This window comes from Burkholderia sp. 22PA0106, assembly GCF_047497155.1.
In the GTDB taxonomy this organism is placed as follows: Bacteria; Pseudomonadota; Gammaproteobacteria; order Burkholderiales; family Burkholderiaceae; genus Burkholderia.
Genome location: NZ_CP163162.1, coordinates 2,637,517 through 2,695,187, shown reverse-complemented (window position 1 = coordinate 2,695,187; position 57,671 = coordinate 2,637,517). Strand labels below are relative to the sequence as shown.

The window sequence follows — 57,671 nt, the reverse complement described above, 5'->3', positions numbered from 1 at the left end:
GCGCGCTGGCCGCGGATCCGCCGGTGCTGCTGATGGACGAGCCGTTCGGTGCGGTCGATCCGATCAACCGCGAATCGATCCAGAACGAGTTCTTCCAGATGCAGCGGCAACTGAAGAAGACCGTGATCATGGTGAGCCACGATATCGACGAGGCCATCAAGCTCGGCGATCGGGTGGCCGTGTTCCGGCGCGGCCAGCTCGTGCAGTACGCGCACCCGGACACGCTGCTCGCGCATCCGAAGGACGAGTTCGTGGGCCAGTTCGTCGGCGCCGACAGCACGCTCAAGCGCCTGCTGCTGGTGAAGGCCGGCGATGCGGCCACGCAGCCGCCCACCGCGCGTCCGGATACCTCGCTGGCCGACGCGTTCACGATCATGGACGAGAACGACAGCCGCTATCTGACCGTGGTCGACGATGCGCAGCGCGCGCTCGGCTTCGTGGCGCGGCGCACGGCGCGCGGCGCGGCCGGCACGTGCGGCGAGCGCCTCGTGGAATTCCCGGCGACCGTGTCGGGCGAGGAAAACCTGCGGATCGTGCTGTCGAAGATGTATCAGTACCGGTCGTCGTGGATGCCGGTGCTCGACCCGGACGGCGCATACGTGGGCGAGGTCACGCAGGATTCGATCGCCGATTATCTGAGCTCGGGCCGCTCGCGTCAGCAAACGGGCCAGCCGGCGACCGCGCGCGCGTGATGCTTGCCGTGCGCGGGTTGGCACGGCAGCAAGCAAAAAAAGCGCCCCGCTCGACAGCGGGGCGCTTTTTTCATGCGGGTTGTTTATTGCGCATGGCGGGCCAGCGCGAGGATCGCGAGCAGCTCGTCGACGCTGAAGCGGCCGTCGAGCGTGACGCGGCCGCCGACCCAGTTCGGCACGTCGCGCGAGGGATTCCAGTCCACCCAGCCGGGTGCCTGATGAAGGGTGTGGCGGGCGCTATTCCGGGGTGGGCGGTCGTGAGAGCTGGACATCGAATTCGGGCCTTACGAAATGCGGAGAGGAGAGCGCCGAGAGGCGCGGCGGAAGGCAAACAGGCTGCGTTAGATTCTCGGCAAGCGCCTCGCTCCAAGCAATGGGACGAATCCGAATCTACGTTTCGAATTCATGGCGCCGTGCGTGTTGCGCGCGTCGTGTTTGAGGAATTGCGAAAGATCCCTATCCGGGAATCAGATTTTTCATATGGCGACCGCGCGTGCGATTCAGCAGACTAGCGCTGGTCACGTGACGGTTTTTTGTTGCGCTTGGCATCTCCGTGTTGTTGACATGACGATGCACTATCCCCGTAGTGCATCGTGTTGGCGCCGCCTTCGGGCGGCGTTTTTTTATGTCGCCGGAGCAGGCGCGCGAGGTGGGTCAGCGCGTGCGCCGGTACGCGCTCGGCGTGATGCCGGCCCACTTGCGAAACGCGCGCGTGAAGTTGGCCGGGTCGCTGAATTGCAGGCGCTCGGCGATCGTCTTCAGATCGAGGTCGGAGGCGTGCAGCAGTTGCCGCGCGTCGCGGTAGCGCGCTTCGTCGAGCAGCTCGCGGTAGCCGGCGCCGGCTTCGTCCAACCGTCGGCGCAGCGTGCGCGTGGAAACCAGCAGCCGCCGTGCGAGCGCACCCGGGCCGGGGTAACCATCGGCATCGGCCACCAGTTCGGCGCGCACGCGCTCCAGCCAATCCCCTTCGTCCTGCCGCACCGCCGCGTATTCGCGCTCGACCTGCGCGAGCGCTTGCCGGTGCGCGACCTCGTCGGCGATTGCGAGCGGCCAATCGAGCGCTTCGCGTGCGACCCACAGCGCGCAGGCATCGCAATCGAAGCGCACCGGCGGCAGCCGGTCGCGATAGCGCGCGAACCACGGTGGTTCGGGCCACGCGAAGCGCAATTCGAGCGGCGCCGCGCCGCGGCCCGTCAGCAGCGGCAGGCTCTGGGCGAGGCCGGTCAGCACGAATTCGAACATCGTGTGATGGCGCAGCACCGGGCTCGCCTGCACGCCGGACAGCGTCAGCGTCGCGCCGTCGCCCTGTTCGGCATAGGCGAGCGTGTATTGCCGGTTGCGGGTGCGGAAGTAGCGCGCGTTGACCGCGAACGCGGTGCGCAGGTCGGGCGCCGTCATTGTCGCGTAGCCGAGAAAGCCGTGCGCCGACGGGCGCAGCCGCTTGCCCAACTCGAAGCCCAGCCCCTCGTCGCCGGTCAGCCGGATCGCGTTCAGTACGAGCCGCGCCCATTGCGACGGCGCGACGCGTGCGTCGGGCTGCGCCAGCACCGCGTCGCGCAGGCCGGTGCCGGCCCGTACCGCGTCGGCTTCGAGGCCGCGCTCGGCGAATACCTGCAGCAGCAGGCGCGGGTAGGCGACCGGGATGGTCGGTCGCCGCAAGCCCAGGCTGTCCTTGGACGGAGCGCGTGTCATTGAGTCGATTTGGCCACAAATGACAAGCATTATGGCTGTTTGACCCCTCACGCTCAAGCCGCATGCCGCCTAGGATCGAGGGCATTCCAAGCGCCCCAGCCATCATGACGACTCCGTTCCCGCACCTGCTCGCCCCGCTCGATCTCGGCTTCACCACCTTGCGCAACCGTGTCCTGATGGGCTCGATGCACACCGGCCTGGAGGACAGCGGCAAGACGCTGCCGCGCCTGGCCGACTATTTCGCCGAACGTGCGCGCGGCGGCGTGGGCCTGATCGTGACGGGCGGCTTTGCACCCAACCTGGCCGGCTGGACCAAGCCGTTCGGCGGCACGCTGGCCAGTACGGGCGCGGCGCGGCGGCATCGCGCGATTCCGCGTGCGGTGCAGGCCGAAGGCGGCAAGATCGCGTTGCAGATCCTCCATACCGGCCGCTATGGCTATCACCCGCTGGTCGTCGCGCCCTCGCGGATCAAATCGCCGATTTCGCCGTTCACGCCGCGCGCGCTGTCGGCGGCCGGCGTCGAGCGGCAGATCCGCGCGTTCGTGCGCTGCGCGGTGCTCGCGCGCGAGGCCGGCTACGACGGCGTGGAGATCATGGGTTCCGAGGGTTACCTGATCAATCAATTCATTTCGCGCCATACGAACCACCGCGACGATGCCTGGGGCGGCAGTTACGAGAACCGCATGCGCTTTCCGGTCGAAATCGTCGAGCGCACGCGCGAGGCGGTCGGCCCCGATTTCATCCTGATCTATCGGTTGTCGATGCTCGATCTGATCCCCGACGGCAGCGACTGGGCCGAAACGGTGCAACTGGCGAAGGCCGTCGAGCGGGCCGGCGCGACGCTGATCAATACCGGCATCGGCTGGCACGAGGCGCGCGTGCCGACCATCGCCACCTCGGTGCCGCGCGGCGCGTTCGGCTGGGTCACGCGGAAGATGAAAGGGGAGGTCGGCATTCCGCTGGTGACGACCAACCGCATCAACCGGCCCGAAGTGGCCGAACAACTGCTGGCCGACGGCTGCGCCGACATGGTGTCGATGGCGCGCCCCTTCCTGGCCGACCCCGAGTTCGTCGCGAAAGCCGCGAGCGGCCGCGCCGACGAGATCAACGTCTGCATCGGCTGCAACCAGGCCTGCCTCGATCACGCGTTCAAGAACCGGATCGCGTCCTGCCTCGTCAATCCGCGCGCATGCCACGAAACGCTGCTCGACTATCGTCCGACGGTTCGCCCGAAGCGCATCGCGGTGGTGGGCGCGGGGCCGGCCGGGCTGGCCTGTGCCACCTTGCTGGCGCAGCGCGGCCATCGGGTGGCGCTGTTCGAGGCCGCCGCGGAGATCGGTGGCCAGTTCAATCTGGCCAAGCGAGTGCCGGGCAAGGAGGAGTTCCACGAGGCGCTGCGCTATTTCGGGCGGCAGATCGAGTTGACCGGCGTGGAGCTGCATCTGTCGCGGCGCGTCGGGGCAGCCGACCTGATTGCGGGCGGCTACGACGAGGTGGTGCTGGCAACCGGCGTGAGCCCGCGCGACCCGCGCATTCCGGGCGGCGACGGCCCGAACGTGCTGAGTTACGTGGACGTGCTGGCCGGCGGCAAGCCGGTGGGCGCGCACGTGGCGGTGGTTGGGGCGGGCGGGATCGGCTTCGACGTTGCCGAGTTCCTGGTGCACGAGGGCGTGTCGACGGCGCTCGCCCCGGCCGCCTGGCGAGCCGAGTGGGGCGTGACCGATCCGGCCGTGGCGCGTGGAGGGGTAGGGCCGGCCACCGTGGCGCCGGCCGCGCGCCGCGTGACGCTGCTGCAGCGCAAGCCCGCACCGCTCGGCAAGGGCCTGTGCAAGACCACTGGCTGGATCCACCGCGCCACGTTGAAGATGAAGGCGGTCGAGATGATCGGCGGCGTCAACTACGAGCGGATCGACGCGCGGGGCCTTCACGTCACGTTTGGCGAAAAGCGCGAGCGCCCGACGCTGATCGAAGCCGACACCATCGTGCTGTGCGCCGGGCAGGAGCCGCGTCGCGACCTGCAAGCCGCACTGACGGAAGCCGGTGTGACGGTGCACCTGATCGGCGGGGCGGACGTGGCCGCCGAACTCGATGCGAAACGCGCGATCGATCAGGGCGCACGGTTGGCCGCCCGGCTGTGATGTGTCCGGGGGTGGACCGTGCCGCGAGAACGGCGTTATGCTGCCCGAGCCGCTGACAAATCAGGTCGAAAAGCTTTCATTTATATTTCGATCAATCGGGGGCACATGCCCGTCGTTTTCTCAAAAATGAAAGCAATCAGAAAGTAAAAACGAAAGATATTTGAAAGGTTTGATGGAGCGCTGCAGCGATTCATTTTTGTGCTTGAATCACCAAATTGAAGCAAATTTCAATTTGTCAAGCCCCTCTTTGATGCAGGTTGGTCGATCGTACGTCGTCGGGTATGCTCAAAAAAAATCAATAAAATCAACGCTCCGATTCGACGGGAAAAATGCAACAGAATGTTGCGATGCAAAACGACGCACTTACCTTTATCCTCGTTAACCCGGCGCGGTGCGATGTCTTTTGTTACATAGCTTTCAATAACATTACGCTGCGGGCGGATCATCGAATTTCGGTGATCAAAATTACAAAACTTACGTTTCTTTCGTCTCAGTCGACCGACTCTCTGACCGGGTTTTCATAGGGTGTTGCCGCCATGCAATCTGTACCATTCCTGAGCCTCGCGATCTGGACCCCGATCGTGTTCGGCGTGGCCGTCCTGCGCATCGGATCGGATCGTTATCCGCATCGTGCACGGTGGCTCGCCCTGATCGGCGCGATCGTGGGCCTGCTTCTCACCGTGCCGCTGGTGGCCGGTTTCGACGCCCACAATACCGCGGCTCAGTTCACCGAATACAAGCCCTGGCTTGCCGCATTCGGTTCGGCATGGCGCCTCGGCGTCGACGGGCTGTCGCTCTGGCTGGTGGTGCTGTCGGCCTTCACGACGCTGGTGATCGTGATCGCGTCGTGGGAATCGATCACGACCCGCGTCGCGCAGTATCACGGCTCGTTCCTGATCCTGTCGGGGCTGATGATCGGCGTGTTCACCTCGCTCGACGGCATGCTGTTCTTCGTGTTCTTCGAAGCGACGCTGATCCCGTTGTTCGTGCTGATCGGCACCTGGGGCCACGCGAACCGCGCCTACGCGGCCATCAAGTTCTTCTTCATCTCGTTTGCCGGCTCGCTGTTGATGCTGGCGGCGATGCTCTACCTGTTCGGCGTGACCCACACGTTCGACATGGCCGTCTGGCAGAAAACCCACCTCGGCTTCGCGCCGCAGTTGCTGGTGTTCCTCGGCTTCTTCGCGGCGTTCGCGGTGAAGGTGCCGATGTGGCCGGTGCATACCTGGCTGCAGGATGTCTATACCGACGGCCCGACGGGCGCCGCGGTGTCGCTCGGCATGATCAAGATCGGCGGCTACGGCTTCCTGCGCTTCGCGCTGCCGATCACGCCCGACGCCGCCCACTACCTGGCGCCGGTCATGATCGGCCTGTCGCTGATCGCGGTGATCTACGCGAGCCTGCTGGCGCTGGCCCAGAAGGACATGGCCAAGATGCTGGCCTACTCGTCGGTCGCCCACATGGGTCTCGTCACGCTGGGCGTGTTCCTGTTCAACCAGATGAGCATCACGGGCGCGATCGTCCAGATGATCTCGTACGGCTTCGTGGCCGGCGCGATGTTCCTCTGCGTGGGCGCGCTCTACGATCGCACCCGCACGCGCGCCATCGCCGACTACAGCGGCGTGGCGAACACCATGCCGCGCCTGGCGCTGTTCGCCGTGCTGTTCGCGATGGCGAACGTCGGCTTGCCGGGCACCTCGGGCTTCGTCGGCGAATTCCTGGTGATCATGGGCGCCGTGCGCGTGAATTTCTGGATCGGCGCGATTGCCGCGCTGACGCTGATTCTCGGCGCCGCCTACACGCTCTGGATGCTCAAGCGGGTGATCTTCGGCGCGATCAAGCACGATCGCGTCGGCAAGCTGATCGACCTGAGCCGCCGCGAGTCGGTGGTGTTCACGGTGCTGGCGGCGATCGTCCTCGCGATCGGGATTTACCCTAAGCCCTTTACCGATGTGATCGATCCGGCGGCGGCGAATATCGTCGCGCAGCTCGAACGCACCAAACCGGCGGACGATGGCGCAAATGCCGCACCGTCGGCGGCCAACGTCAGTGCTCAGTCGGATGCGCGTACTCCGCGCACGCCGGCCTGAGCGCCGATGCCACGCCAGCCCTTGCCGGGCGGGCGTGGCGAGCCACCGCTCCGGGTTTTCGGGCGGTGGTCGACAGGTTGCCAAATGTGGCAACGTGTCGCACGGTGGGTTTTAGTAACGATGATTTGCTAAGATTCACCGCTTTTTCCCACTTCGTTGGACTTATGATGCGTGCGCTTGCACGAATCGGGGCTAGCCGGTTCGTTTCAATCGACCACGCATAAATCAGGCAAATGTGATGAATAGAAAGGCATTTAGAAGCTTATTGCTTTTATTGGGCGCCGGATTGCTTGTCTGTCTATCCGGTTGCAACATGGACGTTCTCGACCCGAAGGGTAGCGTCGGCGTCGCCGAGAAGGCACTGATCTGGACCTCGACCTGGGTGATGCTCATCGTCGTGATCCCGGTGATCCTGCTCACGCTGTTCTTTGCGTGGCGGTATCGCGCGTCGAACCGCAGCGCAACCTATGCACCGAAATGGTCGCACTCGACCGCGATCGAAGTCGTGATCTGGACGATTCCGACGCTGATCATTCTGTATCTCGGCATCCTCACCTGGAATACTTCGCACGAGCTGGATCCGTACAAGCCGCTCGAGTCGAATGTGAAGCCGATCAACGTCGAAGTCGTCGCGCTCGACTGGAAATGGCTGTTCATTTACCCGGATCTGGGTATTGCAACGGTGAACCAGCTTGCGATCCCGGTCGGGACGCCGGTCAATTTCCGCATCACGTCGGATTCGGTGATGAACTCGTTCTTCATCCCGCAGCTTGGCACGCAGATCTACGCGATGGCCGGCATGCAGACGCGTCTGCACCTGATCGCCGACGAAGCGGGTGACTACGCCGGCTTGTCCGCCAATTACAGCGGCCAGGGTTTCTCCGACATGAAGTTCCGCACGCTCGCTCAATCGCAGGGTGACTTCGATGCATGGGTCCAGAAGGTCCGTGCCTCGCAGCAAAGCCTCGACATGACCGAGTACGCGACGGTCGCGAAGCCGAGCGAAAAGGATCCGGTCCGGTTCTTCTCGACCATCGATCCGCGCCTGTTCAATAACATCGTTGGCAAGTACAACAACGGTCACGTCATGGAGTTCAATGACGCGGCGTGTAGTACGACGAAGGGGTAAGCATGTTCGGAAAACTTACACTCGACGCGATTCCGTATCACGAGCCAATCCTCGTGATCACGGCGCTCGGCGTCGGTATCTTCGGGGCACTCGTGCTGGGCCTCGTCACTTATTTCGGTAAGTGGAAATATCTCTGGTCCGAGTGGCTGACGAGCGTCGACCACAAGCGCCTGGGCGTGATGTACATCGTCGTCGCGCTGATCATGCTGCTGCGCGGCTTCGCCGACGCAATCATGATGCGTACCCAGCTGGCGATGGCGTACAACGCGCCGGGTTTCCTTCCGCCGCACCATTACGACCAGATTTTCACCGCGCACGGCGTCATCATGATTTTCTTCATGGCGATGACGTTCATGGTGGGCCTGATGAACATCGTGGTGCCGCTGCAGATCGGCGCGCGCGACGTGGCGTTCCCGATGCTGAACTCGCTGTCGTTCTGGATGACGGCCGTCGGCGCGATCCTGCTGATGATCTCGCTGTTCGTCGGTGAATTCGCGAAAACGGGCTGGTTGGCTTACCCGCCGCTGTCGGAGCTGCAATACAGCCCGGGGGTCGGGGTCGACTACTACCTGTGGGCGCTGCAGATTTCCGGTGTGGGTACGCTGCTGACCGGCGTGAACTTCTTCGTGACCATCATCAAGATGCGCGCGCCCGGCATGACGCTGATGAAGATGCCGGTGTTCACCTGGACGGCCCTGTGCACGAACGTGCTGATCATGGCGGCGTTCCCGATCCTGACCGTCACGCTCGCGCTGCTCGGCTTCGACCGTTATCTGGGGATGCACTTCTTCACGAATGACGGTGGCGGCAACGTCATGATGTACCTGAACCTGATCTGGGCCTGGGGTCACCCCGAGGTGTACATCCTGATCCTGCCGGCGTTCGGCGTGTTCTCGGAAGTCGTGGCAACGTACGCGAAGAAGCCGCTGTTCGGCTACAAGACGATGGTCTACGCAACCTGCGCGATCATGGTCCTGTCGTTCCTCGTGTGGCTGCATCACTTCTTCACGATGGGTTCGGGCGCCGACGTCAACGCGTTCTTCGGCATTGCGACGATGATCATCGCGATTCCGACCGGCGTGAAGATCTTCAACTGGCTGTTCACGATCTATCGTGGCCGTCTGGAATTCACCGCACCGATTCTCTGGACCCTCGGCTTCATGGTCACGTTCACGGTCGGCGGCATGACCGGCGTGATGATGGCGATCCCGGGTGCGGACTTCGTGCTGCACAACAGCCTGTTCCTGATCGCTCACTTCCACAACGTGATCATCGGTGGCGTGCTGTTCGGTTATCTGGCCGGTTTCAACTACTGGTTCCCGAAGGCGTTCGGCTTCAAGCTGAACGAGAAGCTCGGCAAGCGTGCGTTCTGGTTCTGGCAGATCGGCTTCATCGTTGCATTCACGCCGCTGTACGTGCTCGGCTTCATGGGTGCCACGCGTCGTCTGAACCACTACGACAATGCCGCATGGCATCCGTGGATGCAGATTGCCTGGGTTGGCGCCGTGCTGGTGCTGATCGGCATCGTCCACCAACTGCTGCAACTGTACGTGTCGATCCGCGATCGCAACCTGCCGGGCAACCGTGACGTCACGGGCGACCCGTGGGGTGGTCATACGCTCGAATGGTCGACGGCATCGCCGCCGGCGTCGTACAACTTCGCGATCATCCCGACGATCCACGAACTGGACGAAGTGTCGTATCGCAAGGAACGCGGCATGGGCTTCGGCCTGGACGAAGGCCAGCAATACGAAGATATCCACATGCCCTCGAACACGAGCGCAGGCTTCTTCGTCGGCATGTTTGCCCTGGTGCTCGGTTTTGCAGGCGTGTGGCACATCTGGTGGATGGCCATCGTCGGCTTCGTCGGCATCGTCGCGACTGCGATCATCTATAGCTCGCAGAAGAACGAGGGCTACTACATTCCGGCCGAAACGGTCCGGAAGATCGAATCGCAGCGTACCGGCGCACTGACGAAGTCGCCGCGTCCGGCACAAGTGGAACTGGAGGCCAACTGATGGCACAAAGCACCCTGACTGCCGATCACCATCACGCGGCAGAGCATCACCATCCGCCGTCGCACTCGGTGTTCGGTTTCTGGCTGTACCTGATGACCGACTGTATTCTGTTCGGCACGCTGTTCGCCGTGTTCGCAGTGATGCAGCACGAGTTCGCAGGCGGCCCGACGGCGAAGGATCTGTTCGAAATCAAGGGCGTGATGTACGAAACGGCAGCGCTGCTGCTGAGCTCGATCACGTACGGCTTCGCGATGATCGGCGCGCACCGCCAGAATCGCGCTGCCGTGTTCGGCTGGTTGATCGTGACGTTCCTGCTGGGCGCGTCGTTCCTGTACATGGAAATCAACGAGTTCGCGCACCTGATCGCCGAAGGCGCGGGCCCGGATCGCAGCGGTTTCCTGTCGTCGTTCTTCACGCTGGTGGCCACCCACGGTCTGCACGTGACGATGGGCCTGATCTGGATGGTCGTGCTGATTTGCCAGATCGCGCGCAACCCGACGCTGTCGGAGCAAGACATCCGTCGCCTGACGTGCCTGTCGCTGTTCTGGCACTTCTTGGACATCGTCTGGATCTGCGTGTTTACCTTTGTCTACCTGGTGAGTGTGATCTAAATGGCCCATTCGCATACCCATGACAGCCACGATGACGCATCGCACGGCACCGTAAGCAGCTACCTCGTCGGTTTCGTGCTGTCGGTGATCCTGACGGGCGCATCGTTCGGCGTGGTGCTCGGCGGCTGGTTCTCGTCGAACGAAACGATGATCCTGACGCTGGCCGCTCTGGCTGCCGTGCAGATCGTCGTGCACCTGATTTTCTTCCTGCACATGAATGCGTCGTCCAGCCAGCGCTGGAACGTGACGGCATTCGCCTACACGGTGCTGACGGTGATCATCCTGATCGTCGGCTCGGTGTGGATCATGCACAACGTCGCCGTGAACATGATGTCGCGTTGATGCCTCGGCCTGCTCCGGCAGGCCCGGCTCGACGAAGTGCCGAAAAAGCCGCCGCAAGGCGGCTTTTTCTTTGCCTGTTCATTTCGAGGGTGCGCTTCGTCCGGTTCTCGCAGGCGCCGGCCGACAAGTAAGAATCGGTAAGGCAAATCAAGATCGTGCAAGCCACGCCGTGCCGGCTTCGCTTATAGTCGTCGGATCGTTGCCGGGTCATGCCCGCGCGACCTGTCCCTCGTTTTCCTCCCTTACCGTACCGATTCGCCAGACCATGTCCGACACGCCCATTCAGGTCCTGCTGATCGATGACGATGCCGCGCTGCGCGATCTCCTCCGGACTTTTTTCCAGCAACGCGGCCTCGAAATTTCCGTGCTTCACGACGCCACCACGCTGGAGCGGCGCCTCGAACGCGAGCGGCCGTCGGTCATCGTGCTCGACCTGATGCTGCCCGGCGTGGACGGCCTGACGGTGCTCAAGCAATTGCGCGCAAACGGTGACCCGATTCCGGTGATCATGCTCACGGCGCGCGCCGACGGGGTCGATCGCGTGATCGGCCTCGAACTCGGCGCCGACGATTACCTCGGCAAGCCGTTCATGCCGCAGGAGCTGCTGGCGCGCATCCACGCGGTGCTGCGCCGCCAGATGCCGGCCAGCGTCGGGGCGCGGTCCGCGTCCGACCGGCGCGAGGCACTGCGTTTCGGGCCGTTCCGGCTCGATTTCGCGACGCGCACGCTGTATCGCGACACCGAGGCGCTCAAGCTGACGGGCGGCGAATACGCGTTGCTCGAAGTGTTCGCCGCACATCCGATGGAGACGCTGTCGCGCACGCGGCTGCTCGACATGCTGCACGGGCCGTATTCGAACCTGACCGAGCGCGGTATCGACGTGCCGGTCTGGCGCCTGCGCCGGCTGCTGGAAGACGATCCGGCCCAGCCGCGCTACGTGCAGACCATGCGCGGCGTCGGCTACATGTTCGTGCCCGGCGAGGGTGATGAAGCTCCGCTTTGACACGCTGTTCGCGCGCCTGGCGCTGATGTCGATCGGCCTCGTGCTGGTCGTGCATGCGATCGGCCTGGTGCTGCTCGATCGCGAACGGCTGCGGCTCGAGGTCGAGCAGACGCGCCGCGTGATCGCGCTGTCCACCCAGGCGCAGGCGAGCGGCAGCGCACTGGGGCTGGCCGTCAGCGCGATGCTCGGCACCTCGTTCGTCGAGGCGAACGACGCGGTGTCGTTCGGCTGCCCGAAGCCCTGCACCGATACGTTCGGCCCGTTCGAGCAGCATCTGCGCTCGGTGATGCCGCCCGGCACGCACGTGGTGGCCGACAGCCACACGCGCACGCTGTGGGCGCGCTACGCCGGCGCGAAATACTGGATCACGCTGCCGTCCACCATGCCGTCGGTGAAGCGCTTCATCGGCGCGTCGTCGTTGACGATGGTGGTGGGGGTGGTGCTCGCGATCTTCGGCGCGTGGCGAATCCAGCGGCCGCTGCGGCGGCTCGCGCAGGCCGCGCGCGATTTCCGGCTCGGCAACCGGCCGACCGCGGTGCCGGTCGGCGGCCCACGCGAAGTCAAGGACGTGATTGCGAACTTCAACGAGATGGTCAGCGAGCTGGCGCAGGGCGAGCAGGAACGCGCCGTGATGCTGGCCGGGCTCGCGCACGATCTGCGCGCGCCGATCACGCGCATGCAGGTGCGCGCCGATCTGCTGCCCGACGCGGCCACGCGCAGGGGCTTCCTGCGCGATGCCGAGGCGCTGTCGCGGATCGTCACGCAGTTTCTCGATTTCGCGGGGGAGGGCGGCGAGCCGTCGCCGGTAGCGGGCGTGGACGCGCACTGCTGGCAACACTACGGCGGTGAACTCGACGACACGCTCGTCAGCGTCGATCTGCGCGCGGGCGAGGGCTTCCGGCTGCCGCTCGTGATGCTCGACCGGATTCTGTCGAACCTGATCGAGAACGCGATGACCTACGGCGAGCCGCCGGTGGCGATCGTCACGCAGGCGGTGCCGCAGGGCTATCGCCTGACGGTGTACGACCACGGGCCGGGTATTCCCGAGGCGGAACTCGAGCGCGCGCTGCGGCCGTTCGTGCGGCTCGACGCGGCGCGCGGCGGCGATGCGCATTGCGGGCTGGGCCTCGCGATCGTCAAGCGGCTGGTGCGCCAGCAGCGCGGCACGTTCATCGCCTCGAACGCGGCGGATGGCGGCTTCATGGTGACGATGACGTTCCCGGCAGAACCGGCGGCCTGATGAGGGATGCGGCCGAATAAGCGGGTTCGATGGCGGCTCGATCGGGCCGGCTGCGCGCGCCGGCGGAACACGCCGGCCGGATCGGCCAACCGGATTCGCCGCCCGTGCGAGCCGCCTGTCCGCCCGAACGTCGCGCCTGCGGCTTGCGCGTTCGCACGCGAGCGTCGAGAATCGTCGTTCCGTTTACCCCTGACGACGACCGACACCATGGCTTACGACGACAACAACATTTTCGCGAAGATCCTGCGCGGCGAACTGCCTTGCACCAAGGTGTGCGAGACGGACACGACGATTGCGTTCATGGACATCATGCCGCAATCGCCGGGCCACACGCTGGTGCTGCCGAAGGAGCCGGCCGAGATGCTCTACGACCTGTCGGACGAGGCCGCGGCCGAAACCATCCGCATGACCAAGCGCGTGGCGCTGGCGATTCGCGACGCGCTGCAGCCGGACGGCCTGTTCGTCGGCCAGTTCAACGGCTCGGCCGCCGGCCAGACCGTGCCGCATCTGCACTTCCACCTGATTCCGCGCTGGGCGACCCAGCCGCTCGGCGCGCACTCGCGCGACGTGGCCGATCCGAAGGAACTCGAGACGATGGCCGAGCGCATTCGCGCGGCGCTGAAGTAAGCCGCGCCGCAAGCCCCCGCCGTTATAGCTGCCCGTCCACGGGCAGCATCCGGAACACCCCGGTCAGCACGTTGCGCAGCAGGCCCGCGCCCGGGTCCACGCCGTAAGTGCGTGTCTGGCCGTTCTCCTCGTCGGTCCAGACCAGCGACGAATGCCAGCCGGCCGCCGACGGCGACGGGTCGGCGAGCGTCACGCGATAGCTTTCGGTCGGCTGCGTGACGTGGTCGAACAGTGTCGCCACCTCGCCGGCCAGTTGCGGGCTGCGGATCACGAGCGCGAGTTCGGTGTTGAGGTAGGCCGAGCGCGGGTCGAGATTGAGCGAGCCGATCACGAGCGTGCGCCGGTCGATCACGTAGGCCTTCGCGTGAAGGCTGGCGCGCGAGCGCGAGCCGAACATCCGCACGCGCGCGGTGGGCGGCTGCTGCGGCCGGAATTCGTAGAGTTCCACGCCGCGTTCGAGCAACGGCACGCGGTACGGCGCATAGCCGGCCTGCACCGCCACGGCGTCGGTGGCCGCCAGCGAATTGGTGAGGATCGCGACGCGCACGCCGCGTGCGGTCAGCGCGCCGAGCGCCGCGACGCCCGCATCGTGCGGCACGAAATACGGCGAGAACACCAGGAATTCGCGCTGCGCTTCCTTGCTCAGTTCGGCGAGCCGCTGCATCGGCGGGCTTTGGTAGGTGCCGCGCGCCATCGAGATCTTCTCGGGCGCATCGGCCGCGAATTCCGCCTTGGCCCACACCAGTCCCAATTGATCGCCGGCGATCTGCGCGGCCAGCGGTGTCGCGTTGAGCGGCTTGGCGTCGTATTGCGCGGCGTTGTCGCGCCAGTGCTGGCGCAGCGCGTCGCGCATGCGGTCGAGATCCTGCGGATCGAAGCGCTGATGGTTGAGCACGCGCAGCGGGTAAGCGCTGACGCTGGCCCAATAGGCGTCGAAGCTCGACGAGACGTCGGCCGTCACGGGGCCGGCCGCGAGCACGTCGATGTCGCGAAACTGCAGCGTGGGGCTGGCGCTGAAATACTCGTCGCCGAGGTTGCGTCCGCCGACGATCGCGAGCTGGTTGTCCGCGATCATCGCCTTGTTGTGCATGCGGCGCGTGAAGCGGTCGATCTTGGTGACGAGGTCGGCGGTGCGCGCGAACACGCCGCGCTGCGCCGCGCCGAACGGGTTGAACACGCGGATCTCGATGTTCGGGTGCGCGTTCAGCGAGGCCATCACCTGATCGATGTCCTTGAAGTTCAGGTCGTCCACCAGCATTCGCACGCGCACGCCGCGATCCGCCGCCGACAGGGCGGCCGCCAGCAGCAGCTTGCCGGTGGTGTCCTCGGTGGCGATGTAGTACTGCATGTCGAGCGTCTTGGTGGCGGCGCGCGCGAGCGCGATGCGCATCTGCAGCGCGTCGGTGCCCACCGGCAACAGGCGGAAGCCGGATTCGCCCGGGTGCGCGCGTTCGGGCGCGGCAAGTGCTGCGCCGAGCGGCGTGGGCGTGGCTTGCGGCAGCGCGTGCGTGAGGTTGCGCGGCAGCGAGGTGGCGGGCGGGTGAGTGGCACAGCCGGCCAGCCAGAGCGCGGCGAGGCCGGCCAGGGCGAAGCGGAGCAGCGGGAGCGCGGCACGCGCCGGGCGCGGAACGCCGGGCTGGTATCGGACGGATAAGGCCGGCACGCTGCGGACTCCTTCGTAATCGGGGGGACGGCGGGCGAGCCGGCGGGTGACGTGCCGGGCATCGTGTGCGCAACGATTCTACGGGGGCGCCTCCGATGCGGCAACCGGCTTGCGCGGGCGAGGGCGGTTGCGGCGGGATCGGGCGGTTTGGGGCCGTCCCGGGCCGTTGGCGCGGCCGGAGTATGAGGCGCCCGTGTCATCGAGCCGGTGTACCATCGTGCGGCTCGCCATGGCCACCGCGCCGCCGCGCTGCTGCACTATGGCCGGCAGCACGGCAGCACGGCAGCACGGCAGCACGGCAGCACGGCAGCACGGCAGCACGGCAACACGGCAACACCACCGCATCACCAGAATCCGCCGCGCCGGGCGGTCCGCCCGGCCATCCTCCATCCCGTGCCCCGCTCCGGGCGCACCCGATCCGACGAGGCACACCGATACGATGCGCGACAAGGCAGCCGAACTGAAGGCCAGCAAGCGGCGCGCGCTGGCGCTGCTGATCGGCGTGACGACCGTGTTCGTCGTCACGCTGTTCTTTCCGGGCGGCATCTGGATCGACGGCGTGAAGGCCGTGGCCGAGGCCGCGATGGTCGGCGCGCTGGCCGACTGGTTCGCGGTGGCGGCGCTGTTCCGGCGCGTGCCGATCCCGATCGTCTCGCGCCATACCGAAATCGTGCCGCGCAACCAGGCGCGCATCGCCGACAATCTCGCGCTGTTCGTGCACGAGCGTTTTCTCGATCCGGCCTCGATCATCGCGCTGATCCGGCGTCACGATCCGGCCGCGCGGCTCGCGCAATGGCTGGCGGCGCCGGCCAATACGGCCGTGCTGGGCGGCTATGCGGTCAGGCTGATCGGCTTCGCGCTCGACATGACCGACGACGCGCGCATCCAGCGCTTCATCAAGGACGCGTTGCGCGCCGTGTTCGACAAGGTGGACCTGTCGCGCGCGACGGGCGCGATCTTCGACACGCTCACACGCGACGGCCGCCACCAGCAACTGCTCGACGACGGCATCGCCCAGCTCGTCGCGCTGCTGCGCGAGCCGGACCACCGCGCCGCGATCGCCTCCTACATCGTCGATTGGCTCAAGGGCGAATATCCGAAGATGGAGCGCGTGATGCCGACCGCCTGGATCAGCGAGCACGGCGCGGAACTGATCGCCAACGCGGTCACGCGGCTGCTCGTGCAGATCGGCGAGGATCCCGACCACCGGCTGCGCCGCGGCTTCGACGACACCACCGAGCGGCTCGTCGAGCGCCTCAAGCACGATCCCGTCTTCATCGAGAAGGGCGAGGAACTGAAACGCTACCTGCGTGACGGCGAAGCGTTCAACGGCTACGTGGCCGACCTCTGGACGCAATTGCGCGACTGGCTCAAGGCCGATCTGGCGCACGAGGATTCGCTGCTGCACCGCCAGGCGGCTTCGCTCGGCGGCTGGCTCGGTGCGCGGCTGGCCGAAAGCCCGACGCTGCGCGACTCGATGAACGAGCACGTCGAGAAGGCCGCCGCCGAGATGGCGCCCGAGTTCGCGGCGTTCCTGACGCGTCATATCAGCGACACGGTCAAGAACTGGGACAGCGGGGAGATGTCGCGTCAGGTCGAGCTGAACATCGGCAAGGATCTGCAGAGCATCCGCATCAACGGCACCGTGGTGGGCGGCATGATCGGGCTGGCGCTCTACCTCGTGACCTGCCTCGCGCGCTGGGCCGGCGCGTGGACGCTGCCGCACTGAACGGCCGCGTCGGGCGACGCCCCGGCAGCCTCGGCAAGCGGCTGAACCGAACCCTCCCGCCGAGCGGCCTTGTCGGGTTGATTCGGCAGGCCGCTCGCCACTAAGCGCATCGATTCGCGCCGTCGCCTATGCTTGGCACTGCACAGCAATTCCGCTGCGACCGGGCCGCAGGCTCGACGCCGCGCAAACGCTCGTGGTCTAATCGCGCGACCGTTCGAACCCGGTGCGCGCGCCCGTTCATCACCCGTTATTTCCTCCAACGAGAAGGCGATTTCATGTCTCCCGTATCGGTTTTCAAGCTGATCCTGCTGTCCTTCGCCGCGATCGTCGTGCTGGAGCTGGCCGCCAAGCGGCTGAAGCTGCCGCCTGCCGCCGCGCTGCTGGTGGGCGGCGCCGGCATCGCGTTCGTGCCGGGCCTGCCGCCGATCAACCTCGATCCCGACCTGGTGCTGATCGTGTTCCTGCCGCCGCTGCTGGTGGATGGCGCCTACTTCTCGGTGTGGGAGGAGTTCAAGCGCAACCTCGGCGGGATCATGATGCTGGCGATCGGCGCGGTGGTGTTCACCACTCTGGCGGTGGGGCTGGCGGTGCACTGGGCGGTGCCGTCGCTGCCGTGGGCGGCCTGCTTCACGCTCGGCGCGATCGTCTCGCCGCCCGACGCGGTGGCGGCCAAGGCCGTGCTAGAACGCGTGGCGCTGCCGCGCCGGCTGATGGTGCTGCTCGAAGGTGAAAGCCTGCTCAATGACGCCGCCGGCCTCGTGCTGTTCCGCTTCGCGGTGGCCGCCGCGCTGACCGGTGCGTTCAGCTTCGAGAGCGCCGCGGTGCGCTTCGCGGAACTCGGCCTGGGCGGCGTGGCGGTGGGCTTCATCATCGGCTGGGCGTTGACGCGCTTCATCAGGCTGTTGTCCGACGATTACCTGATCGTGACCTCGGTGGTGCTCGGCGGCTGGGTCAGCTATATCGCCGGTGAAACGCTGGAGGTGTCGGGCGTGATCGCCACCGTCACGATGGGCATGATGCTCGGCTGGCACCAGCACGAAGTGTTCACGGCCACCGTGCGGGTGCGCGCCACCGCGTTCTGGCAGGTGATGGTGTTCCTGCTGGAGGCGCTGGTGTTCGTGCTGATCGGCCTGTCGCTGCGCGGCGTGATGGTGCGTCTCGGCGGTTTCGAGCAGGTGTTCTCGACCATGATGCCGATGATGCTGGCCGTGCTGGCGGCCGTGATCGGCTCGCGCTTCATCTGGATCTTCGCGGTGGAATTCCTCAAGCTGCCGCGCCGCTGGCTCGGCCGCGGCAGCCTGCACGCCGACTGGCGCGCGGCCACCGTGATGAGCTGGGCCGGCATGCGCGGCGTGGTCACGCTGGCGATCGCGCTGTCGCTGCCCGAGGCGATGCCGGGCCGCGACATGATCCTGGTGGCGGCGTTCGCCGTGATCCTCGTGACGGTGCTGCTGCAGGGCACCACGATCGGGCCGCTGATCCGGCTGGTCGCGCCGCACGACGGCCATACGCCGGACGCGCGGCATCTGACCGAGCCGCAGGCCTGGGCGCGCGTGAGCCGCGCGCAACTGAAGGCGGTCGAGCCGCTCGCGCACGACGCCGACGGCCAGGTGATCCACCCGCGCCTGCTCGAACAATATGCGTACCGCGTGTCGATGGCCGAGCGCTTCGAGCACGAGCCGGCGTTCCCGGTGCAGGACATCCACGCGCACTACGACGTGGTGCTGGCGGCCGTGTCGGCCGGCCGCGCCGAAATGTTGCGCATGCATCGAGCCGGGGAGATTCACGACGAGCTGCTGCACCTGCTCGAACGCGAACTCGACCAGCAGGAAGTGGCGGCGCGCTACGCGATCGAATGAAACGAACGTTGGCCCGGCGTGGCGCCAGCGGGTATGCGCCGTGCTCGCCGCGCACAGATACAACCCGACCATCACGACCATGAAACGAACCGCCTTCATTGCCGGCCTGCTGGCCGCCTGCTGCGCCGGCAGCGCACACGCCAGGATCGACCAGGACCTGCGCTGCTTCACGAGCGGCGACGGCGCGTCGCCGATTCGCTTCGAATTCCGGATGTTCTCCGATTCGGATTCCAACTGGTCCGGCGGCTACGTTCGCTACAAGGGCGCGAAGCAGGTGATCCCGATCGTGCTGAAATCGGAGCAGGCCACCGAAATGGCGCCGGGCCGGCCCGACGACGTGGTCAGCACCTGGGTGGAGATCGTCGACGGCAAGGTGACGGGCGAGTACGTCATGGACAGCCAGGGCGCGATCGTCAACTCGATGACCTACACGAAATTCTCGCCGCGCCGCACGTTTGCGTTCGCCGACGATCCTGCCGCGTTTCCGGACGGCGGCGGCTCCTGCAAGTGGTGATGCCGGGCCGCGCATCGCGCCGTGGCTCCGTCATCCTGACGAAATCCCTTCTCCAGCGTCAGCCGCGTTCACTGCAGCGTCGCGTCCGATCTCCTACAATCGTTTCCATCGCTGGCCGCCGAGCCCGCTTTTGCGGGCTCGGCGGCATGCTTTTGCATTGGTCATCTGAAGGGTTTGAGCCGTTCGCGCCGTAGGCCGTCGCGGGCGTTTGCCACGCCGCACGCGCCGGAAGCCGGCCACGCGGCATCCACCGAGAGTCCCCATGAAAGCATCCGATTTATTCGTCAAGGCGCTGGAAGCGGAAGGTGTCGAGTATGTGTTCGGCATCCCCGGCGAAGAAAACCTCGATCTGCTCGAGTCGATCCGCCATTCGCGCATCAAGCTGGTGCTCACGCGTCACGAGCAGGCCGCCGGGTTCATGGCCGCCACCTATGGCCGGCTGACCGGCAAGGCCGGCGTGTGCCTGTCCACGCTCGGCCCCGGCGCGACCAACCTCGTGACGGCCGCCGCCTACGCACAGCTCGGCGGCATGCCGATGCTGATGATCACCGGCCAGAAGCCGATCAAGAGCAGCAAGCAGGGCCATTTCCAGATCGTCGACGTGGTCGACATGATGCAGCCGCTGACCAAGCTGACGCGTCAGATCGTCTCGATCGGCCATATCCCGTCGGCGGTGCGCGAGGCGTTCCGGCGCGCCGAGGACGAGCGCCCCGGCGCCACCCACCTCGAACTGCCCGAGGACATCGCGCACGAGGAAGGCGACGGCAAGCCGATCCCGGCCAGCTACAGCCGCCGCCCGGTGGCCGAGGAAAAGGCGGTGGCGCGCGCCGTGCAGGCGATTCACCAGGCGCGTCATCCGCTGCTGATGATCGGCGCGGGCGGCAATCGCAAGACCAGCGCGCGGATGCTGCGCGAGTTCGTGGACGCCACCGGCATCCCGTTCTTCACCACGCAGATGGGCAAGGGCGTGATCGACGAGACGCACCCGCTCTGGCTCGGCAACGCCACGCTGTCCGACGGCGATTTCGTGCACCGCGCGATCGATCATGCCGACTGCATCATCAACGTCGGCCACGACGTGATCGAGAAGCCGCCGTTCTTCATGCGCAGCGGCGATAAAACCGTGATCCACGTGAACTTCCTCGGCGCGCAGGTCGATCCCGTGTATTTCCCGCAGATCGAAGTGGTGGGCGACATCGCCAACGCGGTGTGGCAGATGAAGCAGGCGCTGGCGCAGCAGCAGCACTGGGATTTCTCGCGCTTCATGCTGATCAAGGAGCGCTTCGACGCGCACCTGAAGAAGGGCGAGGACGATCCGCGCTTCCCGCTGCACCCGGTGCGGGTGGTCAACGACCTGTACCGCACGCTGCCCCACGACGGCATCGCCTGCCTCGACAACGGCATGTACAAGATCTGGTTCGCGCGCTACTGGCGCGCGCACGAGCCGAACTCGATGCTGCTCGACAACGCGCTGGCCTCGATGGGCGCGGGCCTGCCGTCGGCGATCGCCACCAAGATCGTGCACCCGGAGCGCAAGGTGGTGGCGATTTGCGGCGACGGCGGCTTCATGATGAATTCGCAGGAGCTGGAAACGGCCGTGCGCATGAAGCTCGACCTGGTGGTGCTGGTGCTGCGCGACGACGCGTTCGGGATGATCCGCTGGAAGCAGGAGAACATGAACTTCCCCGACTACGCGATGACGCTCGACAACCCCGATTTCGTCGCCTACGCGAAAAGCTATGGCGCCCAAGGCCATCGCGCCGAATCGGCCGAGGCGCTCGCGCCGCTGCTCGAACACTGCTTCGCCACGCCGGGCGTGCATCTGGTCGACGTGCCGATCGACTATTCGGACAACGAACGCATTCTGAATCGCGAGATCCCGCGCCTGTCCGCGCAACTGTGATCCCACGGCGCGCTGCGGCGCGCCACCTCGTACCGAACCCCGTCAGAACCCACCGGAGGCGTCGCCATGCTGAAGGAATCCTACCCGTATTACCTCGCGAACGAGGCCGTGCATGCCAACACGGATCTCGAAGTCACCGACAAATACAGTGGCAAGGTCGCCACGCGCGTCGCGCTGGCCGACGCGAAAACGATCGACGCGGCCATCGCGGCCGCCGTCGAGGCGCACAAGCCGTTCGCGGCGTGGCCCGCGTTTCGCCGCCAGGCCGTGCTCGATCACTGCGTCGCGCGCTTTCGCGAGCGCTTCGACGAACTGGCCGATGCGCTCTGCATCGAGGCCGGCAAGCCGATCAACGATTCGAAGGGCGAGGTCACGCGCCTGATCGACACGTTCCGCGTCGCGGCCGAGGAATCGGTGCGGATCGGCGGCGAGATCATCGAGCTTGAGATCGCGAAGCGCGCGCAAGGCTATTCCGGCTATTCGAAACGCGTGCCGATCGGGCCGTGCTCGTTCATCTCGCCGTTCAACTTCCCGCTCAACCTGGCGGCCCACAAGGTCGCGCCGGCCATCGCGGCCGGCTGCCCGTTCGTGCTGAAGCCGGCCAGCCGCACGCCGATCGGCGCGTTGATCATCGGCGAGGTGCTGGCCGAAACCGATCTGCCGAAGGGCGCGTTCTCGATCCTGCCCGCGCATCGCGACGGCGCGGACCTGTTCACCACCGACGAACGCTTCAAGCTGCTGTCGTTTACCGGTTCGCCGGCGGTGGGCTGGGATCTGAAGAAAAAGGCGGGCAAGAAGAAGGTGGTGCTGGAGCTGGGCGGCAACGCGGCGGCGATCGTCGATGCCGACCAGGGCGAGCGGCTCGACTACGTGGTGGACCGGCTGATCTTCGGCGCGTTCTACCAGTCGGGGCAAAGCTGCATCGGCGTGCAGCGCATCCTGGTGCATGCGAGCCTTTACGACGCGCTGCGCGAGAAGCTCGTGGCGAAAACGCGCGCGCTGAAGATGGGCGACCCGAAGCAGCCCGACACCTTCGTCGGCCCGATGATCTCCGAATCGGAATCGCGCCGGCTGGCCGGCTGGATGGACGCGGCGGTCAAGGCCGGCGCGAAGATCATCGCGGGCGGCAAGGTGGACGGCGCGATGTTCGAGGCCACGCTGCTCGAACAGGTCGGCCGCGATCAGGACCTGTATCGCAAGGAAGCGTTCGGCCCGGTGGCGCTGCTCGAACCGTTCGAGCATTTCGACGAGGCGCTGGCGCGCGTCAACGACAGCGATTTCGGCCTGCAGGCCGGCGTGTTCACCGATTCGCTGTCGCACGCGCATCGCGCCTGGGACGAGCTCGACGTGGGCGGCGTGGTGATCAACGACATCCCGTCGTTCCGCGTCGACAACATGCCGTATGGCGGAGTCAAGGATTCGGGCCTGGGCCGCGAGGGCGTGCGCTACGCGATCGAGGACATGACCGAACTGCGCCTGATGGTGATCCGCAAGCCGTCCTGACGGTCCTGACGGTTCTGACGCGCCGGCCGCACCGGGGAGCGCGCACCCGCAGCCGCGCCGTGGCGAATGCCCGGCGCGGTTTTTTTCGCCCGGACGGCCGCCCGGCGGCAACCGCGCTTTGCATATCGCGTGCCCGATTCATCTCCCTAGCAAGCTAAATTCATAAAAATCATTTAAAATCATTAGCTTATATTTCCCAATAAGAAACAATGCCGTCTAATTTCGATGATTCACTCTCAGGAGTGATTCAGGGAAGAACGGACGGCTGCCCGGCGTCGCGCCGTAGTGGTTTCTCCGGGCGGGATGTGACGGCACACGGGATGCAATGAACGGAACAACAGATACGCACCACGACGAGTCGCAGGAGCCGGGTATTTCGGTGCTGCTCGTCGACGATCAGGCGTTCGTCGGCGAGGTGATGCGCCGCCTGCTGGCTGCCGAAACGGACATCGCGCTGCATGTCTGCGTCGACGCGCACGCGGCGCTCGAGGTGGCCCGCGCGGTGCGGCCGACCGTAATCCTGCAGGATCTGGTGATGCCCGATACCGACGGGCTGGACCTGGTGCGGGCCTGGCGCTCCGACACGGCCACGGCGCAGGTGCCGATCATCGTGCTGTCGATCAACGACGATCCGGTGGCCAAGCGCGAATCGTTCCTCGCCGGCGCCAACGATTACCTCGTCAAGCTGCCCGACCCGATCGAACTGATCGCGCGGATTCGCTACCACTCGAATTCCTACCGCATGCTGCGCCAGCGCGACGAGGTGCTCGATTTCCTGTCGCACGACATGCGCGCGCCGCAAAGCTCGATCCTCTCGCTGCTCGACACCTACCGTGCCACGCATGGCGAGGTGCCGCTGCTGTTCGAGCGCATCGAGATGCACGCACGCCGCGCGCTGGCGCTGGCCGACGGCTTCATCCAGCTCACCCGCGCGCAGTCGGGCAAGCTGCTGACCGAAATCGTCAGCCTCAACGAGGTGCTGCTCGATGCGGCCGACCAGCTCTGGGAAAAGGCCGGCAACACCGGCAGCCGGATCAGCGCCAACGTGCCCGAGATCGAATGCCTGTGCATCGGCGACCGGATGATGCTGACGCGCGCGGTGGCCAACCTGATCGACAACGCGCTCAAGTACGGCCCGCCCGGCGCGGAAGTGCGCTGCCTGATCGCCGATGACGGCGACGCCTGGCTGGTGGGCGTGGAAGACGAAGGCGAGGGCATCGCGCCCGAGTTGCGCGCGAGCGCGACCGAATCGTTCGTGCGGCTCACGCGCGGGCCGGGCACCCAGCGCGGCGGCTTCGGGCTGGGCCTGGCGTTCGTGCGCGCCACCGCCACCAAGCACGGCGGCGAGATCCTGATGCGCTACACGCCGCGCGGTTTCATGACCGGGCTGGCGCTGCCGAAGGTACGCCCGGCGTCCTGACGTCGCGGCCCGACCCAGCCCGACTCGGGCCGCGTTCGGGCGTCGCCTTCCGGGCCGTCGTCGCCCATCCTTCGTTGTCCCCTGCAATCATCTGCCCCCTTCTTCGAACCGCCCGCCCCGTCAGGCGCTGCGCCGCCGCCACGGCGGGCCGGTCCGGGCTGTTTCACGGGCGATAAAGACAGTACACTCGTGCTGGCTCGCGCCGCCCCGGCGCGGCGGCCGCCATCGGGCCGCCCGCGCCGCGCCGGCTCCTGAACGTATCTGCTGACAACCCACATCGAAAACATGGCCAACGTGTCGCCCCGCGCAAGCACCGAGACTTCCTCCCCGTCCGCCGGCTCGCGGATCACGCTCGGCAATCGGATCCTGCTCAGTTTCGGCGTGCTGTTCGTGCTGATGCTGATCATGGCGGGCTTCTCCTATACGAAGCTGCGTCTGATCGACGAAGAGACGATCAACATCGAACGCGATTCGCTGCCGGGCGTGTACCTGGCCACCTCGCTGCGCGCCGCCGCGAGCGAGTCGTACACGGCGATGCAGCGTGCGATCTTCGTCGATCCCGATACGGCAACCGCCTATCGCGATCTCGACCGCATTCCGGGCATGCTCGAATCGTTCGAGAAGCTGTCGCTGGAATACCAGAAATCGACCTACCGCGAGGACGACCGCGCCCGCTTCGGCGCGTTCCGCGCGGTGTACGAGCGCTACCTGCCGTTGCTGGCCGATGCCGTGCAGAAGGCGCGCGGCGGCTCGCACGCCGACGCGGTGGCCGCCTACGGGCGCGTCACGCCGGTGTGGGAGGACGTGATCCGCAGCGCCAACGTGCTGGTGACCGAGAACCGCACGTTCGCCGACCGCTCGGCGCAACTGATCCGCGAATCGGTGTTCAGCACCCAGGTCACGCTGGCGACGGTGGTGACGATCGTATTGCTCACCTCGCTGCTGCTCGGCTGGCTGCTGTACCGCGCCGTGATGCGGCCGATGTTCGAACTGGTGGGCGTGCACGACGTGATGCGCACGGGCGACCTGACCCAGCGCCTGAACATGCGCCGCGGCGACGAGTTCGGCATGATCGAGACGGGCTTCAACCGGATGGCCGACGAACTGACCACGCTGGTCTCGCAGGCGCAGAAATCGTCGCTGCAGGTCACCACCTCGGTGGCCGAGATCGCCGCCACCTCGCGCGAGCAGCAGGCCACCGCCAACGAAACGGCGGCCACCACCACCGAGATCGGCGCGACCTCGCGCGAGATCTTCGCCACTTCGCGCGATCTGCTGCACACCATGAACGAAGTGTCGTCGGTGGCCGAGCAATCGGCCTCGCTGGCGGGCATGAGCCAGGCCGGCCTCACGCAGATGGGCGAAACCATGCGCAGCGTGATGGAGGCGGCCGGTTCGGTGAACGCCAAGCTCGCGATCCTCAACGAGAAGGCGCTCAACATCAACCAGGTGGTGGCCACCATCACCAAGGTCGCCGATCAGACCAACCTGCTGTCGCTGAACGCGGCGATCGAGGCCGAGAAGGCCGGCGAATACGGCCGCGGCTTCGCGGTGGTCGCCACCGAAATCCGCCGCCTCGCCGATCAGACCGCCGTGGCCACCTACGACATCGAGCAAACCGTCAAGGAAATCCAGTCGGCGGTGTCGGCCGGCGTGATGGGCATGGACAAATTCTCCGAGGAAGTGCGGCGCGGCATGCTCGACGTGCAGCAGGTCGGCTCGCAACTCTCGCAGATCATCAACGAGGTGCAGACGCTCGCGCCGCGCTTCGTGCTCGTCAACGAGGGCATGCAGACCCAGGCGAGCGGCGCCGAGCAGATCACGCAGGCGCTGTCGCAACTGTCCGAGGCCGCGCAGCAGACGGCCGAATCGCTGCGCCAGTCGTCGCAGGCGATCGACGACCTGACGCTCGTGGCCAGCGGTCTGCGCACCAGCGTGTCGCGCTTCAAGGTCGAGGCGTGAGCGCCGAGGCCCGCCACGCGATGCTGTTCCTGCTGTTCGAACTCGATGGCGCGCGCTACGCGCTCGACGTCAACGACGTCGCCGAAGTGCTGCCGCTCGCCGAAACCAAGGCGATTCCGGGCGCGCCGGCCTGGGTGGCCGGGGTGCTGATTCATCGCGGCGAGCCGCTGCCGGTGATCGACGTGTCGCAGCTCGCGCTCGGCCGGCCGGCCGCGCAACTGCGCTCGACGCGGCTGGTGGTGGTGCGCGTGCGCATGCCGCTCGACGGCGATGCCGAGCCCGCGGCGGCCGACGGCGAGCGCCTGCTCGGGCTGATCGTCGAGCACGCCACGCAAACCCAGCGCTTCGAGCGGGCGGCGTTCCGCGACGGCGGCATCGATACCCCGCACGCGCGCTGGCTCGGCCCGGTGATCGACCATGCCGACGGGGTGGTGCAGTGGGTCGCGGTGCGGCATCTGCTCGGCGCCGAGGCGCGCGCGCTGCTGTTCGCGGCCGCCGCGCACGCCGGCGAGGATGCGCCGTGGCACGGCGTGTCCGGAGAACGCGCATGACCAACGAACTCGAATTGCGTTTCCACGCGTGGTTGCTGCGCGAGACGGGCATCGATCCCGATTCGCTCGGTGCCGATTTCGTCGCGCGCGCGCTGGCCGAACGGATCGGCGTGATGCTCGGCGGCGCGCAAACCGATGCGTTGCTGGTCGCGCAGCGTGCGCGCAACCTGTCGGACGCCGATCTCGACGCCTACTGGAGCCTGCTGATCGGCTCGGCCGAGGAGCAGCGCGCGCTGATCGAGCAGTGCGTGGTGCCCGAAACCTGGTTCTTCCGCGAGCGCGAGGCGTTCGTGACGCTGGCCGCGCAGGCGCTCGAACGCTTGCGCGCCGAGCCGCTGCAGCCGGTGCGCGTGTTGAGCGCGCCGTGCTCGACCGGCGAGGAGCCGTATTCGGCGGCGATGGCGCTGATCGATGCCGGCATCGAGCCGGCCCGGCTGCGGATCGACGCGCTCGACATCAGCGCCCGCGCGATCGCCCATGCGCGGCGTGGCGAATATGGCCGCAACTCGTTTCGCGGCCACGCGCTCGAATTCCGCGCCCGCCATTTCGAGCCGATCGCTGACGGCTGGCGGCTCGACGAGCGGATTCGCGCCTGCGTGCAGTTCCGCCGCGCCAACCTGCTCGAACCGGGCAGCCTTGGCGACACGCGCTACGACTTCATTTTTTGCCGCAACGTGCTGATCTATTTCGACCGCAGTTCGCAGGAGCGCGCGATGCGTGCGCTCGACGCGCGCCTGGCCGACGACGGCCTGCTGTTCGTCGGCCCGGCCGAAACCGGCGTGGTGATGCGCCAGGCTATGAGCTCGGCCCGGATTCCGCTCGCGTTCGCGTTTCGGCGTGCGCGGGAGAGCGAGGGTTTGTCGTTGCTGTCGGGCGGTTTGGTTGAGCGGCCGTCGCCGTCCGCGCCGGCTGCCGGTGCCGCGCGCATCGGCGTGGCCGGCAAGCCGGTCGGCGACGCGACCGCGCTCTGGCGGCGCGCGCAGCCAGAGCGCTCCGCGAGTCAGGCGGGCCAATCGAGCCAATCGAGCCCATCGGGTCAATCGGGCACCGCGATCGGCACGGCGTTCGCGTCGGGTGCCTCCGGTGTCATCGGCCGGCCGGGGCTGGCGCCCGCTGGCGGTGCGAGCGCAGGCCTCGGTGCCGCCAAACGGCCCACGCCGGCAGGCGCAAGCGCCGCGCCGCGCCCGGCCGCCCCTGCCGCGCCCGCCTTTGCCGCCACCGCTTCGCGTGCCGTTACCACTCCCGCCGCCGACCCGCTCGACGCCGCGCGCGCCTTGGCCGATGCCGGCAATTTCGCCGCCGCCGAACGCGCCGTGCTCGACGTATTGCGCGCGGTCGGCCCGAGCGCGGACGCCTATTACCTGCTCGGTCTGATCGACGACGCGCAGGGGCGGCCGAGCGCCGCCGAGCATTACCGCAAGGCGCTCTATCTGGCGCCCACCCACCGCGAGGCGCTCACGCATCTCGCGACGCTGCTCGACATCGCCGGCGATCACGACGGCGCGCGCTGGCTGAAGGAACGCGCACGCCGTGCCGACGCGCAGGCGGCCGGCCACGCCCAACCGGGAGGACGCCAGCATGCACGACGCCGTTGATTCGACGCACCCGGCGGGTGCGTTCGACGATTGCTGGAACCGCATCGGCGTGCGCGGTGATCAGTCTTGCGAACGATTGGCCGAAGTCGGGCGCTGCCTGAATTGCCCCGTCTACGCGCGCAACGCCGCGCGCCTGCTCGATCGCCCGCTGTCCCGCGACGAGCTGGCCCAGGCCGCGCGGCGCGATGCCGCCGCGCCGTCGCGGCAGGCCCGGCCCGAGGGCGACGCCCAGCAGTCGGTGCTGGCGTTCCGGGTTGGCGACGAATGGCTGGCGCTGCCCACGCCGGTGGTCCGCCAGATCGTCGACGACCGCCCGGTGCATTCGCTGCCCGACCGGCGCAGCCGCGCCGTGCTCGGCATCGTCAACGTGCGCGGCACGCTGCGCATTGCCGTCTCGCTGGCCCGGCTGCTCGAACTCGATGCCTCCGCCGCACCGCGCGCCGCCGACACCGTGCGCTCCACGTTCACGCGGATGCTGGTGGTGGCGCATCGCGGCGAGCCGGTGGTGTTCCCGGTCGACGAAGTGGAGGGCGTGCTGCGTTTCAGCGCGGCCGAGCGCACGCCGCCGCCGGCCACCGTCTCGCGGGCGGGCGTCGCGCTCACGAGCGCGATGTTCGCCTGGCGCGGCAGCATGATCGGTCTGCTCGACGAAGACCGCCTGTTCGATACGCTGTTGCGGAGCCTGCGATGAGTCAAGACGACGATCTGAGCCGGCAATCGCTGCTCGACCTCTATCGCGAGGAAAGCGAGAACCAGACCGAGGCGCTGTCGCGCCAGTTGCTCGCGCTCGAACACGGTGCGCAGGACGCGGCCGCGTTCGAGGCCTGCATGCGCGCCGCGCATTCGCTGAAGGGCGCGGCGCGTATCGTCGGCGTGCCGCAGGGCGTGGAGATCGCCGGGCGCATGGAGGATTGCTTCGTCGGCGCGCAGCGCGGCGAGCGCGTGCTCGGCGCGAGCCATATCGATGCGCTGCTGATGGGCGTCGATCTGCTGGTGCGGGTCGGCGATCCGCGCACGGCGGCATCGGTCACGCCGGCCGAGATCGATACGTTCGCCGTGGCGCTGGCCAATGCCGACGAGGCGGGTGGTGCGTCGTTCGCGCCGACGCCGCCGCCGGTGCCGTCCGTGCTGCCGGGCGGGCCGTTCGATTTCGGCGAACCGCTCGATCCGTATGCGTCGTCGGTGCCGCCCGACCTGGCCGCGCAATTGCGGCTCGACGCGCCGCTCGTGCCCGATGCGCCGCGCGGCCTCGGCGAGCACGGCGGCCTGTATGCCTCGGAGCCGCCGTTCGAATCGTCGGTGCCGCCCGATCTCGCCGCGCAGTTGCGCTTGAGCGAACCGGCGCCCGCGGCTGCTGCTGCAGCCTCCATCGCACCGTCCGAGCCGCTCCCCGAGCCGTCCACGCCCGAGCCGTACGACACGGGCGACGCCGGCCAGATGCGGCGCGTGCGTGCCGACAGCCTGAACCGGCTGTTGAGCCTGTCGGGCGAATCGCTGGTGGAATCGCGCTGGCTCAAGCCGTTCGCCGATTCGATGCTGCGCATCCGTCGCTCGCAACACGACGCGGCGCGCGCGCTCGATTCGCTCTACGACAAACTGGCGGACGATCTCGACCCGAACCACGAGGCCGCGATCAACGAAGTCCGGCAGATGCTGAACGATCTGCAACGCGCGTTCGCCGCGCGCATCGACGATCTCGACCGCTTCGAGCGGCGCAGCTCGCATATCGCCGAGCAGCTCTACGACGAGGCGTTGCAATGCCGGATGCGGCCGTTCGGCGATGCGACGCGCGCCTACCCGCGCGTGGTGCGCGATCTGGCGCGCTCGCTCGGCAAGCGCGTGCGCTTTTCGATCGTCGGCGAATCGACCCAGGTGGATCGCGACATCCTCGACATGCTCGACGCGCCGCTCGGCCACCTGCTGCGCAACGCGCTCGACCACGGCGTGGAAACGCCCGAGGTGCGCCTCGCGCGCGGCAAGCCGGCCGAGGCCAGCGTCACGCTGGAGGCGCGCCACAGCGCCGGCTCGCTGCTGGTCAGCGTGTCCGACGACGGCCCCGGCGCCGATCTGAGCGCCGTGCGTGCCGCGATCGTGCGGCAGCGGCTGACCGACGAGGCCACCGCCGCGCGCCTGTCGGACGCCGAGGTGCTCGAGTTCCTGCTGCTGCCCGGCTTCTCGATGCGCGAGCAGGTGACCGACGTATCGGGGCGCGGCGTGGGCCTCGACGCCGTGCACGAGATGGTCAAGCGCGTGCGCGGCGCGGTGCGGATCTTCAACGAGCCGGGGCAGGGCATGCGCATGGTGCTGCAACTGCCGCTGACGCTGTCGGTGATCCGCAGCCTGCTGGTCGAGGTCGGCGGCGAGCCGTATGCGTTCCCGCTGGTGCACGTGCGGCGCGCGCTCGAACTCGAACGCAACGGCATCGACGTGCTCGAAGGGCAGCAGCATTTCGCGCTCGACGGGCGGCGCGTGGGGCTGGTCACCGCGCATCAGTTGTTCGATGCCGGCGAGCCCGACGCGGCGAGTTCGCGCACGGCCGTGGTGGTGATCGGCAACGAGCCGGAAACCTACGGCGTGGCGGTCGACCGCTTCCTCGGCGAGCGCATGCTGGTGGTGCAGCCGCTCGATCCGCGCCTGCAGAAGATCCGCAACATCGCGGCCGGCGCGCTGCTGGAGAACGGCGATCCGGTGCTGATCGTCGACGTGGAAGACCTGGTGCGCTCGATCGACAAGCTGATTCGCGGCGGCCAGCTCACCAAGATCCGCCGCGATGCCGCGCACACGCTCGCGCAGCGCCGCAAGCACGTGCTGGTGGTGGACGATTCGCTGACGGTGCGCGAACTCGAACGCAAGCTGCTGGAGAAGCGCGGCTACGCCGTGACCATCGCGGTGGACGGCATGGACGGCTGGAACGCGATCCGCAGCGAGAGCTTCGACCTGGTGGTGACCGACATCGACATGCCGCGCATGGACGGCATCGAGCTGGTCACGCTGATCAAGCGCGACCCGGCGTTGAAGGGGGTGCCGGTCATGATCGTGTCGTACAAGGATCGCGACGAGGACCGCCGGCGCGGCCTCGATGCCGGCGCGGATTATTATCTGGCGAAAGGCAGCTTCCACGACGAGGTGCTGCTCGATGCCGTGCACGATCTGATTGGAGACGCCGCCTCATGAAAATCGGAATCGTCAATGATCTGCCCCTCGCGGTGGCGGCGCTGCGCCGCGCCGTCTCGCACCGGCCCGACCACCGCGTGCTGTGGGTGGCCGCCGATGGCGAGCAGGCGGTCGATTTCTGCGGGGCGAACCCGCCCGACCTGATCCTGATGGATCTTGTGATGCCGCGTCTCGATGGTGTGGAGGCGACGCGCCAGATCATGGCGCGCTCGCCGTGCGCGATCCTGATCGTGACGGCCAGCGTGGACGCCAACAAGGCCAGCATCTACGAGGCGATGGGCGCGGGTGCGCTCGACGCGGTCGATACGCCCACGCTCGCGCAGGGCATGCTGGCCGACGCGTCGCAGCCGTTGCTGGCCAAGATCGACCAGATCGGCCGGCTGCTCGCCACGCGCGGGCCGGTGCCGGCGCCGGCGGGCGTGATGGCGCCAGCGTCGGGGGCCACGCCGCTGGTGGCGATCGGCGCCTCGGCGGGCGGGCCGACCGCGCTGGCCGCGCTGCTCACGCCGTTGCCGGTCGATTTCCCGGCCGCGGTGGTGATCGTCCAGCACGTCGACCAGGCGTTCGCGATCGGCATGGCCGAATGGCTCGACGGCTACACGGCGCTGCCGGTGCGAATCGCCCGGCAGGGCTGCGCACCGCAGCGCGGCGAGGTGCTGCTGGCCGCCACCAACGATCACCTGCACCTGACCGCGCGCGGCCTGCTCGATTACACGCCGCATCCGGCCGAAACGCCTTACCGGCCGTCGGTCGACGTGTTCTTCCAGAGCGTGGTGGACCACTGGCGCGCCGATGCGATCGGCGTGCTGCTGACCGGCATGGGCCGCGACGGCGCGCTCGGCCTCAAGGCGATGCGCAGCAAGGGCTTCTACACGATCGCGCAGGACGCGGCCACCAGCGCCGTCTACGGCATGCCGAAGGCGGCGGCCGCGATCGACGCGGCTACCGCGATCCTGCCGCTCGATCGCATCGCCGAGCGGATCGCGATGCAGTTGCCGCGCGGCGCGCGCGTCGTGACGGGCGGCAGGCAGGACCGCTGACGCGGCGAACGACGGAACGAGGCATTAGCGCCACGCAGCATCCGCGCGGCGGCCGGCAACAGATTCGGTTACGAATTCGAACCGGATTTCGCGAACCGGGCCGCCGCGCGATGGTCAGAAAGCACGAACGGGGCGATGCGGAGCAGATCCGCATCGCCCCGCCTTTTTCAGCCGCACGGAAGCCGCCGCGCGCCGCCGATCGGGTCGGCGCAGCCGGCCGCCGCGGCGCACGAACGGAACCCGACCCGATGAACGAAGCCGCCAACGAGCCGCGCCCCGCGCCTGCCGACGAGCAGGCGCTGAAGACGCACACCGACCGCCGCCAGTTGCACCAGATCATCGCCGGCCTGACCGAGGGCGTGATCCTGGTCGAGCCGGACCAGCGCATCGTGTGGGCCAACGAGGCCGCGCTCGCGATGCACGGCGTGGCCACGCTGGCCGAGCTGGGCGCGGACGTGACCGAGTACCGCGAGCGCTTCCGGCTGCGCGACACCAATCACGATCCGGTGCGCCAGGGCCAGTATCCGATCGATCGCGTGATCAGCGGCGAGCAGTTCAGCGACGTGACGGTCGAGGTCGAATCGGCCGCCGACGATTCGCTGCGCTGGGTGCACCGGATCCGCAGCCTGGTGCTGACCAACGCGGCCGGCGAGCCCGATTGCCTCGCGCTGGTGCTGCACGACGCGACCGAATGGGCCAGCGCCGAGCAGCGTTTCGAGCGCACCTTCAACGCCAATCCCGCGCCCGCCGCGATCTGCCGCCTCAGCGATTTCCGCTACGTGAAGGTCAACCAGGGCTTTCTCGACATGATCGGCCACCCGCTCGACGACGTGATCGGCCGCTCGGTCTACGAACTCGACGTGTTCGACCGCGCCGAGCGCCGCGAGCTGGCGATCGAGCGGCTCGGCGACGGCATGACGATCCCGCCGATGGAGGCGCTGCTGCGCCGCGCCGATGGCGGCGACCACGCGGTGATCGTGGCGGGCCAGCCGATCGACATGGGCGAGCACGCCTGCATGCTGTTCACGTTCACCGATCTGCAGCCGCGCAAGCTGGCCGAGATCGCGCTGCGCGAAAGCGAGGAGCGCTTCGCCAAGGCGTTCCGGATGGCGCCGGTGGCGATGGCGATGCTGACCGCCGGGCGCTTCGAACTGCTCGACTGCAACGACGCGTTCGTGGCGATGACGGGCCACGCGCAGGCCGACCTGCTGGGCCGTTCGGCCGAGGAACTGGGCCTGTGGGCCGAGCCGGGCGCGCAGCGCGGGATCGCCGACACGCTGGCGCGCGACGGCATGGTGCGCATGCACGACGTGCGCGTGGTGACCCAGGACGGCGACGTGCGCGATTGCGTGGTGTCGGCCGACGCCGTGGCGATCCACGCACAGGATTGCCTGCTGCTCGCGCTGCTCGACATCAGCGATCGCAAGCGCACCGAGATGGAGCTGATCCAGGCGATCGAGACGGCCATGCAGGATGCGTCGTGGTTCAGCCGCACGCTGATCGAGAAGCTTGCCAACGTGCGCCGCGCCAAGGCGCCCGATGCGGGTGGCCAGTTGTCCGATCTGACTTCGCGCGAGCGCGACGTGTTCGACCTGCTGTGCCACGGGCTGCCCGACAAGGAGATCGCGAACCGGCTCGGGCTCGCGCCGAACACGGTGCGCAATCACGTCTCGACCATCTACAACAAGCTCGATGTGCACAGTCGCGGCGAGGCGATCGTGTGGGCGCGCGAGCGCGGCATCGTCGGCGCGGCCGAGCCGGCTCCGGCAGCCGGCGCGCTCGATGCGTCGGGGGCGGCGGCCGGCGTGTCGGTGCGCCAGGCGGGGCCGGCGGGTGCGGTCAAGGCCGGCCGCGCGGCCCGCAAGCGGCCCGCGGCCTGAGTGCGGCGCGCGGTTTCGCCTGGCTTCGGCCGGCAATTCGTTTCTGCCGGGGCCGGTACGAATGCACTAGCGGCCCTGGCCCATCTGCACCTGCCGGGGCGGCGCGGCAGCCGCGAAGATGAGGGTTCCCGGCGCGCGGCCACGGCAGCGCGCCGGTTCCGATGATTCCCTCAAGGAGGCAACCATGGACAAGAATCGCATCGACGGCAAGCTCAAGCAGGTTAAGGGTTCGGTGAAGGAAGCGCTCGGCAAGGTGACGGGCGATCGCAGGACCGAAGCGGAAGGCGTCGCCGAAAAGACCGAAGGCAAGTTGCAGGAAAAGGCGGGTCAAACCGCTGACGCGATCCGCAAGCATACGAATCTGCACTGACGCATCCGCGGCGTCCCGCAGTAACGAAACGGCCCCGCCTCGCGATGGTTTGCGAGGCGGGGCCGTTTTGATTGGTGCGGATGTGGCATGCATGCCGAATCGGGTCGAGAAAGTAAGCATTCCGAAAGTCGGCTCGCGTAGAATCTTCGCTTGCCGGAGATGGCATGCCTCCGTTCCCAACCGCCGGTCAGCCGGCTGATGATGCCTACGGATCCTGGGTACAGGAGGTCGTAGGCCGTCTTGAGCACAAGCGGCGTCCTGTCGCCCGGGTTTGATGTCCTGTCGAACCTGAACCCCATGAAAGCATTCGAATCCGTCGAGCAGTTCGCCATGTTGCGCGCGCTCGGCCGCTGGATCGCGCTGTCGGCCCTCGTCGGCGCGCTGGCGGGCAGCGCATCCGCACTGTTCCTCGCCCTGCTCGATCTCGCTACCGGCACCCGGCTCGCGCATCCCTGGCTCATCTGGCTGCTGCCGGCCGCCGGCTTTGTTACCGGCTGGATCTACCTGCGCATCGGCAGCAGCGTCGAGGCCGGCAACAACCTGTTGATCGACGAGATCCACGATCCGGCGCGCGCGGTGCCCACCCGCATGGCGCCGCTGGTGATGCTCGCCACCGTCGTCACGCATCTGTTCGGCGGCTCGGCGGGGCGCGAAGGCACTGCCGTGCAGATGGGCGGCGCGCTGGCCGATCGCGTCGCGCGCGTGCTGCGAGTGGACGCCGACACGCGGCGCATCCTGCTGATGGCGGGGATCGCGGCGGGCTTCTCGTCGGTGTTCGGCACGCCGCTGGCGGGCGCGGTGTTCGGGCTGGAGGTGCTGGCGATCGGCCGGCTGCGCTACGACGCGCTGTTCCCGTGTCTTGCGGCGGCGGTGGTGGCCGATGCCGTGTGCCACCTGTGGGGGATTCGTCATCCGGTGTATCCGGTGCCGTTCGTGCCGGCCGTCGGCATCGCGACGGCGGCTTCGGCGATCGTCGCCGGCATCGCGTTCGGCGTGGTCGGCATGCTGTTCGCCGATGCGACGCACGCGCTCGGCGCGCGCTTCAAGCGCTGGATTCCGTACGGCCCGCTGCGGCCGGTGCTGGGCGGTGCGATCGTCGCGCTGGCCGGCGTGGGGCTGGCCGTGCCGCAGTATCTCGGCCTCGGCATCCCGACTATCGAGGCCGCGTTTCGCGGGCCGCTGCCGGTGCAGGATTTCGCCGGCAAGTTCGCGTTCACGGTGGTGACGCTGGCGTCGGGCTTCAAGGGCGGCGAGGTCACGCCGTTGTTCTATATCGGCGCGACGCTCGGCAACGCGCTGTCGCATCTGCTGGCCCTGCCGTTGCCGGTGCTGGCGGGGCTCGGCTTCGTCGCGGTGTTCGCGGGCGCGGCCAATACGCCGATCGCCTCGACGATCATGGCGGTCGAACTGTTCGGCGCGCCGATCGGCGTGTTCGCGGCGCTGGCCTGCGTGGTGGCGTATCTGTTCTCGGGGCACACCGGTATCTATCGCGCGCAGCGGATCGGCCACGCCAAGCATCCGTGGCTCAGTGCGGGCGGGCGGTTGGCCGATCTGGCGTTGCAGCGCGCGAGTGCGAAGCCCGGGGCGAGCGGGAAGGGGTGAGCGAGCGGGGGGAGGCGGGGCGGCCGATGTTCATCAACGAATCACCCCACGCGCCGCGCCGCCGCATCTTCACCCGTGCCCGGCAGCACGCGCCACGCCACCCACGCGAGCGCGCCGAGCGCCGGAAACACCAGCACGCTGCCTTCCGGCCCGACCGTGCCGCCGCTCCACCACACCGGGCCGATCGCATGGCTCTCGAACAGGCTGACGTTCGGGAGCAGGCCGCTGGTGGGCGCGCCGAACAGGAACGATTCGGACCAATCCCAGCCGGCGTGCATGCCGAACGCCCACCACAGCGAGCCGGTGCGCCAGATCGCGAGGCAGGCCACGAACCCGTAGATCACCACCGGCACGATCCCGGCCATGTTCTCGCCGTGATTGAACATGTGCGACAGCCCGAACGCGACCGAGGTCAGCACGGCGGCGGCCGACGGATGCAGGCCGCGCGCGAGACGGAAGAACAGATAGCCACGGAACGCCAGTTCCTCGGCCACGGCCACCACGGCGAACGCCAGCGCCCACACCAGCCCGGCTTCGAGCGCGGCCAGCGGGCTCATGCCCGAATAGACGAGCGTGGCGCCACCGGTCGAGGCCAGCAGCGTCATGATGACGGCCACGGCGACCAGCCCGCAGGCGCCGCCGAGCAGCAGGTGCCGCAGCCGCCGGGGTGCGCGCAGGCCGACGTCGAGCCACGAGCGGCGGTCGATGCGGCTCATCACGCGGGTGGCGATCAGCACGGCCGCGCACATCGCCAGCTCGAACGCGAATTGCTGGCCGGCAGTCAGTTCGCCTTCCATCCGGAACGGCAGGTCGAGGCCGCGCGCGGCGCCATCCACGCCGAGCATCAGCACGGCGACGATCGCGGCATACAGCAGCGCGGCCCAGCCCGCACGCAGCCCCTGCGGGCCGAACCACAGGTGTCGGAAGCGGAACGGCGGGATGGCGCTGGGTCGGTCGGCGTGCATCACGTCTTTCACCGGTAATGACCTTGTCTTTTGAATGCAGTGTTAACGGCAATCGATTCGCGTGTAGGCCTTTTGAAGGCATTGAATTGCGAATCGGCGAGTTCCGTGATTATGTGGATTATCTGCGCCGCTGGGTATAGCGCAGCGCAAATCAAATTGGATTTACGCGGCATCGTATCGTCCTTGCGACGCATGACTTGCGCGCGCATCGATAAAATTTTAGGAGATACCGCAGCCGATAGCCAATGCGCTGTCGAACCCGGGCAAGGGTTTGGCATTATTTTCGGGATATTTATAAAGTCGAAAGCGAGATGAAACTGAATGGCAAGCTAATGGCAAAGCCTTGCGTAAAATGCGTGCATTATTGTCGTTGAAATGTGCAAATTTGATTATTGTTTTGACCGATGCATTGCCGCCTCGTGACGGCAAGACAATTGAAAGCCGAATCGCGAAATATCGGCCATGTGCACGACGGCGCTCCCGCGCCAGAAAAAGCGGGGCGGCGGATCGCGTCCGCCGCCCCGATGCTTACGACGTGCCGAACGCCGTGCCTTGCAGTCGGCTCGCGTCGTCGGCCCGCTGCGCGTCGGCCTTGCCGGCGGAATCGGCCGCATCGAGCGAATCGAGCGCCTCGATGCCGTAACCGCCCGTCTGCTCGATCAGCCCCTTCGCGAGTTCCAGCGCCTGCCGCTCGAACAGCCGCCGGTAAACCCCGCCTTCGAGCCGGATCAGCGCATCGTGATCGCCTTCCTCGATCACCTGGCCGCGTTCGAGCACCAGCAGGCGGTCGAGCGCGCGCACCGTCGACAACCGATGCGCCACCACCAGCGTGGTGCGGCCCACCATCAGCCGTTCCATCGCCTGCTGGATCAGCAGCTCGCTTTCGCTGTCGAGGCTCGAGGTGGCCTCGTCGAGGATCAGGATCGGCGCGTCGGCCAGGAATGCGCGCGCGATCGCCACGCGCTGCCGTTCGCCGCCCGAGAGCTTCACGCCGCGCTCGCCCACCAGCGTGTCATAGCCTTCCGGCAACTCGCTGATGAAGCCGTGCGCGCTGGCCTGCATGGCCGCGCGCACGATCTCCTCGCGGCTCGCGCCGGGCCGCGCATAGGCGATGTTGTCGGCCAGCGAGCGGTGGAACAGCACCGGCTCCTGCTGCACGATCGCGATATGGCTGCGCAGCGATTGCTGCGTGACCTGCGCGATGTCCTGCCCGTCGATCAGGATGCGGCCGCCCTCGATGTCGTAGAGCCGCTGGATCAGCTTGATGAACGAGGTCTTGCCCGAGCCGGAATGGCCGACCAGGCCGATCCGCTCGCCCGGCGCGATGCGCAGCGAGAAATCCGAGTAGAGCGGCGCCTGGCGCGGCCCGTAGCGGAACGTCACATGATCGAAGCGGATCTCGCCCTTGCCGATCGCGATCGGCCGCGCGCCGGGCGCATCCTCGATGCCGAGCGGCTGGCGCTCGAGCGCGACCAGTTCTTCCATGTCGTTGACCGAGCGCTGCAGGTTGCGGATATGCATGCCGATATCGCGCAGGTAGCCCTGCAGCATGAAGAACATGGTCAGCGCGAACACGATGTCGCCGACGCTCGCGCGATCTTGCGACCACAGCCACAGCGCCGCGCCGAGGATCGCCGCCTGCATCAGCACCAGCATCGCGCCCTGCACGCCGCCGCTGAGCGTGCCGCGCACCCAGGTTCGGCGCGTGCGCCGCCGCCATTTGCCGATCACGCGGCCGATCCGCGCTTCCTCGCGCGTTTCCGCGCCGAACGCCTTGACCACCGGGTTGCAACTGATCGAATCGGCCAGCGCGCCGCCCAGCCGCGTGTCCCAGAAGTTGCCGAGCCGCGCGGCCGGCGCGATCACGCCGAGCGACAGCGCCACCGTGACCGCGATGTACAGCACCGAGCCCGTGCCCACCACCAGCCCCATCACGGGCCAATGCCAGCCGAGAAGCAGCGTCGCGCCGCCGAGCATCATGACCGACGGCAACAGCGCCAGCAGCAGCGTGTCGTTGAGCAGGTCGAGCGCCCACATGCCGCGCGTGATCTTGCGCACGGTCGAGCCGGCGAAGCTGTTCGCATGCCAGTCGGTCGAGAAGCGCTGCACGCGATGGAACGCGCCGGCCGAGATCTCGCTCATCATGCGCAGCGTCAGCGTGATGACGTTCATGTACATCGCCTGGTGCAGCACCGTGACGGTCACGCCGAGCGCCAGCAGCACGCCGAACGCGTGCAGCGCCGCGTTCCAGGCCGCGGCGCGGTCGTGCAGGCCGAGCGTGACCGCGTCCACCAGGTGGCCGGCGAACATCGGGGTGAGCACGTCGCCGAGCGCGGACAGCATCGCGCAGCCGACGACGGCGAGGGTGCGCGCCGGTTGGCGGCGCCAGTGGCGGAAGGTGAAGCCGAGCACGTCGTTGAACGGACGGCTACCGTGACGATCGGTGTGTTGGATCATGGGTCGTGGCCTGGTGGGCATTGTGTGCGCCAGGATTTCTCGGTGGTCGATGAGTCAGCGAAACAGCGGGCCGTCGGTGCCGCCTTGGCATCGTGACGACGGATGCGTGGCGGTGGCGCGATCACCGCAACGGGCGGAGCGTGCCGGTGAAGCAGGGCAATGACGGAAGACGGCCGGGAAGAACAGCGGGCGGAACGGCCCCGGAAGGCCGCCGCGGGGGCGAAGCTAGTTCGCGCCTTGCGGCATGACGTTCGGGAAGCCGCAGTGTGATGGCTTGTGACGCATCGTTTGACCTCCCTTGAACGTAAGCGATGGAACGTGGATGAGGGCGAGGCGGCGGGCGCCGCGACACCGTCGAGCGAAAACCCGCCCGATTACGCGATTGTAATCGCGCCCGGGAGGTAATGCCAAGCTGTTGCCGAATCGACACGGCGACGGCCGCCATGTCGCATGTCCCGCTCGTCGCGTATGGGACAATCCGGCCCTCGATTCCCGTCCCCACCGCAACCGCCACTGACGCACATCACGATGAGCACCATCCAGCAAGGCATCCTGTCGCCGCTGCCGCCGGCCAACCGTTACCTGTCGCTCCAGATCGCCGACCCCGCCGACGTGCCGCGCGCGCTGGCCGCGCTGCGCGACGCCACCGACGCGGCGCGCACGGTGGTGGGCGTCGGCCCGTCGCTTGTGCAGGCGCTCGACCGCAAGATCGACGGCCTGAAGCCGTTCCCCGACCTGTCGAAGCCGGGCGCGCCGGTGCCGTCCACGCAGGTCGCGCTGTGGGTGTGGCTGCGCGGTGACGATCACGGCGAGATCACGCTGCGCTCGCGCGCGATCGAGACGCTGCTGGCGCCGGCCTTCGTGCTCGACAGCGCCGCCAACGCGTTCCGCTACGCCGACGACCGCGATCTGTCCGGTTACGAGGACGGCACCGAAAACCCCAAGGGCGACGAGGCGGTGGAGACCGCGTTCGTGACCGGCAAGGGCGCGGGCCTCGACGGCGCGAGCTTCGTCGCGGTGCAGCAATGGGTGCACGATTTCCCCGCGATGAACGCGATCGAGGGCGACGAGATGGATCGCATCGTCGGCCGCCGCAAGTCGGACAACGAGGAACTGGAGGATGCGCCGGCCTATGCGCACGTGAAGCGCACCGAGCAGGAGAGCTTCACGCCCGAGGCCAAGGTGCTGCGCCGCTCCGCGCCGTGGGCCGACGAGCGCCGCGCGGGCCTCTATTTCGTGGCGTTCGGCCATTCGTTCCGCGCGTTCGAGGTGCAGATGCGCCGCATGGTCGGTGCGACCGACGGCGTGCTCGACGGCCTGTTCCGCTTCACGCAGCCGGTGACGGGCGCGTTCTTCTGGTGCCCGCCGGCTTCGGCCGACGACCGGCTCGACCTGTCGGCGCTCGGGATCTGAGCGGAACGAATTCAAGCGCGCCAGCAAAAACCGCGCCCCGGCCAGTGACGGCCGGGGCGCGGTTTTTTTATGGGCGCGGCGTTCTGCCTGACGGCGCGGCGGCTTCAGCGCACCATGGTGTCGATGCGCGTGCCGCGCTTGATGAACAGCGTGACCGGCGTTTTCTCGGCGATTTCGCCGAGCCGCGTGCGTTGCGCGTCGTCGAGTTCGCCGTCGAGCGTGATGGTGCGGCGCACGTATTGCGTGCCGTCGTGGTCCGCGTGCAGCTCGGCGTGGACGTGCAGCTTGACCGTCGGCCATTCCTTGCGCTGCATGTACATGCGCAGCGTGGCCGCGGTGCATTGGCAGAGGCTCGCGAGCAGCAGCTCGAACGGCGCGGGGCCGACGCCGCGGCCGCCCTCGCGTTCGGCTTCGTCGCCCTGGAAGCGATGGGCGCCGGCCTGGATGTCGACGACGTAGTTCGGGGCATCGGCAGCCAGTTCGGCTGCGGCGTGGATCAGGGGCATGAGGTTCCTCGGCGGGTGGGGCGTGTCGACAGCATAAACGGGTTGCGTGCCGCTCGTTGTTAAGCGAGTTGTCGAACCTGAGTGCCGCGCGCTCAGGCGTTGGCGATCGCCGGCTCCTCGCCGCCGCCCAGCGCGGCGGCGCGCACGATCGTCGCGACCCGTTCGCGAAACCAGCGGTGCGCGCCATCGGCATCGCGCGATTCGTGCCAGTACGCGTGGATCGCATAAGGCTTCACGCGCAGCGGCAGCGGCATCGCCACCACCGGCAGCAGCCCGGTCATTCGCAGTGCGTAGGAACGCGGCAGCGTCAGCAGCAGGTCGCCGGCCGCCGCGATCTGGCAGGCCGCGAAATAGTGCTGGCAGACCAGTTGGATCTGGCGATAGCGGCCGTCGGCGGCCAGCAGCACATCGAGCGAGTTGGGCTCGCCGAGCGGCGAGACGGTCACGTGGCGCGCGGCGAAGTAATCGGCGCGGCGCAGCGGCCCCGCGGCGAGCGGATGATCGCGGCGCAGCACCACGCACAGCGCGTCGTCGGCCAGCGTCTCGCGCACCACCTGCGGCCCGGCCGGTACGCGCCGTTCGATCGCCAGATCGAGTTGGCCGCTGGCGATCTCGCGCCCCACCTCGGCCAGCGCCACGCGGCGGCTCACCAGCGTGATGCGCGGCGCCTCGCGCGCGAGCCGTTCGACCAGTTGCGGCAGCGCGATCGATTCGAGCACGTCGCGAATCCCCACCACGAAGCGCTGCTCGACGCTGGCCGGATCGAAATGCGCCTGCACGTGCGCGGCGGCCTGCAGGCCCTTCAGGTGGCGCTGCACGTCGGCGATCACGGCGCGGGTGCGCTCGGTGGGCGTCACGCGATTGCCCTGGCGCACGAACAGCGGATCGCCGAAATGCGCGCGCAGCCGGTTCAGCGCGTGCGTGACGGCGGGCTGTGTCAAGTGCAACGCGCGGGCCGCCGCGCTGATGCCGCCGTGCACGTAGATCGCGTCGAGCACGCGGAACAGATTCAGGTCGAGGCGCAGGTCGGAAGTCACGGGCGGGGCGGCACGGCGAAAGGCGGGAAGCCAGCATATTACTTTGGCTGATGACCTGCCATGAAGAACATTCATTTCATCGATCGGTGCGATCGGCGTAGGCTGGGCGTCACTTCAAACGGGGGACGATCTCATGGATTTCACGCCGACCGCTCGCAGCCAGGCTCTCGCCGAACGGCTGACGCGCTTCATGCACGACGAGATCGCGCCCGCCGAGGCCCGCTATGCGGCCGAGCTGGCCGGCGGCGCGGATTGGCGGCGCTGGCGGCAGCCGGCCACCATGGAGGCGCTCAAGCGCAAGGCGCGCGAGGCCGGCCTGTGGAACCTGTTCCTGCCCGAAACCGAACTGGGCGGCGCGGGCCTGAGCAACGCCGAATACGCGCCGCTTGCCGAGATCATGGGCCACTCGTTCATCGCGCCCGAGGCGTTCAACTGCAACGCGCCCGACACCGGCAACATGGAAGTGCTGGCGCGCTACGGCACGCCCGAGCAGCAGCGCGCCTGGCTCGCGCCGTTGCTGGCCGGCGAGATCCGCTCGGCGTTCTGCATGACCGAGCCCGAGGTGGCCTCGTCGGACGCCACCAACATGCAGGCCACCGCCGTGCAAGACGGCGATGCGTTCGTGCTGAACGGCCGCAAGTGGTGGTCCACCGGCATCGGCCATCCGCATGCGCGCGTCGTGATCTTCATGGGCCTGACCTACCCGGATGCCGAGCCGCATCGCCGCCACACGATGGTGCTGTGCCCGCTCGACGCACCCGGCGTGACGATTGAGCGGATGCTGCCCGCGTTCCATCATTTCGACGAGCCGTCGGGCCACGGCGAGGTGCGTTTCGACCAGGTGCGCGTGCCGGCCTCGAACGTGATCCTCGGGCCGGGGCGCGGCTTCGAGATCGCGCAGGGCCGGCTCGGGCCGGGCCGCATCCATCACTGCATGCGCGCGCTCGGCGCGGCCGAACGTGCCTTGACGCTGCTATGCCGCCGCGCCGAGGCGCGCACCGCGTTCGGCAAGCCGCTGGCGGCGCTTGGCGGCAACGCCGACATCGTGGCGAACCTGCGCATCGCCATCGAGCAGGCGCGCTTGCTGACGCTGAAGGCCGCCTGGACCATCGACACGCACGGCGTGAAGGCAGCCTTGAGCCTGATCTCGCAGATCAAGGTGGCGGTGCCGGCCGTCGCGCAGCAAGCGGCCGACGCGGCGATCCAGATCCACGGCGGCGCGGGCGTGTCCGACGACGTGCCGCTCGCCGCGCTGTATGCCTATGCGCGCGTGCTGCGGCTGGCCGACGGGCCGGACGAGGTGCATCGCGGCGTGGTGGCGCGGCTCGAATTCAAGCGTCAGGCCCAGGCGCTGGCGGGAGCGGCGGCATGAGCGCGCCGATCGATGCCGCCCGCGAAGTGCGCGACGAGGACCGGCTCGACGCCGTCAAGGTGGACGCGTTCCTCAAGGCGCAGGTGCCGGGCCTGGCCGGCGAGCCGACGATCCGCCAGTTCCACGGCGGCGCGTCGAACCTGACCTACCTGATCGCCTACCCGGGCCGCGAGCTGGTGCTGCGCCGCCCGCCGGCCGGCGCGAAGGCCGGCTCGGCGCACGACATGCTGCGCGAGGCGGCCGTGATGGCCGCGCTGAAACCGGCCTATCCGTGGGTGCCGGCGATCGTCGCGCGCTGCGACGATCCGGCCGTGACCGGTTCGGGATGCTATGTGATGGAGCGGTTGGCCGGCGTGATCCTGCGCCGCGATCTGCCGCCCGAGCTCGGCCTCGACGCGGCCGGCACGCGCCGGCTCTGCGAGCGCTTCGTCGACCGGCTGATCGAACTGCATGCGGTGGATGCCACCGCGCCGGCGATCGCCGGGTTCGGCCGTGGCGAGGGCTATGTCGCGCGGCAACTGAGCGGCTGGCGCGAGCGCTGGCAGCGCGCGCTGACCGACGGCACCGATCCGGCCGCCGACGTGACCGGCTGGCTCGACGCGCACCAGCCCGCGCACGACGGCCGGCTCTGCGTGATCCACAACGATTACCGCTTCGACAACGTGGTGCTCGACCCCGACGACCCGCTGCGCATCGTCGGCGTGCTCGACTGGGAGATGGCGACGCTCGGCGATCCGCTGATGGATCTCGGCGGCTCGCTCGCCTACTGGGTGCAGGCTGACGACGACGCGCCGTTCCGCGCGATGCGCCGCCAGCCGACCCACGCGCCCGGCATGATGACGCGCGACGAGGTGGTGGCCTATTACGGCGCGCGCACCGGCACCGACGTGAGCGGCTTCGCGTTCTACGAGGTGTTCGGGCTGTTCCGGCTGATGGGCATCATCCAGCAGATCTACCGTCGCTACGTGCTCGGGCAGACCACCAACCCGGCGTTCGCCGGCTTCGGCGATGCGGTGCGCTACCTGACGCTGCGCTGCCGCGCGCGCATCGCCGCCGCCGGGGGCGCCGCGCGATGAGCGAGATCGTCCTGATCCGCCATGCGCAGGCCAGCTTCGAGGCGGCCGACTACGATTGCCTGTCGGCGCGCGGCGAGACGCAGGCGGCGCGGCTCGGTGCGTGGATGGCCGCGCGCGGCGCGCAGCCCGCCGCGATCGTGACCGGCACGCTGCGCCGCCATGCGCAAACCGCCCTGCATTGCGCGCAGGCGGCCGGCGTCGCGCCGCCGCTGCGCGTGCTGCCCGGCCTCGACGAACTCGATTCCGACGAACTGATCGCGCGCTACCGGCCCGCGCTCGCCTCGCGCGACGCGCTGCTGGCCGAGCTGGCGCGCGCCGGCGACCCGCGCCGCGCGTTCCAGGCGCTGTTCTCGGGCGCCGTCGCGCGCTGGACCTCGGGCGAGGCCGACGCCGATTACGCGCAACCGTGGCCGGCGTTCCGCGCGGCGGTGCTCGACGCGTGGGACACGCTGCTGCGCGAGGCCGGGGCCGCGCACGACGGCGAAACCTGGGTGGTGTCGTCGGGCGGCCCGATCGGCGCGATCGTCGCGCATCTGGCCGGCGCGCCGCCGCAGCGCTGCTTCGATTTCGCCTGGCCGCTCGTCAACACCAGCGTGTCGCGCATCCGGGCGGGCCGCAGCGGCGCGCGGCTCATCACCTACAACGCCTGGCCGCATCTCGACACGCAGGCCGACGCCGCGCTCGTTACGCATCGCTGAGCGCTGCCGATTCAGAGCGAATCCCTTCGTTATCCAGAGGAATCCATCACGATGACCGCACCCGATCTGTTCGATTTGTCCGGCAGGATCGCCCTCGTCAGCGGCGCGAGCCGCGGCATCGGCGAGGAGGCCGCACGCCTGCTCGCCGCCTGCGGCGCGCATGTGATCGTGTCGAGCCGGCGCATCGACGATTGCCGCCGGGTGGCCGACGCGATCGTCGCCGACGGCGGCTCGGCCGAGCCGGCCGCCTGCCATATCGGCGAGCCCGAGCAGATCGAGGCGCTCTACGCCGCGCTTGACGCGAGGCATGGCCGGCTCGACATCCTCGTCAACAACGCCGCCGCGAACCCGTATTACGGCCCGATCGTCGACACCGGGCTCGACGCGTTCCAGAAGACGGTCGACGTCAACATTCGCGGCTACTTCTTCATGTCGACGCACGGCGCGCGCCGGATGGCCGCGAACGGCGGCGGCGCGATCGTCAACGTCGCATCGGTGAACGGCGTGATTCCGGGCGACAAGCAGGGCATCTACTCGATCACGAAGGCGGCGGTGATCTCGATGACCAAGGCGTTCGCGGTCGAATGCGCGGCCGACGGCGTGCGCTGCAACGCGCTGCTGCCGGGCCTGACCGACACCAAGTTCGCATCGGCGCTGACGAAGAATCCGGCCGTGCTCGAACAGGTGCTCGCGCATGTGCCGATGCGCCGCGTGGCCGCGCCATCGGAAATGGCCGGCGCGATCCTGTTTCTCGCCTCGCCTGCGGCGAGCTACACCACGGGCGCGGTGCTCAACGTCGACGGCGGATATCTGTCGGTATAGTGGCGACGCGCGGCGCAGCGGCGCCGTGTGCAACGAATTCGAGGAGCAAGCATGACGACGATCGGAACGCCGCGGCTCGCGGGCAAACATGCCTTCATCACGGGCGCGACGGGCGGGCTGGGCCGCGCGATGGCGGCGCGCATGGCCGAACATGGCGCGAAGCTGTTCCTGACCGACGTGGCCGCGCAGCAGCCCGCGCTCGAAGCGCTGGTGGCCGAGTTGAACGCGGCGGCCGGCAGCCGCGTGGCGTGGTTCGCCGAGCAGGACGTGCGCGACGAGGCGCGCTGGCAGGCGCTGGCCGCCGAGGCAAACGCGGCGATGGGCGGTTTGTCGGTGCTGGTCAACAACGCGGGCGTGGGTTCGCTCGGCACCGTCGAGCAGATCGAGCAGAAGGAGTGGCGGCGCGTGATGGACATCAACGTCGAAAGCATCGTGCTCGGCGTGCGCCATGCGCTGCCGTTCCTGCGCGACTGCCAACCGGCGTCGATCATCAACGTGTCGTCGGTCGCGGCCTTCAAGCACGAACCGGAATACACGGCCTACAACGCGTCGAAGGCGGCGGTGGCTTCGTTGACCAAATCGATTGCCGTCGATTGCGCGCGCAAGCAGACCGGCGTGCGCTGCAATTCGCTGCATCCGTCGTTCATCCGCACCGGCATCGTCGAGCCGTTCTTTCAGCAGCTCGGCGAGAACGCGGCCACCCGCAAGCTCGCGCGCGGCGTGCCGATGGGCCGGCTCGGCGAACCGGACGACGTGGCCTGGGCCGCGATCTATCTCGCGTCCGACGAGAGCCGCTACGTGACCGGCGCCGAACTCGTGATCGACGGCGGGCTGTGCGCGATGTGAGCGCGCGGCCGGCCCGATCCGCCGCTTTTCCCCTTATCGAGGAGACACCATGCCTGATACCGTCAACCGCCAGTTGCGCCTGAAGGCGCGCCCCGAAGCGCGCGTCGGCGCCGAACATTTCTCGCTCGTCGAAACGCCGCTGCCCGATCTTCAGGATCGCGAACTGTTGGTGCGCGTGCTGTATCTGTCGATGGATCCGACCAACCGCGTGTGGATGAGCGACATCCCGCAATACCTGCCGCCGGTGGCGATCGGCGAAACCATGCGTGCGCTCGGCATCGGCCGCGTGGTGGCTTCGCGCGCGGAGAAGTTCGCCGTGGGCGACCTGGTGCAGGGCCTGGTGGGCTGGCAGGACTATGCGCATGTGACGGCCGAGGACGCGCCGAAGCTGCTCAAGCTGCCCGAGCTCGGGTTGCCGCTGCCGACGCTGCTCGGCGCTTGCGGCATGAGCGGGCTGACGGCCTACTACGGGCTGACCGACATCGCGCCGGTGCAGCCTGGCGAGACGCTGGTGGTGTCGGCGGCGGCCGGCTCGGTCGGCTCGATCGCGGGGCAGATCGGCAAGATCCACGGCGCGCGCGTGGTGGGCATCGCGGGCGGCCCCGACAAGTGCCGCTACCTGACCGACACGCTCGGCTTCGACGCGGCCGTCGACTACAAGGCGCCCGATTGGAAGCAGGCGCTGAAGGCGGCCACGCCCGACGGCGTGCACGTCGATTTCGAGAACGTGGGCGGCGAGGTGATGCGCGCGGTGCTGTCGCGGATGGTGATCGGCGGGCGCGTGGCGATGTGCGGGGTGATCTCGAACTACAACAGCCAGGGCCGCGCCAGCGACGATTTCGGCGTGGTGATCTCGAAGCGGCTGACGATGCGCGGCTTCCTGATCCTCGATTACCGCAAGAACCGCGAAGCCGTGCAGCAACTGGCCGGCTGGTTGCGCGACGGGCGCATCAAGGCCGAGGAAACCGTGGCCGAGGGGCTGGAGAACGCGCCGGACGTGCTGAACCGCCTGTTCGACGGCAGCCATCGCGGCAAGCTCGTGCTGCGCGTGGCCGCCGACGCCTGAGCGCAAAAAAAAGCCACGGATCGCTCCGTGGCTCGCAATGTTCCAGTCTAGAGGGGGAGTCCGACTGGAGTCTGGCCGCCTCCGATCACCTGGAACCGGGGTTGCCGGAAGGCGATCGCGAGACAGTTCCCATTGTTCTGGTGCGGTGCCGCAGAGTCAATTTCGGGCGATTAAGCGCGATTAAAGACGCTTACGAAGTCTTGCCCATCATCCGCTTTCAGCGGCTTTCATCCTGCTTGGGCGCGCGTGCGGTGCCCCTAGGCGTCTGACGTCGCCGGCCATGACCGGCACGTGGCGCTTCGCGACGAAGCGCCGACACGCCATTTCCCTGCCTGACAAAACCTCTCCGCAGATTCTTTCGGTTGCGGTGCTTGTTGTTACAAACTGAAATGATATAACATATCCCAGTCAGTTTGTTTTCAACTTGATTTCGACCCCGCGCGTGCCGCCCGGCCGGGTCGCGTGGAGGTCGTCGATTCGTGACGGCTCATTGCGCGGCCGAAATGATACGTTATAACGTGACGTATCGGTGAGCGGTATGGCGGTGTCGGCTCGGGTTCAGCCTTCATTTCACGACACCACCACCGTTCACCATGCGCGACTCCGTCCGTTCCCGTTCCCTGTCCGCCGCGCGCGGGCTGCCGCCCCTGACCCTGATGTTCGTCGCCAGCCTGGCCTATGCGCAGTCGGCGGCCACCTCCGCCCCAGCCGTTGCCACGCCTACGCCTACGCCGGCGCTTTCGCTGAACCCGGTGTTCGTCACCGCGAACCCGACCGGCGACACCGAGCTGATCTCGCCGACCGCCTCGATCGGCGGCGACGCACTCGCGCTGCGTCGCGCCGATTCGCTCGGCGGCTCGCTCGACGGCCTGCCCGGCGTGTCGACCACCACCTACGGGCCGCTGGTCGGCCGCCCGATCATCCGCGGCATGGACGGCGACCGCATTCGCCTGCTGCGCAACGGCGTGGCCGCGTTCGACGCGTCGTCGCTGTCGTACGACCACGCGGTGCCGCAGGACCCGCTGACGGTCGAGCGCGTCGAGATCGTGCGCGGGCCGGCCGCGCTGCTGTACGGCGGCAACGCGGTCGGCGGCGTGGTCAACAGCATCGACAACCGGATTCCGCGCGAGGCGATCAAGGGCGTGTCGGGCGCGGTCGACGCCAGCTATGGCGGCGCGAACAACGCACGCGCCGGGGCCGCGATGGTGGAGGGCGGCAACGGCCGCTTCGCGTTTCACGTGGATGCGTTCGATCGCGAAACCAGCAAGCTGCGGATTCCCGGCTACGCGCATTCGGATCGCCAACGCGCGCTCGACGGCCCCGACGCCGAGCAGACTTCCGGCAACATCCCCAACAGCGACGGCCGCCAGCATGGCGGCGCGGTGGGCGGCGCCTACACCTGGGCCGATGGCTATGCGGGCCTGTCGTACAGCGGCTTCGAATCGAACTACGGCTCGGTGGCCGAGAGCGACGTGCGCCTGCGCATGCGCCAGCAGCACCTGAGCGCTTCGTCCGAGATCCGCAACATCGCCGGCCCGATCTCGCAACTGAAGTTCGACTTCGGTTATACGGACTACGAACACAAGGAAATCGACAACGGCGAGACCGGCACCACGTTCCGCAACCACGGCTACGAAATGCGCATCGAGGCGCGTCATCGCAAGATCGGCCCGTTCGAGGGCGCGTTCGGCGTGCAGGCCTCGCAGAACACGTTTTCGGCGCTCGGCGAGGAAGCGCTGGTGCCCACCACGCAAACCACCAACGTCGCGCTGTTCGGCCTGGAGGAGTGGCAGGCCACCGAGGCGCTGAAGTTCAGCCTGGGCGGGCGCATCGAGCACATCAAGGTCGATCCGACGCCGGCCGGCAACGAACGCTTCGCCGGCGCGAGCGCGCGCACCTTCAACGCGGGCAGCGTGTCGTTCGGCTCGCTGCTGAAGCTGAACCCGGTGTGGTCGGTGGCCGGCAGCGTGTCGTACACCGAGCGCGCGCCGACCTTCTACGAGTTGTACGCGAACGGCCCGCACGACGCCACCGGCCAGTACCTGATCGGCAACCCCGCCGCGAAGAAGGAGAAGGCGATCTCGACCGACCTCTCGCTGCGTTACGCGAGCGGCCCGAACAAAGGCAGCATCGGCGTGTTCTACACGCGCTTCACGAACTACCTGACCGAGTTCAACACCGGCCGCCTGGTCGACGACGACGGCGAACCGGTCGCGCCCGGCACCGCCGACGCGCTCAGCGAAGCCAATTACCGTGGCGTGCGCGCCGAGTTCTACGGCATCGAGTGGGACAGCAAGTGGCGCGCGTTCCAGAAGGGCGCGCATCGTCTGGATTTCGAACTGAGCGGCGACTACACGCACGCGCGCAACGCCGAGACGGGCGAGCCGCTGCCGCGCATTTCGCCGCTGCGCGCCACGCTGGCCGCCGATTACGGCTATGGCCCGTTTGGCGCGCGTGCGCAGCTCACGCATGCCTGGGCGCAGCATCGCGTGCCCGAGAACGACCTGCAGACCGACGGCTACACGTCGCTCGGCCTGGTGCTCACCTATCGCTTCCGGATGGGCGCGACGCACTGGCTGGCCTACGTGCGCGGCGACAACCTGACGAACCAGGACATCCGCTACGCCAGCTCGGTGGTGCGCAACATCGCGCCCGAAGGCGGCCGCAGCGTGATGGTGGGGCTGCGCACGACGTTCTGACGCGCTGCCGAGTCGTTCACACCGGGAAATCAGGCCCGGCCGAGCACGAGCCCGGCCGGGCTTTTTTCATCAGGTGTCCGGAGTTTAGTAAGATGGCACGCGCCGAAAGCGGATCACGGCAGCGGCCGGCATCGATGCGCAATCTCGTGCATCGGCGCCGCGCCAGACTATTCCACTCCGCCTCATATTCCGGGAAGAAACAGACATGACGACACGACTCGCGTTGCGCGCGGGCCTGGCGGCCGCGCTGCTGTGCGCTGCCGCCGCGGCCCACGCCGCGCCGCTTTGCCAGACCCAGACGCAAGGCACGCACAAATCGAAGCTCTGCATCGAGCAGACGCCGTTCAAGCACGACTACTACACGTTGTGGGTGGACGATGCGCCGGTGTTCATGCTGCCCGACGATTACGTCGAGAGCGTCACGCTCACGCACGCGGTGCCCGACGACGACAGCAACGAATTCCCGCTGTCGAAGCAGGGCACGCGCACCGTGTCGATCACGGGCGGTTGCCGTCCGGTGGACGAAACGCAGGGCAGCGGCAACGATGCGGTGGTCGCCGAAACGGGCCGCACCTGCACGTTCCTCTGGGGCCAGCAGACGGTCGTGAAGGACATGCGCTTCAAGTTCGACTGAGCTGGATTGCCGCCGGCGCGATGCCGGCCGATGTGAAAACGGCGCGAGGATGCTCGCGCCGTTTTCGTTTGGGTGAGTCGCGGGAGCGTGAATCAGGGGTTCTGATCGGCGCGCGCGAAGATGTCCCAGGTGGCCATGAACAGCGCCGCCACGAGCGGGCCGATCACGAAGCCGTTGATGCCGAACAGCGCCATGCCGCCGAGCGTCGAGATCAGTACCACCCAGTCGGGCATCTTGGTGTCCTTGCCGACCAGGATCGGGCGCAGCAGGTTGTCCACCAGGCCGATCACACCCACGCAGAACACCACCAGGATCGCGCATTTCCAGATCTGCCCGGTCACGCCGAAATAGATCGCGGCCGGCGCCCACACGAGGCCCGCGCCGATCGCCGGCAGCAATGACAGAAACGCCATCAGCGCGCCCCACAGCAGCACGCCGTCGATGCCGAGGATCCAGAAGATCAGGCCGCCGAGCGCGCCCTGCACGAGCGCCACGGCGATGTTGCCCTTCACTGTGGCGCGCACGACCGTGGTGAACTTGGTCAGCAGCAGTTGCTTGTGATCTTCGTCGAGCGGCAGCGCGCGCCGCACGCGGCGGCCGATCTCGCCGCCGTCGCGCAGCAGGAAGAACACGAGGTACAGCATGATGCCGAAGCTGACCACGAACTGGAACGCGTTCTGGCCGATGCTGAAGGCCTGCGTCGCGACGAACTGGCTGATTGCCGCCGCGCCATCGGTCAGCTTCTTCTGCACGCTTGCGATGTCGGTCAGGCCGTAGCTGCGCAGGATGCGCTGAATGGACGCGGGCAACGCGTGCACGATCTCCTGGAACCAGCCCGTCATGTTCGGCTGCGCGGCCTTGATCTGCTGATAGGCGAACCCGATTTCCTGCACCAGCGTGCCGGCCACGAAGGTCAGCGGGATGATCACGATCAGCACGATCAGCGACAGCGTGACGAGCGCGGCGAGATTGCGCCGCTTGCCGAAATGCGCGGCGAACCAGCGCTGCACCGGCTGGAACAGGATCGCCAGAATCGTGCCCCAGAAGATCGCGCCGAAGAACGGCACGAGGATCCAGCAGAAGCCGATCGTGACGATGGCCAGCAACAGGTGGAAGAATTTTTGGTGGTCTTTCCCGCTTTCCATGAGGTCGCTCGAACGGCTTGTAATTAGGGGGGACGCGCGCCGGCGGCGCCGACATCCCGTGGTGCCCGGAATGCCGCGAGTATGCCTGCAACTCGCGAGGGCGGGTAGCGCGGCGCCGGAGCTTATGCTGCGCGCAGACAAAAAAAACGCCGCGGCGCGAGCCGCGGCGCTTCCCGGCGTGGAGGCCCCGAAGGGCCGCGCGCTTACGGGTTGATGCGCGAGACCTTGGTGCCGTTGACCGACAGGTCGCCCATCAGGCCCGCGTTGGTCAGCACGATGGCTTCGACCGGCGACGTGACCGTGTTCGAGTCGACCGCGCCATTCGCGCCGATCTTCACGACGGCGACCGAGGCGTCGGCGCCGGCCGACCAGCCGTCGGTGCTGCGGAACTTGTCGAGCGCGTCCTGCGTCATGAACAGGAACACCACGGCCTTCGATTGCGCGCCGGCCTGCAGGCCGAACGACAGCGACGAGGTGTTGTAGTAGCCGACCGTGCTGCCGCCCACGCGCAGGGCGCCGTTGCCGGTCTGTGCGCCAACGATGAAGCCGGCTTGCAGCACGCTCGGGAACACGAGCACGCCGCGCGACTTCGCCACCAGCTCACGCGAGCCCGGCACCGTCGAATACAGGCGCGAGAGCGTCGCGTCGACGCTCGAATTGATCGCCTGACGCTTCGACGAATTGGCCGCTGCGCTTTGCGGCTCGTTCGGCGGCGTGGTCGTGCAGCCTGCCAGGGCGAAGCTGCCGACGACGACGGCTGCAGCGGCTTTCATCATGAGTGCTTGACGCATGGTTTTTTCTCCTCGTTGCAAGTTGGATTGTGTGCGTGCGGGTAAGTCAGATTCGGATCAACGGCGTGCGAGCAGCAGGCCGGCGATGAAGGCGACGCCGGCGACCACGCCAGCCGTCTGCCACGGGTTTTCGTGAACCACTTGCGAGACGCGGTCGGCCTGCTCGCGAGCATGCGAGCGCAGGCGGTACAGGGCGTCTTCGGTGGCGTCGTCGAGGGTGCCGCGCACTTCCTCGAGACGGCTGTTCAGGCGCTTGCGCAGCGATTCGACGTCCGCGTCTTCCTTCTTCAGCAGGTCCTCGAGTTCGCCGACGAGCGAGCGGACGTCGTCTTTCACGTCCGAGTTGAGGTTGTGTGCGTTGTGGCGCGTATCGCGTGCAACACGGCGGCCGGTGCGGCGCAGTTCCGTGATGCCTCGGTCGATTTTGTCTTCGATGCTGTTCGTGAGTGCCATGGTGGTCGTTCTCCTTGAGATCGAGAAAAAAGGGTCGGTGATACGAGACATGCCCGAATCAGATTCGCATTCTCGGCCCAAGTTTCGCAACTCGCGTGCCAGGTCGGTCCCCATCTCTAAAAAGTCCTTTCGGGACAGGGGTTTGCGCAATTGAAACAAAATCTCTTGCCGCTTTCGTCAAGGCTTCGGAATTCGGTGAAATTTGCCGATTCTCGCGATGTGTGTGTCGGTAAAAATGGCAGGCCAAGCCCGGGAGCGACGCTTGCGACACCCCGCAAAGCGTTGCGGGGCTTGCGCTCGGTGGAAATCGGCCGCGATGCGTTCAAGGCCGCGAAAACCGGCGATTCCGTGCACCGCGGGGCGCTTTTTCTCCCGATCTCGCGATGGCGCCGAAATGCCGTGCGATTGATGCTTTTTTGCACGAAGCGGCGGTGCGGCTTGTAGTTTTTGCCGTTAGCCGCCCATCAGCCGCCCGCCGCCGTGGCGTCAGTCCAGCGTGCCCGGTTTGCGTTTTGCGCGCCATGCCGCCAACGCCGCGCCGCCACCGAGCGCGAGCAACAACCAGGCATCGCCCGCACCGCCGCCCGTCGCGGGTGAGCCGCCCGGGTTGCCGCTGCTGCCGTCCTGCACCGGCACCGCCGTATCGGCGAGCGCCAGATCGACCACCACCGGATCGTGATCGGACGAACGATACGCATCGGGCGCGTAGAAGCTCGTGCGCTGCGCGGTGCTCTTGTAGGCGTAGGTGTATTCGAGCGCGATCGGCTCGTCCGCGTTGATGTGCCATTCGTGCACGGCCTTCACGCGCGGCAGCAGCGCGGCCGACGCGAGTGCGTGATCGAGATACCCCGTTTCGCCGCTGTACACATAGCTGTACGCGTTCTCGCCGATGAAGTGCGCCGCGAGGTTCGTATAGCCGCGCGCCTCGAACAGCGCGATCGGGTCTTCCTTCGCGTAGCTGTTCATGTCGCCGATCAGCAGCACGCCCGCGCCTTCCACGCCGGTGGGGTTGCCGGCCAGCCAGTCGGCCAGCAGGCCGGCCGCGCGTACGCGGGTGGGATTCCAGCAGCTCTGGCCGTCGCCCTGGTCCGCATCGAGGCCGGTGGCATCGGTGCAGCCCTTCGACTTCAAATGGTTGACCACCACCGTCACGGGGCGTGTGCCGCCGATGCGGCGGAACGTTTGCGCGAGCGGCTGGCGGTTCTTGTTGTCGATCGCGAGCGTGGCGGCCTTGCCGATCGGCTCGACCGAGCGGCTGTTGTAGAGCAGCGCGACCTTGATCGCGTCGCCGCCGAGCTTCTCGACGCCGGGCTCGACCACGCGCCATTGGTCGCCGAGCCGCGCCGTGAGCTGGCGCACCGCGCTCAGGTCGCCGTAGCCGTTGTTGGCGATTTCCATCAGGCCGATCACGTCCGGCTGCAGTGCCGTGATCGCGCTGACGATCTTCGCTTCCTGGCGCTGAAATTCCGCGTAGGTAGGCGCGCCGCGGTTGTCGGGCGCGTCGAAGCCGGCGCCCTGGCCGTTGCCGTTGAAGTAGTTGAGCACGTTGAACGAGGCCACACGCACGTCGGCCTGCGCATGGCGCGCGGGCGCCGGGCGGCGCGGGTTGGCCGACGCGTCGAAGGCCGGCACGGCCGCGCCGGGCACCGGTTGCAGGCGCCACGCGCTGTAGCGCATCTCCATCACGCCCTCGACGTTCTCGACCGTGTAGCCGACCCGTATCGGGTTCGCCGCCGACAGGCCCGGCGCCGGATACGGCACGCTGGCCGGGTTCTGCCGGTTCGAGCCGTCGTCGAGGATCAGGCGGTTCAGCGCATTGGCGGCGGCGCGCGCCTTCGCCTCGGCCGGCGCGACCGCGTTGGTGGGCACCGACAGGCGGCCGTTGCTGAGGAGCACGCTGCCGTAGCGGCCCAGTTCGTAGACTTCGCTGACCGTCAGCTTTTGCGGCACGCGCACCAGCATGCCTTCCACCGCCGCGAACGCGGAGGCGTTCGCCACCGGCAGCGCGAGCGTGGCCGGCGTGACGTGCTGGCCGCTCGCGCATACGGCCATCGCGCCCGACAGCGTCAGTTGCGTCTGCCCGTATTTTTCCTCGACCTTGCCGGTCAGGTGAACCAGATCGCCCGCGGTGGCGCGCAGCCTCGGCGCGTAGACGAACAGGCCTTCCGACACGCCGGGCTGGTTGACGCGCTGTGCATCGGCCTGCTGGACGAAGAAGCCGCCGAAGCCATCCGTGCCGCCGTAATCGGCCGTGACCACGGCTTCGATCGAGACGGTTTGCAGGTTCAACGGCGACGGCGCGACGTTGCCCTGGATTTCGGCAATCGGCGTGGCGGCACCGCCGCAACCGGCGCTGACGGCGGCGGCGTGCGCGGGAAGCGCCGCCACCGCAGCGGCCAGCGACACGAGAACGAAACGCGGAATGGCTAGGTTCATGGCAGTTTTCGTCATTGAAGGAATTAGTAAGATTACGGACGAATATTGACAGTGAAATGTAATGAGCAGACGAAACCTGGCCATCCGGCCAGGGTGTGCCGGTTGCCGCGCGCGGGTACGCTGGCGTCATGGGTCGGGAGCTATCGATGCAAGGAAGAACGGCATGACGGCGCACCGGGCCGGCTGGTGCGTGGCGGCGCTGGCGCTGGTGGCCGTGCAGGCCTTGCCGGCCGCGTGGCGCGACGCGCTGGCGTTCGATCGCGCCGCGCTGCGCGACGGGCAGCTCTGGCGGCTCGTCAGCGCGCATTGCGTGCATCTGGGTTGGCGGCACGCGGTGCTGAACCTGGCGTGCCTGGCGGTGTGCGCCCCGCTCGTGGCGCGGCGGCACCGCGCCGGCCCGGTGCTGGTCGGGCTGGCGGCGCTCACGGGCGGGCTGTTGTGGGCCTTTGCGCCCGGTGTCGAGCGTTACGTCGGCCTGTCGGGCGTGATCTACGCGCTCGCGGTGCTCGGGCTCGCGCCGCTGGCGCGGCGCGGTTGGCTCGGGAGCGGGCTGCTGGCCGCGCTGTTCGTGCGCGTCGGCTGGCAGCTCGTGGCCGGTGTGCCGCCGGGCGAGGCCGTCTGGCTCGGCGGCCCGGTGGCCGCCGAAGGGCATCTGGCCGGCCTCGCGGCTGGCCTGCTGTGGCTCGGCGGGGCGGCGGTCGTGGCAAGCCGGCGCGACGGTGGGCCGGGGCAAGGTGGACCGTTCGAGCCGCTGCCGGGCGTCGATGGACGCTCGGCAGCCGCGCGCTCAGAATGAGTGGCATTGTTCTTGCCGTTGTCTTCGACGCTGTTTCGTCGTCACCGTTGTTCGATTACCGGAGAGAAACATGGCTTTTGTGCTTCTGATTGCCGAACCCACGGGCCAGCGC

Annotated in this window: 47 protein-coding genes and 1 riboswitch (2 of these 48 only partly in view); of the genes, 36 read left to right on the top strand and 11 right to left on the bottom strand. The window is 67.8% G+C overall.

Features of this window, described 5'->3' with window-relative positions; translation table 11 throughout:
• Positions 1–692, top strand: the 3' portion of a protein-coding gene (locus tag AB4850_RS11530) for a betaine/proline/choline family ABC transporter ATP-binding protein (protein ID WP_414439937.1). The gene continues 457 nt to the left of window position 1, outside the view; the window shows 692 of its 1,149 coding nt (coding positions 458–1,149); its start codon lies beyond the left edge, outside the window; its stop codon occupies positions 690–692.
• A gap of 654 nt (positions 693–1,346) precedes the next feature.
• Here AB4850_RS11530 and AB4850_RS11525 read toward each other — a convergent pair.
• Positions 1,347–2,384: an AraC family transcriptional regulator gene (locus AB4850_RS11525; RefSeq protein ID WP_414439936.1), complete on the bottom strand. Its 1,038-nt coding sequence runs from the start codon at positions 2,382–2,384 to the stop codon at positions 1,347–1,349.
• A 104-nt stretch (positions 2,385–2,488) separates the two neighbouring features.
• On the opposite strand from AB4850_RS11525, the gene AB4850_RS11520 reads away from it, so the two are divergent.
• The gene (locus tag AB4850_RS11520; protein WP_414439935.1) at positions 2,489–4,522 is read left to right on the top strand and encodes an FAD-dependent oxidoreductase; all 2,034 of its coding nucleotides are present in this window, start codon (positions 2,489–2,491) and stop codon (positions 4,520–4,522) included.
• 227 nt (positions 4,523–4,749) lie between these two features.
• Here AB4850_RS11520 and AB4850_RS11515 read toward each other — a convergent pair whose 3' ends face one another.
• Positions 4,750–4,968, bottom strand: coding sequence for a hypothetical protein (locus AB4850_RS11515; RefSeq protein ID WP_414439934.1), 219 nt, complete (start codon positions 4,966–4,968; stop codon positions 4,750–4,752).
• A gap of 90 nt (positions 4,969–5,058) precedes the next feature.
• Between AB4850_RS11515 and AB4850_RS11510 the strand changes: the two genes are divergently transcribed.
• The 8 genes from AB4850_RS11510 (at position 5,059) to AB4850_RS11475 (ending at position 13,582) form a co-directional block, all read left to right on the top strand.
• On the top strand, positions 5,059–6,612 hold the full coding sequence (locus AB4850_RS11510) for a complex I subunit 4 family protein (protein ID WP_414439933.1): 1,554 nt from the start codon (positions 5,059–5,061) through the stop codon (positions 6,610–6,612).
• Positions 6,613–6,850: 238 nt separating this feature from the next.
• On the top strand, positions 6,851–7,741 hold the full coding sequence (gene cyoA / locus AB4850_RS11505) for a ubiquinol oxidase subunit II (protein ID WP_414439932.1): 891 nt from the start codon (positions 6,851–6,853) through the stop codon (positions 7,739–7,741).
• A 2-nt stretch (positions 7,742–7,743) separates the two neighbouring features.
• On the top strand, positions 7,744–9,759 hold the full coding sequence (gene cyoB, locus AB4850_RS11500; protein WP_414439931.1) for a cytochrome o ubiquinol oxidase subunit I: 2,016 nt from the start codon (positions 7,744–7,746) through the stop codon (positions 9,757–9,759).
• Positions 9,759–10,370, top strand: coding sequence for a cytochrome o ubiquinol oxidase subunit III (gene cyoC / locus AB4850_RS11495; RefSeq protein ID WP_414439930.1), 612 nt, complete (start codon positions 9,759–9,761; stop codon positions 10,368–10,370). The genes cyoB and cyoC overlap by 1 nt, the downstream gene beginning before the upstream one ends.
• On the top strand, positions 10,371–10,712 hold the full coding sequence (cyoD, locus tag AB4850_RS11490; protein ID WP_414439929.1) for a cytochrome o ubiquinol oxidase subunit IV: 342 nt from the start codon (positions 10,371–10,373) through the stop codon (positions 10,710–10,712).
• A gap of 265 nt (positions 10,713–10,977) precedes the next feature.
• Positions 10,978–11,715: a response regulator gene (locus AB4850_RS11485; RefSeq protein ID WP_414439928.1), complete on the top strand. Its 738-nt coding sequence runs from the start codon at positions 10,978–10,980 to the stop codon at positions 11,713–11,715.
• The gene (locus AB4850_RS11480) at positions 11,699–12,955 is read left to right on the top strand and encodes an ATP-binding protein (protein WP_414439927.1); all 1,257 of its coding nucleotides are present in this window, start codon (positions 11,699–11,701) and stop codon (positions 12,953–12,955) included. The genes AB4850_RS11485 and AB4850_RS11480 overlap by 17 nt, the downstream gene beginning before the upstream one ends.
• Before the next feature lie 207 nt (positions 12,956–13,162).
• A complete protein-coding gene (locus AB4850_RS11475; protein ID WP_414439926.1) occupies positions 13,163–13,582 on the top strand; it encodes an HIT family protein in 420 nt (139 codons plus the stop codon).
• 22 nt (positions 13,583–13,604) lie between these two features.
• On the opposite strand, the gene AB4850_RS11470 is transcribed toward AB4850_RS11475, so the two are convergent.
• Positions 13,605–15,182 carry a phospholipase D family protein gene (locus AB4850_RS11470; protein ID WP_414442014.1) on the bottom strand — a complete coding sequence of 526 codons (1,578 nt, stop codon included), beginning with the start codon at positions 15,180–15,182 and terminating at the stop codon, positions 13,605–13,607.
• A 502-nt stretch (positions 15,183–15,684) separates the two neighbouring features.
• On the opposite strand from AB4850_RS11470, the gene AB4850_RS11465 reads away from it, so the two are divergent.
• The 15 genes from AB4850_RS11465 (at position 15,685) to AB4850_RS11395 (ending at position 36,347) form a co-directional block, all read left to right on the top strand.
• Positions 15,685–16,974: a DUF445 domain-containing protein gene (locus AB4850_RS11465; RefSeq protein WP_414439925.1), complete on the top strand. Its 1,290-nt coding sequence runs from the start codon at positions 15,685–15,687 to the stop codon at positions 16,972–16,974.
• 275 nt (positions 16,975–17,249) lie between these two features.
• On the top strand, positions 17,250–18,833 hold the full coding sequence (locus AB4850_RS11460; RefSeq protein WP_414439924.1) for a Na+/H+ antiporter: 1,584 nt from the start codon (positions 17,250–17,252) through the stop codon (positions 18,831–18,833).
• Between the two features lie 79 nt (positions 18,834–18,912).
• Positions 18,913–19,347 (top strand): hypothetical protein, encoded by a 435-nt coding sequence (locus AB4850_RS11455; RefSeq protein ID WP_414439923.1) that lies wholly within the window; start codon positions 18,913–18,915, stop codon positions 19,345–19,347.
• A 262-nt stretch (positions 19,348–19,609) separates the two neighbouring features.
• A complete protein-coding gene (locus AB4850_RS11450) occupies positions 19,610–21,250 on the top strand; it encodes an acetolactate synthase large subunit (protein WP_414439922.1) in 1,641 nt (546 codons plus the stop codon).
• 66 nt (positions 21,251–21,316) lie between these two features.
• Positions 21,317–22,753: an aldehyde dehydrogenase family protein gene (locus AB4850_RS11445; RefSeq protein WP_414439921.1), complete on the top strand. Its 1,437-nt coding sequence runs from the start codon at positions 21,317–21,319 to the stop codon at positions 22,751–22,753.
• 325 nt (positions 22,754–23,078) lie between these two features.
• A complete protein-coding gene (locus tag AB4850_RS11440) occupies positions 23,079–24,173 on the top strand; it encodes a response regulator (RefSeq protein ID WP_414439920.1) in 1,095 nt (364 codons plus the stop codon).
• A 285-nt stretch (positions 24,174–24,458) separates the two neighbouring features.
• A complete protein-coding gene (locus AB4850_RS11435) occupies positions 24,459–26,135 on the top strand; it encodes a methyl-accepting chemotaxis protein (protein ID WP_414439919.1) in 1,677 nt (558 codons plus the stop codon).
• Between the two features lie 20 nt (positions 26,136–26,155).
• Positions 26,156–26,686 carry a chemotaxis protein CheW gene (locus AB4850_RS11430; protein WP_414442013.1) on the top strand — a complete coding sequence of 177 codons (531 nt, stop codon included), beginning with the start codon at positions 26,156–26,158 and terminating at the stop codon, positions 26,684–26,686.
• Positions 26,683–28,281 (top strand): CheR family methyltransferase, encoded by a 1,599-nt coding sequence (locus AB4850_RS11425; RefSeq protein WP_414439918.1) that lies wholly within the window; start codon positions 26,683–26,685, stop codon positions 28,279–28,281. Before AB4850_RS11430 ends, AB4850_RS11425 begins: the two co-directional genes overlap by 4 nt.
• A complete protein-coding gene (locus tag AB4850_RS11420) occupies positions 28,265–28,972 on the top strand; it encodes a chemotaxis protein CheW (protein WP_414439917.1) in 708 nt (235 codons plus the stop codon). The genes AB4850_RS11425 and AB4850_RS11420 overlap by 17 nt, the downstream gene beginning before the upstream one ends.
• Positions 28,969–31,455, top strand: coding sequence for a hybrid sensor histidine kinase/response regulator (locus AB4850_RS11415; protein WP_414439916.1), 2,487 nt, complete (start codon positions 28,969–28,971; stop codon positions 31,453–31,455). The genes AB4850_RS11420 and AB4850_RS11415 overlap by 4 nt, the downstream gene beginning before the upstream one ends.
• Entirely contained in the window at positions 31,452–32,495 is a 1,044-nt protein-coding gene (locus AB4850_RS11410; RefSeq protein ID WP_414439915.1) for a chemotaxis response regulator protein-glutamate methylesterase, read from the top strand. The genes AB4850_RS11415 and AB4850_RS11410 overlap by 4 nt, the downstream gene beginning before the upstream one ends.
• A 248-nt stretch (positions 32,496–32,743) precedes the next feature.
• A complete protein-coding gene (locus AB4850_RS11405; protein ID WP_414439914.1) occupies positions 32,744–34,375 on the top strand; it encodes a PAS domain S-box protein in 1,632 nt (543 codons plus the stop codon).
• Positions 34,376–34,559: 184 nt separating this feature from the next.
• Positions 34,560–34,745, top strand: a complete 186-nt coding sequence (locus AB4850_RS11400) for a CsbD family protein (protein ID WP_414439913.1) — start codon at positions 34,560–34,562, stop codon at positions 34,743–34,745.
• A gap of 146 nt (positions 34,746–34,891) precedes the next feature.
• A riboswitch (Fluoride riboswitch) is annotated at positions 34,892–34,960 on the top strand.
• A gap of 82 nt (positions 34,961–35,042) precedes the next feature.
• Positions 35,043–36,347, top strand: a complete 1,305-nt coding sequence (locus AB4850_RS11395) for a chloride channel protein (protein WP_414439912.1) — start codon at positions 35,043–35,045, stop codon at positions 36,345–36,347.
• Positions 36,348–36,388: 41 nt separating this feature from the next.
• On the opposite strand, the gene AB4850_RS11390 is transcribed toward AB4850_RS11395, so the two are convergent.
• Together AB4850_RS11390 and AB4850_RS11385 are read right to left on the bottom strand one after the other, a co-directional pair.
• Entirely contained in the window at positions 36,389–37,324 is a 936-nt protein-coding gene (locus AB4850_RS11390; protein WP_414439911.1) for a lysostaphin resistance A-like protein, read from the bottom strand.
• 516 nt (positions 37,325–37,840) lie between these two features.
• On the bottom strand, positions 37,841–39,769 hold the full coding sequence (locus tag AB4850_RS11385; RefSeq protein WP_414439910.1) for an ABC transporter ATP-binding protein: 1,929 nt from the start codon (positions 39,767–39,769) through the stop codon (positions 37,841–37,843).
• 528 nt (positions 39,770–40,297) lie between these two features.
• Here AB4850_RS11385 and AB4850_RS11380 point away from each other — a divergent pair.
• The gene (locus tag AB4850_RS11380) at positions 40,298–41,182 is read left to right on the top strand and encodes a Dyp-type peroxidase (protein ID WP_414439909.1); all 885 of its coding nucleotides are present in this window, start codon (positions 40,298–40,300) and stop codon (positions 41,180–41,182) included.
• Between the two features lie 104 nt (positions 41,183–41,286).
• Here the strand turns inward: AB4850_RS11380 and AB4850_RS11375 are convergent, their stop codons facing one another.
• Entirely contained in the window at positions 41,287–41,688 is a 402-nt protein-coding gene (locus AB4850_RS11375; protein ID WP_414439908.1) for an OsmC family protein, read from the bottom strand.
• A 92-nt stretch (positions 41,689–41,780) separates the two neighbouring features.
• Positions 41,781–42,725: a LysR family transcriptional regulator gene (locus AB4850_RS11370; protein WP_414439907.1), complete on the bottom strand. Its 945-nt coding sequence runs from the start codon at positions 42,723–42,725 to the stop codon at positions 41,781–41,783.
• Positions 42,726–42,858: 133 nt separating this feature from the next.
• On the opposite strand from AB4850_RS11370, the gene AB4850_RS11365 reads away from it, so the two are divergent.
• The 8 genes from AB4850_RS11365 to AB4850_RS11330 all read left to right on the top strand — a co-directional run bounded on the left by AB4850_RS11365 (position 42,859) and on the right by AB4850_RS11330 (position 51,938).
• Positions 42,859–44,097, top strand: coding sequence for an acyl-CoA dehydrogenase family protein (locus tag AB4850_RS11365; RefSeq protein WP_414439906.1), 1,239 nt, complete (start codon positions 42,859–42,861; stop codon positions 44,095–44,097).
• Positions 44,094–45,173 carry a phosphotransferase family protein gene (locus AB4850_RS11360; protein WP_414439905.1) on the top strand — a complete coding sequence of 360 codons (1,080 nt, stop codon included), beginning with the start codon at positions 44,094–44,096 and terminating at the stop codon, positions 45,171–45,173. The genes AB4850_RS11365 and AB4850_RS11360 overlap by 4 nt, the downstream gene beginning before the upstream one ends.
• Complete coding sequence (locus tag AB4850_RS11355; RefSeq protein WP_414439904.1) at positions 45,170–45,871, top strand: histidine phosphatase family protein; 702 nt, start codon at positions 45,170–45,172, stop codon at positions 45,869–45,871. Before AB4850_RS11360 ends, AB4850_RS11355 begins: the two co-directional genes overlap by 4 nt.
• 51 nt (positions 45,872–45,922) lie before the next feature.
• Positions 45,923–46,693, top strand: coding sequence for an SDR family oxidoreductase (locus tag AB4850_RS11350; RefSeq protein WP_414439903.1), 771 nt, complete (start codon positions 45,923–45,925; stop codon positions 46,691–46,693).
• 51 nt (positions 46,694–46,744) lie between these two features.
• Entirely contained in the window at positions 46,745–47,539 is a 795-nt protein-coding gene (locus AB4850_RS11345; protein ID WP_414439902.1) for an SDR family oxidoreductase, read from the top strand.
• A gap of 49 nt (positions 47,540–47,588) precedes the next feature.
• Entirely contained in the window at positions 47,589–48,605 is a 1,017-nt protein-coding gene (locus tag AB4850_RS11340) for an NADP-dependent oxidoreductase (protein ID WP_414439901.1), read from the top strand.
• Positions 48,606–49,198: 593 nt separating this feature from the next.
• Complete coding sequence (locus AB4850_RS11335) at positions 49,199–51,304, top strand: TonB-dependent receptor (protein ID WP_414439900.1); 2,106 nt, start codon at positions 49,199–49,201, stop codon at positions 51,302–51,304.
• 205 nt (positions 51,305–51,509) lie between these two features.
• Positions 51,510–51,938 carry a hypothetical protein gene (locus AB4850_RS11330; protein WP_414439899.1) on the top strand — a complete coding sequence of 143 codons (429 nt, stop codon included), beginning with the start codon at positions 51,510–51,512 and terminating at the stop codon, positions 51,936–51,938.
• 92 nt (positions 51,939–52,030) lie between these two features.
• Here AB4850_RS11330 and AB4850_RS11325 read toward each other — a convergent pair whose 3' ends face one another.
• The 4 genes from AB4850_RS11325 to AB4850_RS11310 all read right to left on the bottom strand — a co-directional run bounded on the left by AB4850_RS11325 (position 52,031) and on the right by AB4850_RS11310 (position 56,763).
• A complete protein-coding gene (locus tag AB4850_RS11325; protein WP_414439898.1) occupies positions 52,031–53,083 on the bottom strand; it encodes an AI-2E family transporter in 1,053 nt (350 codons plus the stop codon).
• A gap of 203 nt (positions 53,084–53,286) precedes the next feature.
• Positions 53,287–53,874, bottom strand: coding sequence for a YSC84-related protein (locus AB4850_RS11320; protein WP_414439897.1), 588 nt, complete (start codon positions 53,872–53,874; stop codon positions 53,287–53,289).
• 57 nt (positions 53,875–53,931) lie between these two features.
• Complete coding sequence (locus AB4850_RS11315; protein ID WP_414442012.1) at positions 53,932–54,327, bottom strand: DUF883 family protein; 396 nt, start codon at positions 54,325–54,327, stop codon at positions 53,932–53,934.
• Between the two features lie 486 nt (positions 54,328–54,813).
• Positions 54,814–56,763 carry an ExeM/NucH family extracellular endonuclease gene (locus tag AB4850_RS11310; protein WP_414439896.1) on the bottom strand — a complete coding sequence of 650 codons (1,950 nt, stop codon included), beginning with the start codon at positions 56,761–56,763 and terminating at the stop codon, positions 54,814–54,816.
• 163 nt (positions 56,764–56,926) lie between these two features.
• On the opposite strand from AB4850_RS11310, the gene rrtA reads away from it, so the two are divergent.
• Together rrtA and AB4850_RS11300 are read left to right on the top strand one after the other, a co-directional pair.
• On the top strand, positions 56,927–57,559 hold the full coding sequence (gene rrtA, locus AB4850_RS11305; protein WP_414439895.1) for a rhombosortase: 633 nt from the start codon (positions 56,927–56,929) through the stop codon (positions 57,557–57,559).
• Positions 57,560–57,629: 70 nt separating this feature from the next.
• Positions 57,630–57,671, top strand: partial view of a YciI family protein gene (locus tag AB4850_RS11300; protein WP_414439894.1) — the beginning only. The gene runs 312 nt beyond the window's last position; 42 of the gene's 354 nt are visible here — the first part of the coding sequence; it begins with the start codon at positions 57,630–57,632; its stop codon lies off the right edge, out of view.

Coding starts and splice junctions, on each gene's coding strand:
- AB4850_RS11475 (WP_414439926.1), top strand. CDS start 13,163: ATGGCTTACGACGACAACAACATTTTCGCGAAGATCCTGCGCGGCGAA.
- AB4850_RS11465 (WP_414439925.1), top strand. CDS start 15,685: ATGCGCGACAAGGCAGCCGAACTGAAGGCCAGCAAGCGGCGCGCGCTG.
- AB4850_RS11345 (WP_414439902.1), top strand. CDS start 46,745: ATGACGACGATCGGAACGCCGCGGCTCGCGGGCAAACATGCCTTCATC.
- AB4850_RS11440 (WP_414439920.1), top strand. CDS start 23,079: ATGAACGGAACAACAGATACGCACCACGACGAGTCGCAGGAGCCGGGT.
- AB4850_RS11515 (WP_414439934.1), bottom strand. CDS start 4,968: ATGATCCGCCCGCAGCGTAATGTTATTGAAAGCTATGTAACAAAAGAC.
- AB4850_RS11315 (WP_414442012.1), bottom strand. CDS start 54,327: ATGGCACTCACGAACAGCATCGAAGACAAAATCGACCGAGGCATCACG.
- AB4850_RS11460 (WP_414439924.1), top strand. CDS start 17,250: ATGTCTCCCGTATCGGTTTTCAAGCTGATCCTGCTGTCCTTCGCCGCG.
- AB4850_RS11355 (WP_414439904.1), top strand. CDS start 45,170: ATGAGCGAGATCGTCCTGATCCGCCATGCGCAGGCCAGCTTCGAGGCG.
- AB4850_RS11415 (WP_414439916.1), top strand. CDS start 28,969: ATGAGTCAAGACGACGATCTGAGCCGGCAATCGCTGCTCGACCTCTAT.
- AB4850_RS11365 (WP_414439906.1), top strand. CDS start 42,859: ATGGATTTCACGCCGACCGCTCGCAGCCAGGCTCTCGCCGAACGGCTG.
- AB4850_RS11380 (WP_414439909.1), top strand. CDS start 40,298: ATGAGCACCATCCAGCAAGGCATCCTGTCGCCGCTGCCGCCGGCCAAC.
- AB4850_RS11425 (WP_414439918.1), top strand. CDS start 26,683: ATGACCAACGAACTCGAATTGCGTTTCCACGCGTGGTTGCTGCGCGAG.
- AB4850_RS11435 (WP_414439919.1), top strand. CDS start 24,459: ATGGCCAACGTGTCGCCCCGCGCAAGCACCGAGACTTCCTCCCCGTCC.
- cyoB (WP_414439931.1), top strand. CDS start 7,744: ATGTTCGGAAAACTTACACTCGACGCGATTCCGTATCACGAGCCAATC.
- AB4850_RS11480 (WP_414439927.1), top strand. CDS start 11,699: ATGAAGCTCCGCTTTGACACGCTGTTCGCGCGCCTGGCGCTGATGTCG.
- cyoA (WP_414439932.1), top strand. CDS start 6,851: ATGAATAGAAAGGCATTTAGAAGCTTATTGCTTTTATTGGGCGCCGGA.
- AB4850_RS11330 (WP_414439899.1), top strand. CDS start 51,510: ATGACGACACGACTCGCGTTGCGCGCGGGCCTGGCGGCCGCGCTGCTG.
- cyoC (WP_414439930.1), top strand. CDS start 9,759: ATGGCACAAAGCACCCTGACTGCCGATCACCATCACGCGGCAGAGCAT.
- AB4850_RS11375 (WP_414439908.1), bottom strand. CDS start 41,688: ATGCCCCTGATCCACGCCGCAGCCGAACTGGCTGCCGATGCCCCGAAC.
- AB4850_RS11350 (WP_414439903.1), top strand. CDS start 45,923: ATGACCGCACCCGATCTGTTCGATTTGTCCGGCAGGATCGCCCTCGTC.
- AB4850_RS11455 (WP_414439923.1), top strand. CDS start 18,913: ATGAAACGAACCGCCTTCATTGCCGGCCTGCTGGCCGCCTGCTGCGCC.
- AB4850_RS11430 (WP_414442013.1), top strand. CDS start 26,156: ATGCTGTTCCTGCTGTTCGAACTCGATGGCGCGCGCTACGCGCTCGAC.
- AB4850_RS11410 (WP_414439915.1), top strand. CDS start 31,452: ATGAAAATCGGAATCGTCAATGATCTGCCCCTCGCGGTGGCGGCGCTG.
- AB4850_RS11385 (WP_414439910.1), bottom strand. CDS start 39,769: ATGATCCAACACACCGATCGTCACGGTAGCCGTCCGTTCAACGACGTG.
- rrtA (WP_414439895.1), top strand. CDS start 56,927: ATGACGGCGCACCGGGCCGGCTGGTGCGTGGCGGCGCTGGCGCTGGTG.
- AB4850_RS11405 (WP_414439914.1), top strand. CDS start 32,744: ATGAACGAAGCCGCCAACGAGCCGCGCCCCGCGCCTGCCGACGAGCAG.
- AB4850_RS11525 (WP_414439936.1), bottom strand. CDS start 2,384: ATGACACGCGCTCCGTCCAAGGACAGCCTGGGCTTGCGGCGACCGACC.
- AB4850_RS11360 (WP_414439905.1), top strand. CDS start 44,094: ATGAGCGCGCCGATCGATGCCGCCCGCGAAGTGCGCGACGAGGACCGG.
- AB4850_RS11445 (WP_414439921.1), top strand. CDS start 21,317: ATGCTGAAGGAATCCTACCCGTATTACCTCGCGAACGAGGCCGTGCAT.
- AB4850_RS11320 (WP_414439897.1), bottom strand. CDS start 53,874: ATGCGTCAAGCACTCATGATGAAAGCCGCTGCAGCCGTCGTCGTCGGC.
- AB4850_RS11340 (WP_414439901.1), top strand. CDS start 47,589: ATGCCTGATACCGTCAACCGCCAGTTGCGCCTGAAGGCGCGCCCCGAA.
- AB4850_RS11335 (WP_414439900.1), top strand. CDS start 49,199: ATGCGCGACTCCGTCCGTTCCCGTTCCCTGTCCGCCGCGCGCGGGCTG.
- AB4850_RS11400 (WP_414439913.1), top strand. CDS start 34,560: ATGGACAAGAATCGCATCGACGGCAAGCTCAAGCAGGTTAAGGGTTCG.
- AB4850_RS11450 (WP_414439922.1), top strand. CDS start 19,610: ATGAAAGCATCCGATTTATTCGTCAAGGCGCTGGAAGCGGAAGGTGTC.
- AB4850_RS11520 (WP_414439935.1), top strand. CDS start 2,489: ATGACGACTCCGTTCCCGCACCTGCTCGCCCCGCTCGATCTCGGCTTC.
- cyoD (WP_414439929.1), top strand. CDS start 10,371: ATGGCCCATTCGCATACCCATGACAGCCACGATGACGCATCGCACGGC.
- AB4850_RS11325 (WP_414439898.1), bottom strand. CDS start 53,083: ATGGAAAGCGGGAAAGACCACCAAAAATTCTTCCACCTGTTGCTGGCC.
- AB4850_RS11510 (WP_414439933.1), top strand. CDS start 5,059: ATGCAATCTGTACCATTCCTGAGCCTCGCGATCTGGACCCCGATCGTG.
- AB4850_RS11420 (WP_414439917.1), top strand. CDS start 28,265: ATGCACGACGCCGTTGATTCGACGCACCCGGCGGGTGCGTTCGACGAT.
- AB4850_RS11395 (WP_414439912.1), top strand. CDS start 35,043: ATGAAAGCATTCGAATCCGTCGAGCAGTTCGCCATGTTGCGCGCGCTC.
- AB4850_RS11485 (WP_414439928.1), top strand. CDS start 10,978: ATGTCCGACACGCCCATTCAGGTCCTGCTGATCGATGACGATGCCGCG.
- AB4850_RS11310 (WP_414439896.1), bottom strand. CDS start 56,763: ATGAACCTAGCCATTCCGCGTTTCGTTCTCGTGTCGCTGGCCGCTGCG.